At 60.7% G+C, this 54715-nt stretch carries 45 protein-coding genes and 1 pseudogene; 29 read left to right on the forward strand and 17 right to left on the reverse strand.

Features of this window, described 5'->3' with window-relative positions:
* Positions 1–34: 34 nt before the first annotated feature.
* Both V6R85_RS22255 and V6R85_RS22260 read right to left on the reverse strand, forming a co-directional pair.
* Positions 35–1036 (reverse strand): inorganic phosphate transporter, encoded by a 1002-nt coding sequence (locus V6R85_RS22255; protein ID WP_003505604.1) that lies wholly within the window; start codon positions 1034–1036, stop codon positions 35–37.
* The gene (locus V6R85_RS22260; protein ID WP_336377210.1) at positions 1036–1680 is read right to left on the reverse strand and encodes a DUF47 domain-containing protein; all 645 of its coding nucleotides are present in this window, start codon (positions 1678–1680) and stop codon (positions 1036–1038) included. The genes V6R85_RS22255 and V6R85_RS22260 overlap by 1 nt, the downstream gene beginning before the upstream one ends.
* 113 nt (positions 1681–1793) lie before the next feature.
* Between V6R85_RS22260 and V6R85_RS22265 the strand changes: the two genes are divergently transcribed.
* Positions 1794–2336, forward strand: coding sequence for an NUDIX hydrolase (locus tag V6R85_RS22265; RefSeq protein ID WP_003505606.1), 543 nt, complete (start codon positions 1794–1796; stop codon positions 2334–2336).
* A 287-nt stretch (positions 2337–2623) separates the two neighbouring features.
* On the opposite strand, the gene V6R85_RS22270 is transcribed toward V6R85_RS22265, so the two are convergent.
* Together V6R85_RS22270 and V6R85_RS22275 are read right to left on the reverse strand one after the other, a co-directional pair.
* On the reverse strand, positions 2624–5776 hold the full coding sequence (locus V6R85_RS22270) for an efflux RND transporter permease subunit (protein ID WP_336377211.1): 3153 nt from the start codon (positions 5774–5776) through the stop codon (positions 2624–2626).
* Between the two features lies 1 nt (position 5777).
* Positions 5778–6938, reverse strand: a complete 1161-nt coding sequence (locus V6R85_RS22275) for an efflux RND transporter periplasmic adaptor subunit (protein ID WP_336377212.1) — start codon at positions 6936–6938, stop codon at positions 5778–5780.
* Positions 6939–7216: 278 nt separating this feature from the next.
* On the opposite strand from V6R85_RS22275, the gene V6R85_RS22280 reads away from it, so the two are divergent.
* From V6R85_RS22280 to V6R85_RS22290, 3 genes are all read left to right on the forward strand, one after another.
* Complete coding sequence (locus V6R85_RS22280; protein ID WP_020009793.1) at positions 7217–7891, forward strand: response regulator transcription factor; 675 nt, start codon at positions 7217–7219, stop codon at positions 7889–7891.
* A complete protein-coding gene (locus V6R85_RS22285; RefSeq protein WP_112488749.1) occupies positions 7888–9222 on the forward strand; it encodes a sensor histidine kinase in 1335 nt (444 codons plus the stop codon). Before V6R85_RS22280 ends, V6R85_RS22285 begins: the two co-directional genes overlap by 4 nt.
* 108 nt (positions 9223–9330) lie before the next feature.
* Complete coding sequence (locus V6R85_RS22290; protein WP_129565346.1) at positions 9331–10212, forward strand: DUF3313 family protein; 882 nt, start codon at positions 9331–9333, stop codon at positions 10210–10212.
* A gap of 62 nt (positions 10213–10274) precedes the next feature.
* Here V6R85_RS22290 and V6R85_RS22295 read toward each other — a convergent pair whose 3' ends face one another.
* Positions 10275–11183 carry a hydrogen peroxide-inducible genes activator gene (locus V6R85_RS22295; protein ID WP_003505612.1) on the reverse strand — a complete coding sequence of 303 codons (909 nt, stop codon included), beginning with the start codon at positions 11181–11183 and terminating at the stop codon, positions 10275–10277.
* Between the two features lie 211 nt (positions 11184–11394).
* On the opposite strand from V6R85_RS22295, the gene katG reads away from it, so the two are divergent.
* Entirely contained in the window at positions 11395–13566 is a 2172-nt protein-coding gene (gene katG, locus V6R85_RS22300; RefSeq protein ID WP_112346336.1) for a catalase/peroxidase HPI, read from the forward strand.
* Positions 13567–13722: 156 nt separating this feature from the next.
* Here katG and V6R85_RS22305 read toward each other — a convergent pair whose 3' ends face one another.
* Positions 13723–13899 (reverse strand): hypothetical protein, encoded by a 177-nt coding sequence (locus V6R85_RS22305; protein ID WP_077998798.1) that lies wholly within the window; start codon positions 13897–13899, stop codon positions 13723–13725.
* Between the two features lie 215 nt (positions 13900–14114).
* Between V6R85_RS22305 and V6R85_RS22310 the strand changes: the two genes are divergently transcribed.
* Entirely contained in the window at positions 14115–15008 is an 894-nt protein-coding gene (locus V6R85_RS22310) for a helix-turn-helix domain-containing protein (RefSeq protein WP_202907379.1), read from the forward strand.
* Between the two features lie 80 nt (positions 15009–15088).
* On the opposite strand, the gene V6R85_RS22315 is transcribed toward V6R85_RS22310, so the two are convergent.
* Positions 15089–17212, reverse strand: coding sequence for a TonB-dependent siderophore receptor (locus V6R85_RS22315; RefSeq protein WP_112950972.1), 2124 nt, complete (start codon positions 17210–17212; stop codon positions 15089–15091).
* 221 nt (positions 17213–17433) lie between these two features.
* On the opposite strand from V6R85_RS22315, the gene V6R85_RS22320 reads away from it, so the two are divergent.
* The 6 genes and pseudogenes from V6R85_RS22320 (at position 17434) to V6R85_RS22345 (ending at position 22040) form a co-directional block, all read left to right on the forward strand.
* Positions 17434–18444 (forward strand): iron-siderophore ABC transporter substrate-binding protein, encoded by a 1011-nt coding sequence (locus tag V6R85_RS22320; RefSeq protein WP_112950973.1) that lies wholly within the window; start codon positions 17434–17436, stop codon positions 18442–18444.
* A complete protein-coding gene (locus V6R85_RS22325) occupies positions 18441–19484 on the forward strand; it encodes a FecCD family ABC transporter permease (protein WP_111833954.1) in 1044 nt (347 codons plus the stop codon). Before V6R85_RS22320 ends, V6R85_RS22325 begins: the two co-directional genes overlap by 4 nt.
* A 2-nt stretch (positions 19485–19486) precedes the next feature.
* The gene (locus tag V6R85_RS22330; RefSeq protein ID WP_112950974.1) at positions 19487–20521 is read left to right on the forward strand and encodes a FecCD family ABC transporter permease; all 1035 of its coding nucleotides are present in this window, start codon (positions 19487–19489) and stop codon (positions 20519–20521) included.
* Positions 20518–21324, forward strand: a complete 807-nt coding sequence (locus tag V6R85_RS22335) for an ABC transporter ATP-binding protein (RefSeq protein ID WP_111833956.1) — start codon at positions 20518–20520, stop codon at positions 21322–21324. Before V6R85_RS22330 ends, V6R85_RS22335 begins: the two co-directional genes overlap by 4 nt.
* 78 nt (positions 21325–21402) lie before the next feature.
* Positions 21403–21685, forward strand: a pseudogene (locus V6R85_RS22340) (type II toxin-antitoxin system RelE/ParE family toxin).
* Positions 21686–21740: 55 nt separating this feature from the next.
* Positions 21741–22040, forward strand: coding sequence for a HigA family addiction module antitoxin (locus V6R85_RS22345; protein WP_112950975.1), 300 nt, complete (start codon positions 21741–21743; stop codon positions 22038–22040).
* Between the two features lie 21 nt (positions 22041–22061).
* Here the strand turns inward: V6R85_RS22345 and V6R85_RS22350 are convergent, their stop codons facing one another.
* The gene (locus tag V6R85_RS22350) at positions 22062–22934 is read right to left on the reverse strand and encodes a helix-turn-helix transcriptional regulator (RefSeq protein ID WP_112950976.1); all 873 of its coding nucleotides are present in this window, start codon (positions 22932–22934) and stop codon (positions 22062–22064) included.
* A 134-nt stretch (positions 22935–23068) separates the two neighbouring features.
* Between V6R85_RS22350 and V6R85_RS22355 the strand changes: the two genes are divergently transcribed.
* The 6 genes from V6R85_RS22355 to V6R85_RS22380 all read left to right on the forward strand — a co-directional run bounded on the left by V6R85_RS22355 (position 23069) and on the right by V6R85_RS22380 (position 29039).
* On the forward strand, positions 23069–24283 hold the full coding sequence (locus V6R85_RS22355) for an amino acid ABC transporter substrate-binding protein (protein ID WP_336377213.1): 1215 nt from the start codon (positions 23069–23071) through the stop codon (positions 24281–24283).
* 70 nt (positions 24284–24353) lie between these two features.
* Positions 24354–25226 carry a branched-chain amino acid ABC transporter permease gene (locus V6R85_RS22360; protein WP_336377214.1) on the forward strand — a complete coding sequence of 291 codons (873 nt, stop codon included), beginning with the start codon at positions 24354–24356 and terminating at the stop codon, positions 25224–25226.
* Entirely contained in the window at positions 25223–26131 is a 909-nt protein-coding gene (locus tag V6R85_RS22365) for an ABC transporter permease subunit (protein WP_111820831.1), read from the forward strand. The genes V6R85_RS22360 and V6R85_RS22365 overlap by 4 nt, the downstream gene beginning before the upstream one ends.
* The gene (locus V6R85_RS22370; protein WP_080864439.1) at positions 26128–26856 is read left to right on the forward strand and encodes an ABC transporter ATP-binding protein; all 729 of its coding nucleotides are present in this window, start codon (positions 26128–26130) and stop codon (positions 26854–26856) included. Before V6R85_RS22365 ends, V6R85_RS22370 begins: the two co-directional genes overlap by 4 nt.
* Positions 26849–27571 carry an ABC transporter ATP-binding protein gene (locus tag V6R85_RS22375; protein WP_080864438.1) on the forward strand — a complete coding sequence of 241 codons (723 nt, stop codon included), beginning with the start codon at positions 26849–26851 and terminating at the stop codon, positions 27569–27571. Before V6R85_RS22370 ends, V6R85_RS22375 begins: the two co-directional genes overlap by 8 nt.
* 16 nt (positions 27572–27587) lie before the next feature.
* Positions 27588–29039: an aldehyde dehydrogenase gene (locus V6R85_RS22380; RefSeq protein ID WP_077998797.1), complete on the forward strand. Its 1452-nt coding sequence runs from the start codon at positions 27588–27590 to the stop codon at positions 29037–29039.
* Between the two features lie 30 nt (positions 29040–29069).
* On the opposite strand, the gene V6R85_RS22385 is transcribed toward V6R85_RS22380, so the two are convergent.
* Positions 29070–29966, reverse strand: a complete 897-nt coding sequence (locus V6R85_RS22385) for a choline sulfate utilization transcriptional regulator (protein ID WP_336377215.1) — start codon at positions 29964–29966, stop codon at positions 29070–29072.
* A 94-nt stretch (positions 29967–30060) separates the two neighbouring features.
* On the opposite strand from V6R85_RS22385, the gene V6R85_RS22390 reads away from it, so the two are divergent.
* Both V6R85_RS22390 and betC read left to right on the forward strand, forming a co-directional pair.
* A complete protein-coding gene (locus V6R85_RS22390; RefSeq protein WP_111820830.1) occupies positions 30061–31014 on the forward strand; it encodes a choline ABC transporter substrate-binding protein in 954 nt (317 codons plus the stop codon).
* 14 nt (positions 31015–31028) lie between these two features.
* A complete protein-coding gene (gene betC, locus V6R85_RS22395; protein WP_111791826.1) occupies positions 31029–32543 on the forward strand; it encodes a choline-sulfatase in 1515 nt (504 codons plus the stop codon).
* Positions 32544–32558: 15 nt separating this feature from the next.
* Here betC and V6R85_RS22400 read toward each other — a convergent pair whose 3' ends face one another.
* The 6 genes from V6R85_RS22400 to V6R85_RS22425 are packed head-to-tail and all read right to left on the reverse strand — an operon-like array spanning position 32559 to position 39071.
* Entirely contained in the window at positions 32559–33452 is an 894-nt protein-coding gene (locus V6R85_RS22400; RefSeq protein WP_111791827.1) for a carbohydrate kinase family protein, read from the reverse strand.
* On the reverse strand, positions 33449–34489 hold the full coding sequence (locus V6R85_RS22405) for an ABC transporter ATP-binding protein (RefSeq protein WP_111820829.1): 1041 nt from the start codon (positions 34487–34489) through the stop codon (positions 33449–33451). The genes V6R85_RS22400 and V6R85_RS22405 overlap by 4 nt, the downstream gene beginning before the upstream one ends.
* Positions 34489–36003, reverse strand: a complete 1515-nt coding sequence (gene argH / locus V6R85_RS22410; protein ID WP_020810877.1) for an argininosuccinate lyase — start codon at positions 36001–36003, stop codon at positions 34489–34491. Before argH ends, V6R85_RS22405 begins: the two co-directional genes overlap by 1 nt.
* A gap of 4 nt (positions 36004–36007) precedes the next feature.
* Entirely contained in the window at positions 36008–36850 is an 843-nt protein-coding gene (locus V6R85_RS22415) for a carbohydrate ABC transporter permease (protein ID WP_003505628.1), read from the reverse strand.
* Positions 36847–37788: a carbohydrate ABC transporter permease gene (locus V6R85_RS22420; RefSeq protein ID WP_060725579.1), complete on the reverse strand. Its 942-nt coding sequence runs from the start codon at positions 37786–37788 to the stop codon at positions 36847–36849. Before V6R85_RS22420 ends, V6R85_RS22415 begins: the two co-directional genes overlap by 4 nt.
* 17 nt (positions 37789–37805) lie before the next feature.
* Positions 37806–39071: an extracellular solute-binding protein gene (locus V6R85_RS22425; RefSeq protein ID WP_111791445.1), complete on the reverse strand. Its 1266-nt coding sequence runs from the start codon at positions 39069–39071 to the stop codon at positions 37806–37808.
* A gap of 242 nt (positions 39072–39313) precedes the next feature.
* Here V6R85_RS22425 and V6R85_RS22430 point away from each other — a divergent pair, with 242 nt between their 5' ends.
* The 3 genes from V6R85_RS22430 to V6R85_RS22440 are packed head-to-tail and all read left to right on the forward strand — an operon-like array spanning position 39314 to position 43870.
* Entirely contained in the window at positions 39314–40540 is a 1227-nt protein-coding gene (locus V6R85_RS22430; protein WP_111791444.1) for an ROK family transcriptional regulator, read from the forward strand.
* Between the two features lie 19 nt (positions 40541–40559).
* Complete coding sequence (locus V6R85_RS22435; RefSeq protein ID WP_111791830.1) at positions 40560–42962, forward strand: PIG-L family deacetylase; 2403 nt, start codon at positions 40560–40562, stop codon at positions 42960–42962.
* Positions 42959–43870: a DMT family transporter gene (locus V6R85_RS22440; RefSeq protein WP_111791442.1), complete on the forward strand. Its 912-nt coding sequence runs from the start codon at positions 42959–42961 to the stop codon at positions 43868–43870. Before V6R85_RS22435 ends, V6R85_RS22440 begins: the two co-directional genes overlap by 4 nt.
* Positions 43871–43886: 16 nt before the next feature.
* On the opposite strand, the gene V6R85_RS22445 is transcribed toward V6R85_RS22440, so the two are convergent.
* Positions 43887–44348: a hypothetical protein gene (locus tag V6R85_RS22445; protein ID WP_003505634.1), complete on the reverse strand. Its 462-nt coding sequence runs from the start codon at positions 44346–44348 to the stop codon at positions 43887–43889.
* A 77-nt stretch (positions 44349–44425) separates the two neighbouring features.
* Positions 44426–45313: an AraC family transcriptional regulator gene (locus tag V6R85_RS22450; RefSeq protein ID WP_020810883.1), complete on the reverse strand. Its 888-nt coding sequence runs from the start codon at positions 45311–45313 to the stop codon at positions 44426–44428.
* 198 nt (positions 45314–45511) lie between these two features.
* Here V6R85_RS22450 and V6R85_RS22455 point away from each other — a divergent pair, with 198 nt between their 5' ends.
* The 6 genes from V6R85_RS22455 to V6R85_RS22480 all read left to right on the forward strand — a co-directional run bounded on the left by V6R85_RS22455 (position 45512) and on the right by V6R85_RS22480 (position 54538).
* Positions 45512–46978: an alpha-glucosidase/alpha-galactosidase gene (locus V6R85_RS22455; protein WP_020009828.1), complete on the forward strand. Its 1467-nt coding sequence runs from the start codon at positions 45512–45514 to the stop codon at positions 46976–46978.
* Between the two features lie 107 nt (positions 46979–47085).
* Positions 47086–49173 carry an ABC transporter substrate-binding protein gene (locus V6R85_RS22460; protein ID WP_031234010.1) on the forward strand — a complete coding sequence of 696 codons (2088 nt, stop codon included), beginning with the start codon at positions 47086–47088 and terminating at the stop codon, positions 49171–49173.
* A gap of 144 nt (positions 49174–49317) precedes the next feature.
* Positions 49318–50325 (forward strand): ABC transporter permease, encoded by a 1008-nt coding sequence (locus tag V6R85_RS22465; protein WP_020810885.1) that lies wholly within the window; start codon positions 49318–49320, stop codon positions 50323–50325.
* A 1-nt stretch (position 50326) separates the two neighbouring features.
* The gene (locus V6R85_RS22470; RefSeq protein ID WP_020810886.1) at positions 50327–51463 is read left to right on the forward strand and encodes an ABC transporter permease; all 1137 of its coding nucleotides are present in this window, start codon (positions 50327–50329) and stop codon (positions 51461–51463) included.
* A 12-nt stretch (positions 51464–51475) separates the two neighbouring features.
* Entirely contained in the window at positions 51476–53143 is a 1668-nt protein-coding gene (locus V6R85_RS22475; protein WP_336377216.1) for an ABC transporter ATP-binding protein, read from the forward strand.
* Positions 53144–53164: 21 nt separating this feature from the next.
* Positions 53165–54538, forward strand: a complete 1374-nt coding sequence (locus tag V6R85_RS22480; protein ID WP_078053907.1) for an alpha-glucosidase/alpha-galactosidase — start codon at positions 53165–53167, stop codon at positions 54536–54538.
* The last annotated feature ends 177 nt before the right edge of the window (positions 54539–54715 follow it).

Genomic DNA, 54715 nt, shown 5'->3' on the forward strand with positions numbered 1-54715 from the left:
GGAGGGACCGCAAATCGGGGCAGGGATGGAGCTATCAGAACAGCGAGGTCAGCCCGTAAACGGCAGCGGAGATCAGTGCGGCTGCCGGCATGGTCACGATCCAGGCGATGACGATATTGCCGGCAAGCCCCCAGCGCACCGCCGAGACACGGCGTGCAGCGCCGACACCGATGATGGCGCCGGTGATCGTGTGGGTGGTGGAGACCGGAATGCCGAGCCATGTGGCGCCGAACAGCGTCAGCGCCCCGCCGGTTTCGGCGCAGAAACCCTGCATCGGGTTCAGCCGGGTGATTTTCGATCCCATCGTATGGACAATACGCCAGCCGCCGAAGAGCGTACCGAGCGCCATGGCCGACTGGCAGGAAATCACCACCCAGAAGGGCACGTAGAAGCTTTCGCCGAGATGCCCCTGGCTGAAAAGCAGCACCGCGATGATGCCCATGGTCTTCTGCGCGTCATTGCCGCCGTGCCCCAGCGAATAAAGCGAGGCGGAGATGAACTGCATGACGCGGAAGGTGCGGTCGACCGCAAAGGGCGTCTGCCGCACGAACAGCCACGACACGGCAAGCACGAGAACGAGCGCCAGGAAAAAGCCGATGGCCGGCGACATGAAGATCGCCCCCACGGTCTTCAGCAGGCCCGACCAGACGATGGAATTAAAGCCCACCTTGGCGAAACCCGCACCGACGAGGCCGCCGATCAGCGCATGCGAGGAGCTGGAGGGAATGCCGAAAATCCAGGTGACAATGTTCCAGACGATCGCGCCGATCAGCGCCGCGAAGATGACCTGCGGCGACACAATGGCCGGATCGATGATGCCGGTGCCGAGTGTTTCCGCCACATGCAGGCCGAAGAACAGGAAGGCGATGAAATTGAAGAAGGCCGCCCACGCGACCGCATATTGCGGCCGCAGCACCCGGGTGGAGACGATGGTGGCGATGGAATTGGCGGCGTCATGCAGACCGTTCAGGAAATCGAAGAACAGCGCGATGGCGATAAGGCCGACGAGCAGCGGCAGGGCAAGCGCGACATCCATCAGACGTTCTCGATCACGATGCCGCTGATCTCGTTGGCGACATCCTCGAAGCGGTCGACGACCTTTTCGAGTTCGCCGTAGATTTCGCTGCCGATCATATAGGCCATGGCATCGCCGCTCGCGCCATGCCGGCGGAAGAGGTCCTTCAGACCCAGGTCGTGAAGCTCGTCGGAGCGGCCTTCGACGCGGGTTACCTCTTCGGCGATGGCCGAGAGGCGATGCGCATTCGTGCCGACCTTGTTGAGAAGCGGAATGGCTTCCGCAATCAGGCCCGCCGCGCGTACGATCTCGTGGCCCATCTCCTTCATCAGCGGGTCGAATTCGCTCTGTTCGAACAGGCGGATGGTCTTGACGGTCTTGTGCATCATGTCGATGGCGTCATCCATGGACTGGATGAGGTCCTTGATGTCGCCACGATCAAAGGGAGTGATGAAGCTCCGCCTGACCGCAAGCAGCACCTCGCGGGTGATGTCATCCGCCTGATGCTCGAGGGCGACGATGAGGTCGCAGTTCTTCTCGACGTCGACGCCGCTCAAAAGTTGGTCAAGGGCTTCAGCCGCTCTGATGACGGTTTCGGAATGTTTGCTGAACATGTCGAAGAAACGGTCCTCGCGCGGCATCAGCTTGCGAAAAATACTCATCATGCGAATTGGCCCTCAATGGCGCTTTATCAGTTGTGGGGGGTGATTGTCATAAAACTGTCATAAATGCACGCGGGGCATTGATGCAACCCGGAAAATCAGCACTATCAACGGATATGAAATCTTCCAAGAAACGCCGGAAAACCCGTCCGGCCCGTCCACTCACATTGCTCCAGCAGCTGGCTGCGGTTCCCGAAAAGCTCTTCACCGGTGCTTTCCGGCAGCAATATGCCGCGCTCTGTTTCCGTTATGCCGACAATAGCGTGGATGTCGAAATCCTCCTCGTCACGTCCCGCACCAGTCAGCGCTGGATCATTCCGCGCGGCTGGCCGATGAAGCGCAAGAAGCCGCATCAGGCGGCGGCGATCGAAGCGTGGGAGGAGGCGGGCGTTCGCGGCCGGGTGAAGAAGGATGCGGTGGGCCGCTATACCTATCTCAAGATGCTCGACAATGGCGATGTCGTTCCCTGCATGGTCGACGTCTTCCAGATAGAGGTGACGGAAACGGACGCGACCTTCAAGGAGCACGGTGAACGCCTGCTGGAATGGGTGCGCCCTGACGAGGCGGCAAGACGCGTTCGCGATATCGAACTGAAATCACTGTTGGTCGATTTCCGGCCAAAGGGGAAAAAGAAACGCCAGAGCGGCGAGAGACCGTAACCGCATCTGCGCGGCATTCCTTCCTGCAGCCGGTACTGTAATGCCACCGCAATAGGACATGCCCACCCTTGCCTGATGATTGTCATCAGGAGCCGTTGCATGAATTTACGTCGTCCCGTTCTCCGCTTCTTGTTGCGTTATCTCCATCCGATTATCGCCATCGCTTTGCTTCTGGCGGGCCCGGCTGCGATTCTTTTGCTGAGATGACGACAGGGGCACCATTCGGAATGACGGGAAGGCGGTGTCGCCTTCCCGTTGTCAGCCGGATTGGTGTCTAGCCGACCTTGTCAGGCCGGCTGTTTTTGGGAAGATTGCGCCTCATGGTTCGAATGCCCCGTTGCATCCGGCGCTTTCGGTAACAGGCGGGCGAAACGCCTGATGATGCTGTCCAGATAGGACAGGATGGTCGGCACCACGATCAGGGTCAGCAGCGTGGAACTGATGAGGCCGCCAACCACCGCATGGGCCATCGGCGCGCGCTGCGCGCCACCGCCGCCGACGGCCAGGCCGAGCGGGATCATGCCGAAGATCATCGCAAGCGTCGTCATGATGATCGGACGGAAGCGGATGACACCGGCATTCTCCAGCGCCTCGTTCAGCGAGAGCCCCCGCCGTCGCTCGCGATTGGCGAAATCTACCAGCAGGATGCCGTTTTTGGTCACGAGGCCCATCAGCATGATGAAGCCGATCAGCGAGAACATGTTGATCGTGCTGCCGGCGATCATCAACCCGATGAGGACGCCGACGAGCGACAGCGGCAGCGACGCCATGATGGCGAGCGGTTGCAAGAAGCTGCCGAACTGCGAGGCGAGCACGATGTAGATGAAGATGACGGCCATGCTGAGCGCCGTGACCATATGGCCGACGGTTTCCTGCATGGTTTCGGCGTCGCCGCCGAAGCGGATGCGATAGCCGTTCGGCAGGTCAAGACCGGCGGTCAGGCCCTGCAGGGTCTCCGTCACGTCGCCAAGCGTGCGGCCGGCAATATTGGCCGAAACCAGTATCTCGCGGCGATTGTCGATGCGGCGGATTTCGGCGGGGGCCGGCATGATGCCGATATCGGCAACCTGATCGAGACGCACCATCAGCGGTGCACCGTTCGCCGCCGTGCGACCGGTTGCGATCATCAATTCTCCGAGACTTGCCAGGTCGGACCGCCGCTCGGCCGGCAGGCGGATGACGATATCGTACGTATTGCCGTCCGTATCCGTCCATTTCGACACATCCTCCCCGCCGATAAGGGGGGAGAGTGCCGTGGCAAGATCGGAGCGGGCAATGCCGAGATCGCTCGCCGCCGCAGGCTTCAGGCGTACCGACAGGACAGAGGTTACATCCTTCGCGCTGGAGGTCACGTCCACGAGGCCCGGAATTTTTTTCATGTCTTCGACGAGGCCGGCGGCGATTTTTTCAAGAACAGCCCGGTCGTCGCCGAGGATGCTCAGCTGCACCGGGCTTTCGCCGCCGCCAAGGCCATTCTGCAGGATCGTGACCTCAATGCCAGGTATGGCCGACAGGCGCTTGCGAACCGGCTCGGCAAGGGAGAGCGGGGTTCGGCTTCGCATATCGAGCGGCACCAGGCCCACCAATATGGCGGCGCGATGTTTGCCGGCGGCGCCGCCGGTGTTGATGGTGGAATAAAGCATCTCGACCTCCGGAAATTCCCTCAGCGCCTTCTCGACCTGCCGCACCTTGGTGGTCGTATAGTCCAGAGAGGAGCCGACCGGCGCGGTGATGTTGACCTGGAAGCGGCCCTCATCGGCATTCGGAACGAATTCCGTGCCGACCAGCGGCACCATGAACAAGCTGGCGATAAATATGCCCGATGTGACAAGCAGGGTGACGAGCCGGTGCCGCAGGGTCCAGCCGATGGCGCGGCGATACTGACCGGCCATCCATTCGAAGCCGCGGTCGAAACGCGCGATCAGTCGGCCTATCGGGCCGCGTTTTGCATCGGGTTGGGCGTCCGGATCGTACCAGACGCTTGATAACATCGGATCGAGTGTGAAGGCGACGAAAAGCGAGATCAGCACCGCGGCGGAGACGGTGACGCCGAATTCGTAGAGAAACCGGCCGACGATGCCATCCATGAAGGCAACCGGCAGGAAGACCGCCACGATTGTCGCCGTTGTCGCGATGACCGCAAGCCCGATTTCATTGGTGCCGTCGAGGCCTGCGCGCAGGTGGGATTTGCCCATATGGAGATGGCGGGTGATGTTTTCGCGCACCACGATGGCGTCATCCACGAGAATGCCGATGGAAAGCGTCAGCGCCAGCAGGCTGAGCGTATTGAGCGTGAAACCGAGGAAATCGATCACCGCGAGCGTGCCGATGATGGCGATCGGCAGCGTCAGCCCGGTAATCACCGTACTGCGCCAGGAATTGAGGAACAGGAAGACGATGGCGACGGCGAGCGCCGCACCTTCTATCAGTGTCGTCTGTACCTGGCTGACGGATTCGCGAATGGGTATCGATGAATCCGTGACGATACGCAGCTGCACGTTCTGCGGGGCAAGCTCGGCGTTGAGCGCATCGAGGCGCTTTCTCACATCCGTCGCCACCTCAACGGTATTGGCGTCCTGAACCTTGACGATGTCGATCGCCAGCGCCGTCTGGCCATTATAGAGGGCGCGGCTTTCGGCATCGGCTGCCCCTTCCGAAAGCCTCGCGACATCGCGAAGCTCGACGGCCGCGCCGCCGCGCCTTGCCACGACCATGTCCAGCAGCGCCTGCGGTTCCTCGATGCGGCCCTGCACCTGGATCGTCCGTTCGGAAAGGGGATCGACGACGCTTCCGGCCGGGCTGTTGCTGTTGCCGGCGCGCAGCGCGTTCACCACCTCGTTAATGCCTATTCCAAGGGCGCGCATGCGCGTCTCGTCGATCATCACATCGATCTGCCGTTTGCGGGCGCCAACCAGCGTTGCCTGGCCGACGCCGGCAACGGTCGTCAGCTGCCGCACCACCTTCTGGTCGGCAAGGGTGGTGAGGGCGGGCACATCGAGTGATGTCGAGCTGATCGCAACCGACAGGACCGGCTCGGCGGCAGGGTCGAACCTCGATATGACGGGTTTTTTGGCGTCTTCCGGAAAATTCGCCTCGATGGCGGCGATCTTGTCGCGGACCTCCTGCGCGGCGGACGAACTCTGCACCTCGAGCTTGAATTTCGCGACGACGACGGACCGTCCCTCATAGGAGGTGGACGTGACCTCGTCGAGGCCGCTAATGGCGTTCAGCGCATCCTCGACGGGCCGCGTCACCTCCGTCTCCACCGTCTCCGGCGTCGCGCCCGGATAAGAGGTGACGACGACGACCACGGGAACGTCGACATTGGGATATTGGTCCAGCCCAAGCCGCTGCAGCGAGAAGGCGCCCATGACCAGAAGTGCCACCATCATCATGGTGGCAAAAACAGGGTGGGTAACGGATATGCGGGTCAAAAACATTTCAGCCTGCCTTGTCGACGGTGACGGCCATGTCAGGCCCCAGTTCGGGAAGCGGTGCGGTGAGGATGGTCTCGCCATTCTTCAGGCCGGCGGCAATCTCGACCAGACTGCCATCGTTCCAGCGCGCTCCGACTGCGACCGTCTGGCGGCGAAGACGGCCATCCTCCACCTTCAGCACATGGTAACCCGTCTCGTCCTTGCGCAGCGCGATTGCGGGAACGACAAGCGCATCGTTCTTTTCACGCAGGAGGATCGATCCGCTGGCGAACATTCCGCCCCACAGCCGGCCGTCCCGATTGGCAAGCCGCAGATAGACGGCGACGAAACGGGTGCCGTCTTCGGCAACCGGGCTGATGCGGTCGACCGTGCCTTTGACGATCTGGCCGCCAAGGCCGTCAATTTCCAGTTCCGCCGTCTGGCCGAGCGCCACGCGCGGTATGTCGCGGGTGGCGACAAGAACCTTCGCTTCCAGCACGCTGGTATCGACCAGTGTGAGAAGCTCGCCATCCGCACCGACACGCGATCCCGCCTCGGCCAGCCGCCGGGTGACGGTGCCGCTGAAGGGTGCGCGGATTTCGGCATTGCGAAGGGCGAGGCGAGCGATATCCGCCTGCGCCGAAAGGCTCTGGAGCCTTGCCGTCTTCACCGCGACATCGCTTTTCGCCTTGTCGAGCTGTTCCGTCGAAGCGATGTTTTTCAGGGCAAGCTGTTCGGTTCTCGTCAGGGCCTGCATCGCCAGCATCAGTTCGGCCTCGGCCGCATCCCGGTCGCTTTGCCGCAGCAAAAGCGTCGATTGCAGCTCGTCGGTTTCGAAACGCACGAGCAGCTTGCCCGCCTGCACCGCATCTCCGTCGCGGACATTCATTTCCACGATCTTGCCGGCTTCACGGGCGCGGATCACCACGCGGGTGATCGGCTGAAGCTCGCCGCTGACGCCAAGCCGCTCCACCATCGCGCGCGTACCGATCTTTGCCGTTTCCGCGGCCGTCAATTCGAATGGCGTGCCTGCGGGGCTCATCGAAGCGGTTTCGACGAGCCCGTTCACGATGCCTTTGACACGCTCATTCGCATCGACGCTGCCGCGCGCCGGATCGAGAGCGGTGACAACGAGAACGCAACCTGCAAGCGCGATCCCCGCCTTGATGGTTCTCTTCACCCACATACTGAAATCCTTTCCATCCCGGGACCGCCGCTCAGGCGGTCGCATTGCCTCTGTCGAGGCGGATGGTTTCTGGATAGGCATCCATAATTGCAGCAGCATTACCCTCCGGGGCGCGCCTGCCTAAACGGAACCGTCTAATGCTCCAAAGCTCTGTTTTTATGCATTTTCCAGAGGTGAAACCGTTATGGATCCTGGTTGTAAATGCTTCAGCGTCTTCTTCGCCGCAATACTGCCGCAACCTTTCTGGCAGAAAACGGAAGGCGAAGGGACGGTGACGCATGAGACTTCTGTTGATCGAAGACGAAAAGGAAATGGCGGATGCGCTGACGGCGACGCTCGGCAAGCAGGGGATCGTCATCGACCATACGATGTGGCTCGGCGATGCGATGGAGCTGACGCGTCAGCACGTCTATGACGCCATCCTGCTCGACCGTCGCCTGCCTGACGGGGAAGGGCTCTCCTTCATTCCGCAGCTGCGCCGCGCAGGTATCGACACGCCGATCATTCTGTTGACGGCGATGAACGAGCCGGAAGAGCGGATCGCGGGGCTGGACGGCGGCGCAGACGATTATCTTGGCAAGCCGTTTCTCGTCGGCGAGTTGCTGGCCCGGGTGCGCGCGGTTCTAAGGAGGCCGGCAAACCTTGCGCCGGCCCAGATCACCGCAGGCCGCATCGTCATCGATCCGCTCCATCTCAGCGTCACGATCAATTCGGTTCCCTTCGATCTGCCAAGGCGCGAGCTTGCGGTCCTCATCGCGCTGGCGAAACGCAAGGGCAAATCCGTGCTGCGCTCCACGCTCGAGGCAGCGGTCTATAATTACGAGGAAGAGATCCAGTCCAATGCGCTCGACGCGCATATATCGCGGCTGCGAAAACGCCTGCTCGATGCATCCGCAGGCGTCGGCGTCCATAATATTCGTGGTATCGGTTATCTGTTGAAGGAAGAAGCATGAAAGCGCAGGGCACGTCCAACCCGTCCTTGTGGTGGAAACTGAGCTGGCAGCTCAGCGTCGTCGTCTCTGCCATGATTGCCGTGGTCATCATCGGTCTCTGTTTTTACGGCGTGATGATGCTTTCCCCCAATATTGCGCTCTGGGACGACCTCTCGGCCACGCTTGATGGTTCACTTTCGCTCGATCCGCAAAAGGGATTGGTCATTACAGAGAGCCCGGCATTGCGGGCCCTGAAGGCGGAGAACTCAACACTCTGGTTCGTTGCCTCCACGCTGGATGGGCGGGTGGCGACCTACGGCGCCGTGCCTGCCGTTTATGAGGAATTGTCGCGGTATCTGCATCTGATGACGGATGCCGATATTCGTGGAGGAAAGGGCATCGTCGAGGTCGCCCTGGTTGAAAGCATGGAAACGAAATGGGGTGCGGTAAGGGTCATGTTCGGCGGAACGACGCATGTCGGCGGGCAGTTCCTGACGCTTCTTGCCGGAACCTACAAGATTTACGTTCCCCTGCTGGCTGTCATCCTGCCCGCCGTGTTCTTCTCGGTTCCCCGCATCGTGCGCCAGGCGCTCTCCGGCCTCAGTTCCGTCGTCAAAAAGGCCCCAGAGATCGATCCGCGCCGGCCGGGCTCAAAGCTTCCCGTCGAGGATGTGCCTCGCGAGGTGGTTCCGCTGATCCTTGCCTTCAACAGCATCCTCGAACGGCTGGAAGAGCAGTTTCGGGCGCGCCAGCGTTTTCTCATCGATGCGGCGCATGAGCTGAGAACGCCGATTGCGATCATGCAGACCCGGATAGAGGGCTTGCCGGGGCCGGAACAGCAACGCCTGATGGAGGATGTCGCGCGGCTTGGCGAGACTACGGAACAGCTTCTCGCCTTCGAAAGAAACGATCAGGTGAATGACAGGCGCGAGACGGTGGAGCTCGTCGAGATGACCCGCACCGTCGTCGCCGATCTCGCGCCTCTTGCGCTTTCGGCGGGTTATGACATCTCCTTCGACACGCAGATCGCGCGATATGAGGTGATGGGCGACCCCTTCACCCTGCCGCGTGCGATCAGCAACATCGTGCGCAATGCCATCGATTATGGTGGGAACAGGGGGATGATCCATATCTCGGTTCTCGCCAATGGTGAGATCACGATTTCCGATGAGGGGCAGGGGATAGCCGAAGACCAGCGGGAACGGATTTTCGAGCCCTTTTACCGCATCACACCGCGCAGCACCGGGGCAGGGCTTGGCCTCAGCCTCGTCAAGCAGATCGTCGCCAACCATAACGGGCGAATCTTTCTGGATAGCAGCGCCTTCGGAAGCACCTTCCGGTTACGTTTCTGATCGTTGCGTTGCGCGCTGTCCAGAGGCGGGTGATTGTAATGTTGCCGCAATTTTAGCTGTCGTACCGTGTGGGGCACAGGATCAATCATCCCAACCGGAGTACGTGCAGTGAAACAACAGTGGAATCTGTTTGCCCGGGGTTCCGGCGACAAGGCCTCCCGCAGCCGCGGTGTCGCCTTCGCCACCTTGCCCTTCGCCATCCTCATGTCCAGCTGCACCTCCGTGCCGCTGAAAGAAGGTGGCACGCTCACCTCCTATGCGCAGCTCAGCCCGGCCAAGGGAAAGTTCACCAAATCGCGAACCTTCGTGGACGCCACCGGGCTGGCCGGGGTCAAGACCGTCGCCATCGTGCCGACCACCTTCTCCTTCGCCGCCTCGTCGCGGGTCACATCGGAAAGGGATCGTGCCCTTGTTTCGAATGCACTGGATCGCGCCATCTGCGTGGCGCTCAGCGATAAATACCGGATCGCCGCCATTGGCCAGCCGGCGGATATGACAGTGCGCACGGTCATCACCGATCTGGTGCCAACCGACAAGACCATGGCCGGGGTATCAACGGCCGTGACACTTGGCAGCGGCTTCGTCCTGCCGGTCAGCGTGCCGCGTCTCCCATTCGGGCTCGGCGGGCTGGCCGTCGAGGCCGAGGCGGTGGATAGCAGCGGCGTCCAGCGCGCGGCGGCCGTCTGGTCTAAGGGCGCGAACTCCATTACCGGTAAGGCCCGAGTGTCGGAGATTGGCGATGCCTACGGGCTCGCCGACGATTTCTCCAATTATTTCGCGCGTATTCTGGTGTCAGGCAAGGTTTCCGACGGTCTGAACCTGTCTATTCCCTCTGGCCATCGAATCCGGTCGGCTTTGGGCGGAAAACCGAAATATGTCGAGTGCGATGCCTATGGCCGGTCACGCGGCTTGAAGGGCATGGTGGCCGACAAGTTCGGCGCGCCGCCGCAATGGACCGACGACGGGCACGCGAAAGTCGTGGCGCGATAGGCCAGCCGCTTTATGTGTAGATTGCGTGCGTTACGGCGCGCGCGATCGTCCGAACCAAGTGCCTATGCCGCGAGACCGAGCTTCTGAAGGCCGCATTCGCGGACGATCTCCGCGATATGGGCGAACTGCGCCGAGAGCGGGTTGCTCTTGCGCCAGACCATGCCGATGGTGCGCGACGGGCGCGGTTCCGCAAGCCGGAATACCGAAACGGTGGATTGCCGTGTTTCCATATCGACCGCCATCTGCGGAATGAGCGTGACGCCGATGCCGGCGCCGACCATCTGTACGAGGGTGGAGAGCGAAGAGCCCTCCATCAGCACGCGCGGCGGCGCATTGGTCGTGCTGCAGAAGGAAAGCGCCTGGTTGCGGAAACAATGGCCTTCCTCCAGCAATAGCAGGCGCATTTCACCCAGCTTGTCGGCGCTCGGCACCGGCATGCCCGCATCCTCCATCGGCCGCACCAGAATGAATTCCTCCGAAAACAGCGGCACTTCTTCCAGCGCGGGTTCCGAAACGGGCAACGCGACGATTGCCATGTCGAGTCGGGCTTCGAGAAGGTCTTCGATGAGCTTCTGCGTTACCGCTTCGCGCGGGCGCGCCTCCAGTCCGGGATAATGCCGGGTCAGCGTCTTGATCACCTGTGGCAAAAGATAGGGCGCAACGGTGGGAATAACACCGATGCGCAGGCGACCGCTGAGAGGGCCATGCCCCGCGCGCGCCAGATCCTGCAACTCGTCCACCGAACGCAGGATGGCCCGGGTGCGTTCGGCAAATTCCTCACCAAGCGCCGTCAGCCTGATCTGGCGGCTGCCGCGTTCGACAAGCGGCGCACCGATTAATTCCTCCAGTTCCCGTATCTGCAAAGATAGTGCAGGCTGGGAGATGGCACAGGCTTCCGCCGCACGCCCGAAATGGCCGATCTTGGCCAGCGCATCGAAATAACGGAGATGTTTCATGGAGAGCGCAATCATAAGCTCAGCATATCGCAGCCTTTAGAATATACAATTGGAAATTATGGAACCCGGCTGTTAGTCATCTTCATGACAGAAAGAAGCTGTAGCTGTGAAAGATCACCAGCGTCGCTGCACGGTTTCCCATGACCTGCCGCGGGCTCTGGCTCCAACAGGCTGCACATGTCGAATTGATTATTTCGTTTAATTGCTAAACCCATCGGAGGGCGAAATGGACGCAACTTCAAAACCGGCTGGCAAGTGTCCCGTCATGCATGGAGGCAACACGGCCTCCGGTAAATCAGTTACCGAATGGTGGCCGAATGCGCTGAACCTCGACATCCTGCATCAGCACGATACCAAGACCAATCCGCTCGGCACCTCCTTCAACTATCGCGAAGCCCTGAAGACGCTCGACGTCGAGGCGCTGAAGGCCGATCTGCGTGCGCTGATGACCGACAGCCAGGACTGGTGGCCGGCCGACTGGGGCAGCTATGTGGGCATGATGGCGCGTGTTACCTGGCATGCGGCGGGCTCCTACCGCGTGACTGACGGTCGCGGCGGCGCCAACACCGGCAACCAGCGTTTTGCCCCGCTCAATTCCTGGCCGGATAACGTCAACACCGACAAGGGCCGCCGCCTGCTGTGGCCGATCAAGAAGAAATACGGCAACAAGATTTCCTGGGCCGACCTGATCGCGCTCGCCGGCACCATTGCCTATGACGTCGCCGGTCTGAAGACCTTCGGTTTCGCCTTCGGCCGTGAAGACATCTGGGCTCCGGAAAAGGACACCTATTGGGGTGACGAAAAGGAATGGCTGGCGCCGAGCGATGGCCGTTACGGCGACGTGACCAAGCCCGAGACGCTGGAAAACCCGCTCGCTGCCGTGCAGATGGGCCTCATCTACGTCAACCCGGAAGGCGTAAACGGCAAGTCCGATCCGCTGGCGACGGCGGCGCAGATGCGCGAGACCTTCGCCCGCATGGGCATGGACGACGAGGAAACCGTGGCTCTCACCGCCGGCGGTCATACCATCGGCAAGTCGCACGGTAATGGCAGCGCTGCCAACCTCAGCCCCGATCCGGAAGCCGCAGGCCCGGAATTTCAGGGTCTTGGCTGGATCAACACCAAGGGCCGCGGCATTGGTCGCGACACGGTTGTTTCCGGTATCGAAGGTGCCTGGACGAGCGAGCCGACCAAGTGGGACAACGGCTTCTTCGACATGCTGTTCAAGCATGAGTGGACCTTGACCCACAGCCCTGCCGGTGCATCACAATGGGCGCCGATCACCATCGCCGAAGAAGACAAGCCCGTGGACGTTGAGGATGCCTCGATCCGCACCATTCCGATGATGACCGATGCCGACATGGCTCTGAAGGTCGACCCGATCTACCGCGAGATTTCGCTGAAGTTCAAGGACGACCAGGATCATTTCTCGGACGTCTTCGCCCGCGCATGGTTCAAGCTGACGCACCGCGACATGGGGCCGAAGTCCCGTTACATCGGCCCTGACGTTCCGGCGGAAGACCTGATCTGGCAGGATCCCATCCCGGCAGGCTCCACCAGCTACGATGTCGCTGCCGTCAAGGCGAAGATCGCGGCGTCTGGCCTTTCCGTTGCCGATCTGGTCTCGACCGCCTGGGACAGCGCCCGCACCTTCCGAGGTTCGGACAAGCGCGGCGGCGCCAATGGCGCACGCATCCGCCTCGCACCGCAGAAGGACTGGGAAGGCAACGAGCCCGCCCGTCTTTCCCGCGTGCTCTCGGTTCTGGAGCAGATTGCCCGTGAAAGCGGCGCGAGTATTGCGGACGTGATCGTTCTCGCCGGCAATTACGGTGTGGAACAGGCGGCCAAGGCGGCCGGCTTCGACATTGCCGTGCCTTTTGCGGCCGGCCGTGGTGACGCTTCCGCCGAGCAGACGGATGCCGACAGCTTTGCTCCGCTTGAGCCGCTGGCGGATGGTTTCCGCAACTGGGTCAAGAAGGACTATGTTGTCAGCCCCGAAGAACTGCTGCTGGATCGCGCGCAGCTTCTGGGCCTGACCGCGCCGGAACTGACCGTGCTCATCGGCGGCCTGCGCGTCATCGGCACCAATTATGCCGGTACGGCGCATGGCGTGTTCACCGACACGCCCGGCGCGCTGACGACGGACTTTTTCACGACGCTGACGGACATGGCCTATTCCTGGGTTCCGACCGGCAACAATCTCTATGAGATTCGTGACCGCAAGACTGGGGCAGCCAAGTACACCGCCACCCGCGTCGACCTCGTCATCGGTTCGAACTCCATCCTGCGCGCCTATGCGGAAGTTTATGCACAGGACGACAGCAGGGAGAAATTCGTGCGTGATTTCGTCGCCGCCTGGACGAAGGTGATGAACGCTGACCGTTTCGACCTTCTGTAAGGAAGGCCGACCGTTAAATGGTGATGCACCTCCCTGAGCGATCGGGGAGGTGTTTTTGTGGCCGGTGGGTTGGCGAGATTGAATCAGTCACTACGCGATCCGGCATGAGGGGAGGTTATTCGCCTCTGCATTCCGCTCGTAGTGGGATGTGCTGCCCTATCGCCTGTCCGAAGACGAAACCGGTTTGCCGGGAGAGGATTTTTCGGCCTTTTCCGAGGGCGCTATGCCGCTTTTTTCATTCTCATGCGCATCCGGCCCGGCAACGATGACGCCGCGGCCCTTCTCTTCGCGCTTCTTGTCCGCGAAGTTGCCCGGTTCCTTCTTGCTGTCCATGATAGTCTCCATTGTTGCGTTCCTGTCAGGAGTTCAACGGGTGTCCTGGGCAGAGGTTCCAGAATAGTCGCGTCAGTGAATGTTTCTCTTCATAACGATCTTTGCTATTAACATGAATTCATAAGTCATGTTATTGGGGCGGAGCGCGATGACTGGCGCCGCGCGCCTGTCTTCCAAGCCCTCAACCCAAACCCGACAACCGGACGGTACCCGCATTGAGTTTCTGGCATTCCATGACCTGGCACACGGAAGGGATCAGCGTCACTGCGCCGGTGAAGTGGCGCCAGTTGGACGGGCTCGTCAGTGCTTTCTGGGAGGCGGAAAGCCAGATGGGGGCGAAGGGTTATTATCTTGCCGCCGATCCGCGCATCATGATTTTTTTCAACGATGTGTCTTCGCGCATCAGCATGTCCAACCGGAACGGCGAGTTCAGCAACCATTCGCGGCCGATGACACGCGCTGTTTATGTGCCGGCTGGCGTGCCGATGTGGACGAGCAGCAACGCCACGCACCGGTTCTCGCATCTCAACCTGCATATTCACAAGGACCGGCTGTTGCGCTTCCTGTCACCTTCGGTCGGCAGTTCGGCGGCGATGACGGCGCTGCGCCGCCCGGTCGAGATACAGGATATCGGCTCGGTGGAAACCCTTGCCGGGCTGCTTGTCGATGAGCTGGCGGAGCCCTCGAAACATGCGGTCTATGCGGAAAGTCTCGTCGGCAGCATCGTTGCCGGCCTGTTGGATATTCCCGGCCCTTCACCGGAGCAGGTGAATGGCCGGTTGACGCAGGCGCAGTTGAACAAGCTTCTTGCCCAGGTCGAAAAGCGTGGCGACGACCGTATGACGGTTGCCGAGATGGCCGATATTGTCGGGCTTTCGGAAAGCTGGTTCGCGACCGTGTTTCGCCAGAGCACCGGCAAGACGCCGCTGCAATGGCAATTGGAACGTCGCATCAACGCGGCCCAGAAACTTCTGCTGGAAGGCGATCTGACTGTGGCCGATATCGCCGCCCAGCTCGGCTTTTCCGATCAGGCGCATCTGACCAAGGCTTTCCGCCAGTCCGTGGGCAACACGCCCGCCGCCTGGCGACGTCTGCACAGGCTGCTTTGAATTGGATCCTCGGGACAAGCCCGAGGATGACGTTAAACATTAGGATTGTCGTATAGTAGTTTGAAATCAGATATTTTTTTCTACCACGTCTTTCGCAAAGTCACGGAAAACGCCCGGCCGGGATTGTAGAAGTCAGCGCCGAACCCGCCATACGAAACGTGTTTTTCGTTGAAGAGGTTGGAGACATTGACATCCAGTGAGGCGGTTTCCTGAATCTTGTAGCTGAATGCCGCATCCACGGTCACGCTGCTTCCGGTTTCGATCTTGTTCGAATTGTCGAAATAATAGGCGCCGGTATAGCGGCCGCCGAGACCGAAGGTCATGTCGCCGAAATGGTCGTTACCTTCGAGCGTATAATTGACCCACAGTGAAGCCTGATGCTCGGGGACGAATTGCGGCCGGTTGCCAACATTGCCGCCGGTGCCGTTTTCGGTGATCTCCGCATCGAGATAGGAATAGGCCGCCGTCAGGCTGAGATTGTCTGTTACCTCTGCCTTCGCTTCAAGATCGAGGCCGCGCACGCGCACCTCGCCGATGGTGGTCGGCAGGCTGGTGATCGGGCTGGTGACGGTGATGTTGTTCTTCTTCAGATCGTAGATCGAGGCGGTGAACAGGGCCGGGAAAGCGTCCGGCCGGTATTTCACGCCGAGCTCGATCTGTTCGCCGCGTTCCGGTTCAACGGTGAGACCGGATGCAGGCACCACCGATTCGGCATAGCTGATATAGGGCGCGATTTCGTTGGTGACCTTGTAGGACACGCCGATGCGCTTGGTCAGCTCGCTGATGTCGCCGCTTGCCGTCGTGCCATTCAGCCGGTTGGTCTGGTCGGTGTCGATCCAGTCATTGCGAAGGCCGGCGCTGACGGTGAGCCTGTCGAAGAAGGTCAGGTCCTGCTGCAGGTAGATGGCTTTGGTTTTCTGGTCCGTCAGCGAGTTGGAGAAGAGCGGCACCGAGGAGGGTGCGCCGGTATAGACCGGGTTCATCCAGTTTATGTTCGGCGCAGCGCCGAAGTAGTTTTTGCTGCCGGATGTGTAGTCGTTGTAGAAGACGCCGACGAGGCTGCGGCTTTCGACATTTTCAAACCGCGTGTCATATTGCAGGCGCGTATCGATCAGGAAGTTTTCGGTCTCGGTGTCGTTGCCGAAATAGGAACGGTTGGCGATGGTCGAACCGTTGGTCGGCGTCGACGAGATATAGGCATAACCGAAGTCCGTATTCGCCTTGCTGTAACGGGCGTTGGAACTCAGGGTCAGACCCGAGCCGAAATCGTGGTCGAACATCACGCTCAGCGAATTGCGGTTTGTGCCGCGATAATTGTAGTCCGGTTCGCCGAAGAAGCGGCTCCGGTCGAAATGCGAGCCGACGGGATGGCCGCCGCCGCCGGGAACGCCATCCTTGTTGAGATGATCGTAAACGACGGTGAGGCTGGTGACGTCGGTCGGACGCCAGGTCAGGCCGCCCATGAAGAATTTCTCGTCATCGCGGGAATAGTCATATTCCGCATCGGCATTTCTGAGCTTGCCGGTCAGACGATAGGACAGCGTGTCGTCGCTGGTGATGTTGTCCCCGAAATCGAAGCCGGTTTCGGCGCGGCCGTAGGAGCCGCCGGTCACATAGGCTTCACCAAAACGGGTGCGTTTCGGCACCTTGGTGGAATAGTTCACCGAGCCGCCGGGATCCGAGACGCCGAAGGTGGTGGAATTGCCGCCCTTCAGCACTTCCACCCGCTCATAGGCATAGGTTTCTTCGCGCAGGGCACCGAAGGGACGGCCGAGGGTGAGGCCATCGCGATAGGTATAGGCATCGAAACCGCGAATCTTGAAATAGTCGAAACGGTCGTCGGAGCCGTAAAAATCCGTGGTCACGCCAGCGGTATATTGCAGCGCCTCCTCCACGGTCTGCACACCGCGCTGCTGCATTTCCTTGGCGGTGATGACGGAAACGGCGGCAGGTGTGTCGAGAATATCGGACGCCATCTTGCTGCCGCTCGTGGTGCGGGTGGCAACGATCGATTTCTGGTCGTCATTGTCGCCGCTGTCGATGGTGATGCGTTCCAGAACCGTGCTGCCGCCCGTATTGGCAGATTCCTGCGCCAGCAGGGAGCCGGGCAGGGTGGCAACAAGCGCCGTGCAGGCAAGCAGGGCCGCCTCCTGGTAACGACGTCGCGCGGTTTTGCAGTGTCTGCCTTCGGTTTCGATATTCATTGGTATGTTCCAGACCTTGATGCCCCGATCGCCGTTTTCACGGCCCACTCTCGAAGCGCCCAATAACTTGAGAAAGTTTGTCCGGTATTGTAACTTTTTGCGGTTTTGTACAAAACCCCGGAAATTTCACCGCTGTTGCGGCGGCATTTCTTGCCTGGGCTTGACGGGGGCATTTGAAGCTGAGAGTTCAAGTCCACTTTTGAACCTTTGAGAGCTTCGCCATGCTTCGCCCGTTTCGCTGCCTCGTGCCGGTATTTGTGCTTTTCCTGTCGATGATCGCGCCTGATATGGCCTCGGCGGAGGACACGGCCAGCTATCCCATCGTCATCAAACATGCGTTCGGTACGACCACGATTGCGAAGAAACCGCAGCGGGTCGCAACTGTCGCCTGGGCGAACCATGAGGTGCCGCTGGCGCTCGGCATCGTGCCCGTCGGTTTTGCGGCGGCCAATTTCGGCGATGATGATGGCGACGGCCTGCTGCCATGGGTGGCAAAGCGGCTCACCGAACTCGACGCGGCAAAGCCTGTTCTGTTCGACGAGGGTGACGGCATCGATTTCGAGGCCGTGGCGGCAACGCAGCCGGATGTCATCCTTGCCGCCTATTCCGGCCTCAGCCAGTCCGATTACGATACGCTGAGCCAGATCGCCCCTGTTGTCGCCTATCCCGTCTCCCCCTGGGCGACGGACTGGCGCGAGATGATCCGGCTCAACAGCGACGGGCTCGGCATGGCGGTGGAAGGTGAGGCGCTCATCAAACGCACCGAGGGCGAAATCGCGCAGGTCGCCGCCGGCTACCCGCAGCTGAAGGGCAAGTCGGCCATGTTCGTCACCCATCTCGACGCCACCAATCTCAGCGTCGTCAATTTCTATACGGCCAATGACACCCGGGTGAAGTTCTTCGCCGATCTGGGGCTCGCCTCGCCGAAAAGCGTCCTGGAGGCGACGAAGCCGGGGCAATTCGCCGCCGGCGTCAGCGCCGAGCGTGTGGATGCCTTTGACGATGTCGATATCGTCGTGACCTATGGCAGCCAGCCGCTGCTGAACGCCATGCGCGCCGATCCGCTTCTCGCCCGCATGCCGGCCGTCGCCAATGATGCGATCGTCATGCTCGGCCGCGATCCGCTTGGCACGGCCTCCAACCCCACACCGCTGTCGATTTCATGGGTATTGAAGGACTATGCCGATCTCCTGGCGAAGGCCGCCGACAAATCCTCCGGGAAATCACAGTGACGATGTCGGGACCCGGCAAAGCGACGGCGGTGCTGCTCGCCGGCCGCTCCAGCCGCGCGAGAACCGCATGGCTCGGCGCGGTACTGGCGCTTCTCGCGCTGCTCTGTGCGCTCTCCGTCGCCATCGGCACGCGTGAGGTCTCTTTTGCGGATATTCTTGGCGGGCTGAGTGGCCGCGTCGAGACGGTTGCCGAAGCGGCGGTTGCGGTGCGCCTGCCGCGCACGCTGCTTGCCCTGCTTTCCGGGGCCGCACTCGGGCTGGCTGGGGCCATCATGCAGGGTGTTACCCGCAATCCGCTTGCCGATCCCGGCATTCTCGGTGTCAACATGGGGGCGTCGCTTGCCGTCGTCATCGGCATTGTCTGGTTCGGCATCGCCTCGGCTCATGCCTTCATCACGGTCGCAATTGCCGGAGCGGGGGTATCAGCGGTTTTCGTTTATGTTGTCGGTTCGCTCGGGCGAGGGGGGGCGACACCCCTAAAACTCGCACTTGCGGGCGCCGCCACCTCCGTCGCCTTTTCGTCGCTCGTCATCGCCGTCGTGCTGCCGCGCAGCGATATTGCCGGCGGCATCCGCTCCTGGCAGATCGGCGGCGTCGGCGGAGCGACCTTCGAGCGCATCGAGACCGTGCTGCCCTTTCTCGCCGCCGGCTTCATCGTCAGCCTGCTTTCGGCGCGCAAGCTGAATTCTCTGGCGCTCGGCGATGAACTCGCCGCCGGGCTTGGCGAGAATGTCATGGCAGCCAGAGCCGTGGCGTCCTTCGGCGCCATTCTGCTCTGCGGCGCGGCCACCGCCATTTGCGGGCCGATCGGTTTTGTCGGGCTGGTGGTGCCGCATCTCTGCCGCCTGCTGGTTGGCGTGGACAATCGCTGGCTTTTGCCGTTCTCGGCGTTAGGCGGGGCGTGTCTGCTGCTTGCCGCCGATATTGTCGGGCGCATTGTGGCGCGGCCGTCCGAACTTGATGTCGGCATCGTCACCGCCCTTGTCGGCGCGCCTTTCTTCATCTGGATCGTCAGACGCCAGAGGGTGCGCGAATTGTGACCATGCACGCTCCCGTCATCGAAAATCTCGTCTTCAACCGCCATACACGTCAGCGCCGACGTCGCCTTGTCATCGCTGTCCTGTCGGTGATCCTGATCTTTGCTTTCGCAATCACGCTGATGCTCGGGCAATCCTTCACGCCGCCCCGTGATGTCATCCGCGTTCTGCTGGGGGAGGATATTGCCGGCGTCACCTTCACCGTCGGGCAGTTGCGCCTGCCGCGCGCGCTGCTTTCGGTTCTCGCAGGCCTGAGCTTCGGGCTCGGCGGCGTCGCCTTCCAGATCATGCTGCGCAATCCGCTCGCCAGCCCCGATATTATCGGCATCAGTTCCGGCGCAAGTGCGGCGGCCGTTTTCGCCATCGTCGTTTTGCAGATGAGCGGGCCGCTGGTCTCGGTCTTCGCCGTCACCGCCGGTCTCGGCGTCGCCCTTCTGGTCTATCTCCTGTCCTTCCGAAACGGCGTGGCCGGCACGCGGCTGATCCTCGTCGGCATCGGCGTGTCGGCGATGCTTGAAAGCTTCATTGCCTATATTCTCTCCGTCGCGCCGGCCTGGATGCTGCAGGAGGCGATGCGCTGGCTGACAGGCAGCGTCAACGGCGCGAAGGTCGCCCAGTTGCTGCCGCTTTCCATCGCGCTCATCCTGTTCGGCGGCCTGCTCCTCAGCCGTGCGCGTGATCTGGAAGCTCTAAGACTGGGTGATGATGCCGCAGCAGCGCTCGGCGTGCGGGTGGGACGAACCCGCATCATCGTCATCATCGCCGCCGTGGGCATGATCGCCTTTGCAACGGCGGTCTCTGGGCCGATCGCCTTTGTCGCTTTTCTCTCCGGGCCGATTGCGGCGCGCATCGTCGGCAGCAACGGCTCGCTGCTCATTCCTGCGGCTCTGGTCGGGGCGGTGCTGGTGCTGGTGGGCGATTATTGCGGCCAGTTTCTGTTGCCGGGCCGTTATCCGGTCGGCGTCGTCACGGGGGCGCTCGGCGCACCCTATCTGATTTACCTTATCGTGCGGGTCAACCGCAGCGGAGGCTCGTTATGACCGGCCACTCCCTTTCCGTAAGCCGCCTCTCGGCCGGATATGGCGAAAACCTTATTATCGACGGGCTGGACCTCACTGTCCCGCGCGGGAAGATCACCGTCATCGTCGGCGCCAATGCCTGCGGCAAGTCCACCCTGCTGCGCAGCATGTCGCGGCTGATCACGCCGCGCGCCGGCCAGGTTCTGCTCGATGGAAAGTCGATCCATCATCTTCCCTCGCGTGAGCTTGCACGGCGCATGGGCCTCCTGCCGCAATCGCCGATAGCGCCGGAGGGCATTGTGGTCGCCGATCTCGTCAGCCGTGGCCGGCACCCGCATCATGGCCTGTTCGCCCGCTGGTCGCGGCAGGATGACGAGGCCGTCGCCGCAGCCCTTGTCGCCACCGATACGGTGGAACTGGCCGAGCGGCCGGTGGACGAGCTTTCCGGCGGCCAGCGGCAACGTGTCTGGATCGCCATGGCGCTCGCCCAGCAGACCGACATATTGCTGCTGGATGAGCCCACCACTTTCCTCGATATCAGTCATCAGGTCGAGGTGCTGGATCTTCTGACCGACCTCAATCAGACCCGTGAGACGACCATCGTCATGGTGCTGCACGATCTCAATCTTGCGGCGCGTTATGCCGATTATCTTGTCGCCATGAGGGACGGGAAACTGCATGTCTTCGGCACACCGGAGGAAGTATTGACGGAGGAGAATGTCCTTCGCGTCTTCGGCATCGAAAGCCGGGTCATCAAGGATCCGACCTCGGGCAAGCCGATGATGCTGCCGATCGGGCGGCATCGAACGGTGGCGGGGTGGTAATAGCCGTATCTCTTTGAGATACGGTTCTGTTGACTTCCGTACGTATCCGTTTGTGATACCAACATCGCGAGGCCAGCAATGATCCGCTCTTTCAAAAACAAGCTGGCTGCATCGATTGACGACGGATCTGTGAAGAAGGGCTTTCCCGCCGATCTGGTACGCGGCGCCCAGCAGCTGCTCACGCATCCTGGATGCGGCGACCACTTCAGCAGACCTTCGGTCACCGCCCGGTAACCCTTTGGAAAAGCTGTCCGGCGACCGTGAAGGCCAACATTCGATCCGGATCAACAAGCAGTGGCGCATCTGCTTCGTCTGGACGGAAGCAGGGCCGGAAAGCGTGGAAATAACCGACTATCACTAGTCTGGAATTCTCGTGGAGAGGCTCATGAAAAATCGGCCAAGGAGGGCCAGCGAGCATGACAATCAGTAAATCGCCTCCGATCCATCCGGGCGAAATCCTGCGGGAACTCTATCTTGAGCCGCTGGGGATGTCGGCTTACGCTCTTGCAAGGCACCTCAATATTCCGCGCACCCGCATAGAACGGATTGCGGGAGAGAAACTTGGTATCACCGCCGACACCGCCTTGCGCCTTGCAAAGTTTTTCGAGACCACACCGGAATATTGGCTGAACTTGCAGAACGCCTTCGACATTAAGGCGGCGGCTGTGAGGCTGGAAGCGGACCTTGCCAATATCAAGGAACTGGAAGCGGCCTAATTCTCAGCCCCGCCTGTCAGGTCATGGCCAGGCCGCATAAGACGGCGGCGGCACGTTCTGCATTCGCGTTGCCGTTCTCCTGAACCGGCCGGGAGACGTGCCCTCGTTGCGGGTGAAGAAGCGATTGAAATAACCGGGGTCCTGAAATCCCAATCGGAATGCGATTTCAGCGACTTGCAGCGATGAGTTGAGAAGAAGATCGCGCGCTTCGGAAAGCAGTTCCCGGTGAATATAGGCCTGCGGCGAAAGCCCTGTCGCCTTGCGCACTGCAAATCCAAGACGTTCGCGGTTGACGCCGAGGCGCCTTGCATAGTCTTCCACACCCCATTGGTCGCGTTTGTGCTGGTTGACCAGCAGCACAAAACGCTCGGTGAGGCTGCCGGGGGTTGAGACGGCTGCGGCAATATCGGCGATGGCGTGCTGGCAGATGCGGATAAGGGTGACGGAGAGCAGGCTTTCGATGATCGTGTCCGAACCGGTTGTCGCGCGGACGTTTTCGCTGGCGATGGTCTCGAGATAACCCGCCAGCTCCAGCCGGTCCTTCTCTGCCGGCGTCTGCGTCAGAACACGTTGCAATATATTGCGAACAGCGCTTGCGCTCGTGCCGGTGGGCATCGCATGGGCAAGCCCGATCTCCGTCGTCTTAAGCAGCGATCCACGGCTTCCGGGATTCAGCCGCAGGCGGCCGGTGGGGCCGATGGGCAGCCAGATAAGCCCCGGCGCCGGGACAGGCAGCGTCTTTTCGCCCTGTATGATTTCCGCCTCCCCGGCGGAAACGAGAAGTAGATGGGCGCTATCCGATTCCAGCCGGAATTCGGATATGCGCAGCGTGGAGGCGAGGATGCGCGCCGTGATCTCCAAGCGATTGCCGGCAATCTGGCTGTGCAGTGGCATTCAATCCCCAAAAGTACAATAATGCGCCACACTAGTGCATTTTATATGCGGCTGTCATTGCTAAACTTTGCTTGGCGCAGGGGAAAGCCTTGAGGAGAACGGCAACCCCGACAACGCGCTTTGGGAGGAACATCATGAATAGTCTGAAGCGCAGAACGCTGTTCTGCCTGCTCTCCGGTGCTGCCTTGTCGGCGGTATCTTTCGGTCACGCCATTGCGCAGGATCGTACCTCGGTGAAGATCGGTTATGCCGTTTCAAAAAGCGGCGCCAATGCCACGGGTGCTGGCATCACCACCATTCCGAACTACAAATTATGGGTGAAAGAGGTCAACGATGCCGGTGGCCTGACCCTGCCGGATGGCAAGCGCCTGCCGGTGGAAGTGGTCGAGTATGACGACCGCTCCTCGGCCGAGGATGCGGTGCGGTTCACCGAGCGTCTGGCGAGCCAGGACAAGGTCGATTTCATCCTGCCGCCCTGGGGCACGGGCTTCAATCTGGCCGTCGCACCGCTTTACGACCGTTTCGGTTATCCACAGCTGGCCGTGACCGGCGTTACCGACAAGGCGCCCGATTTCGCGGCGCGCTGGAAAAAGAGCTTCTGGATGCTGGGCGGTGGTCATGACTATGCCAATGCGCTCGCCGATGTCTTGAAAGCTGCGCGCGATGCCGGCCAGATCAACGACAAGGTCGCGGTGATTTCCGTGGCTGACGGTTTCGGCATCGATCTCATCAAGGCCGCGCGGCCGGCGCTGAAGGAAGCGGGTTTCACACTTGCCTATGACAAGACCTATCCGGTCGGCACCTCCGATTTCGCAGCACTTGTGAACGAGGCGGCGGCGAGCGGTGCGGACAGCTTCATCGCCTTTTCCTATCCGCCCGATAGTTTTGCGGTGACGAAACAGGCGCAGACGGCGAAGTTCAACCCGAAGGTCCTTTATGTCGGCGTCGGCGGTGCTTTCCCGATCTTCCCGAAGGTCTCCGATGGCAAGCAGGAGGGCGTGATCAGCATCGGCGGCGTCGATGGCAGCAGCGACAAGATCGAGGATTATTTCAAACGCCACGAAGCCTTCATCGGCACCAAGCCGGACAGCTGGGCAAGCGCCATCACCTATGCAAGCCTCGAAATGCTGGCCCAGTCCATCCAGCGCGTCGGCCTCGACAAGGTGGCGGTGGCAAATGAACTTTCGACGGGAAGCTTCGACACCGTCATCGGCCCGGTCAAGCTTGAAGACAACCAGCTTCGCCAGCTCTGGTGGGCGGGGCAATGGCAGGGTGAGCGTTTTGTGGCGATTGCGCCCGCAGACCGCCCGGGTGCGGCCAAGCCGGTCGTTCCGAAGCCGCAATGGTGAGCCTTTGCCGGCCGGGGCCGCGAACCCCGGCCGGAAGGCTTCGGCCATCTTCCATACTGGAGACATTCCCTTGTTCTTATCCACCCTCATCTTCGGCTTGATGCTGGGAGGGACCTATGCGCTGATCGCGCTTGGACTTTCGCTGCAATATGGCATTGCCCGCATCATGAACCTTGCTTATGGCGAGGTGCTGATTGCGGCTGCCTTCATCACCTTCGTGTTGTTTTCCAGCTATGGCCTGTCGCCGCTCTGGTCGCTGTTCATCATCGTGCCGCTCGGTTACGCCCTGTCTTTCGTGATCTACCGGGTCATGATGCGGCCGCTGGTGCGCCGTTCGGGCGGCTCCGGCCGCCTGGAAGTCGATTCCATTCTGGCGACCTTCGGGCTGCTCTTCGTTATCCAGGGGATCATGCTCGTGGTGTTCGGCGGCAACTACCATTCCTATTCCTATCTCTCCGATGGCGTCGACATCTTCGGCACGACGGTAGCGCTGAACCGGCTCCTGTCGTTCATCCTGTCGGTCGCGATTGGCGGCGGGCTTTATCTGGCGCTCACCCACAGCCGCTGGGGCCTCAACCTGCGGGCGGTGGCGCTTGCGCCCAAATCCGCGCCGCTGGTCGGCATTGATGTGAACCGTGTGGCCTCGATCGGCTTTGCGCTTGGCGGAGCACTCGCCGTGGCCGGCGGGGTGATGATTTCGATGTACCAGACCTTTTCCGCCTCCTATGGCGTGGTCTTGACCATGAAGGCGCTTGTCGTCGTCATCATGGGCGGTGTCGGCAATCTGCTTGGCGCGCTGGTGGCCGGCCTGCTGCTCGGTCTCGTGGAAACCTTCGTGCTCGTTTATGTCGATCCCGGCCTCACGCTTGCCGCCACCTATCTGCTCTTTCTCGTGGTGCTGCTCTGGCGTCCGGAAGGCATCTTCGCAAGGAGGGGCAAATGATCCCGCTTCTCATCGGCCTTGCCGCAGCTGCACTGCTGGCGCTTTCCCCCTTCTTTTTCGATGCCTATGGCGTCGGCGTCATTATCGGCCTTCTCGGTTATGCGACGCTTGCCTCCGCCTGGGCGATGTTCTCCGGCCCGACGCGCTATATTTCGCTCGCCACCGTCGCCTTTTTCGGTGTCGGGGCCTATACGGTCGCGGTGCTGAGCGAGGTTCTGCCATGGCCGCTGGTGCTCCTGTGTGCGGCCCTTGTCGGCGCGGCGCTGGCGCTTGTCGTCGGGCTTTCCACACTGCGCGTCGCCGGCATTTATTTCGTGATCTTTTCCTTTGGTCTTGCCGAGCTCATCCGCCAGCTCATCACCTGGTATGAGGTGAATGTGACCGGCACGCTCGGGCGTTACATCTTCTTGCCGCTGGAGCCGCAACACGTACTCTGGCAATTGCTGGCGCTGGCTGTCGTCACACTTTTGCTGGCGATCCTCATCGACCGCAGCAAGCTCGGACTGGCGCTGAAGGCAATCGGTGACGACGAGGTCGTGGCCGCCCATGCGGGTATCAACTTGGCCCGCACCAAGCTGACGCTCTTCGTGCTGTCCGCCACGATCATCACGCTGGTCGGCGCCATTCAGGCCCCGCGCTGGGTCTATATCGAGCCGGCCATCGTCTTTAATCCGCAGGTATCGTTCCTCACCGTCATCATGGCGTTGCTCGGCGGAGCCACACACCGCTTGGGACCCATTCTCGGTGCGGTGCCGCTGTTCCTGCTGTTCGAGTGGCTGGGCGCGAACTTCCCCAATCATTTTTCCATCATTCTCGGCGCTCTCTTCATCCTCATCGTTTTTGTTCTGCCGGATGGGGTGCTGGCGGCGCTGGAGAAGCTGCGCAAAAAGGAGAAAGCCGCATGAGCGCCGTTCTCGAAATCACTGATATCCGCAAGACCTTTGGCGGGCTGAAGGCGGTGGATGGCCTTGGCCTCACCATCGAGGCCGGCGAGGTCGTCGGGCTGCTAGGGCCAAACGGTTCCGGCAAGACGACGCTGATGAACCTCGTCTCCGGGGCGCTGAAGCCCACTGAAGGGTCTATCCGGCTCAAAGGGCAGGAGATTGCAGGCCGGCGGCCGGATGTGATTGCGCGCGCCGGCGTGGCGCGCACCTTCCAGCTCGTGCGGCTTTTGCCGTCGCTTTCCCTGCTTGAAAACGTTGCCGTATCGGCCATGTTCGGGCCACAACGCCTGTCCCGTATCGAGGCGGAGAAGGTCGCGCGCGCCTGCCTCGAAAGAATAGGCCTTGCCGGGCGGGAAACCATGCCGGCCGGCGACCTCACCTATATCGATCAGAAACGCCTTGAACTGGCGCGTGCGCTGGCGGGCGAACCGAAGCTTCTGTTGCTGGATGAATGGCTTGCAGGTCTCAATCCCACCGAACTGCAGGAAGGGATAGCGCTGATCCGGCGGTTGGCATCCGAGGGTACGACGATCCTGCTGGTGGAACATATCATGGCTGCTGTGCACGCACTCTGCCCGCGCTCCGTGGTCATGGCGGCCGGTCGCAAGATCGCCGATGGGCCGACGGCAACGGTGCTTGACGATCCGCAGGTCATTTCCGCCTATCTGGGAGCGGCGCATGCTTGAAATAGACGCACTGACAATCCGCTACGGCAAACATCTCGCGGTTGACGGCATATCGCTCAATGTTGCCAAGGGCGAAACGGTGGTGCTGCTTGGTGCCAATGGTGCGGGCAAGTCGTCTTTGCTGAAGGCGGTCGGCGGCATGGTGGCTCCGGTCTCCGGCGAAGTGCGCGTCAATGGCGCGTCGCTTGCCGCTGTCCCCGCCCATCAGATTGTGGAGCGGGGCGTGGCGCTGGTGCCGGAGGGACGCGGAATTTTCGCGGCGCTGACGGTGGAGGACAATCTCCGTCTCGGGGCCAATCCCCGCCATGCCCGTTCAGCGGAAAAAGCGACACGAGAGCATATTTTCTCGCTGTTTCCGCGCCTTGCCGAGCGGCGGCAGCAGCTTGCCGGCACCATGTCCGGCGGCGAACAGCAGATGGTCGCCATCGGGCGTGCGCTAATGTCAGCGCCGGATTATCTATTGCTGGACGAGCCGAGCCTTGGCCTTGCGCCCATCGTCACGCAGGAGCTTTTTGCCGCTTTGGCGGAGATCAAGAAGAGCGGCCTTTCAATTCTGCTCGTGGAGCAGAATGTGCGCGAAAGCCTCGCACTTGCCGATCGCGGATATTTGCTGGAAGCAGGGCGGATTGTCGGGGCAGGCACGGCTGAGGCCCTGTCCGCCGATCCCGCCGTGCAACGGGCGTTTCTTGGCGGCACCACCGCCGCCATTGTCTGAATTCAGGAGGAAGACCATGCAGACAGTCAATCTTTTCATCGGCGGCGACCATTGCCCGGCCACAAGCGGCAAGCGTTTCGAACGCAGCAACCCCATCACCGGCGACGTGGCGACGAGTGCTGCGGCGGCAACGGTGGAGGACGCCACCCGGGCAGCCGATGCCGCGGCGGCCGCTTTCCCGGTCTGGTCGGCAACGCCTCCCGGTGAACGCCGCCGCCTGCTTCTGGCTGCCGCACAGGCGCTTCTCGCTGCCGGGCCTGACATTACCCAGGCGATGAAGGAAGAAATCGGCGCAACCGATGCCTGGGCCGGGTTCAACGTCAAACTGGCAAGCGATATGCTGGTGGAGGCGGCAAGCCTGACGACCCAGATCAAGGGCGAGGTCATTCCTTCCAACCGTCCCGGAACCATGGCGATGGCACTGCGCCAGCCCGCCGGTGTCGTGCTGTCCATCGCGCCGTGGAATGCGCCGGTCATTCTCGGCGTGCGCTCCATCGCCACGCCGCTCGCCTGCGGCAATACGGTTGTCATGAAGACCTCGGAACTGTGCCCGCGCACCCATGCGCTGATCATTGAAGCCGTCGCTTCGGCGGGTCTGCCGAAGGGCGTGCTCAACGCCGTCTCCAATGCACCGGAAGATGCGGCAAAGATCGTCGATACGCTGATCGCACACCCCGCCGTCAGACGCGTGAATTTCACCGGCTCGACCCGCGTTGGCCGGGTGATTGCCGAAACCGCCGGCCGTTATCTGAAACCCGCTTTGCTGGAGCTTGGCGGCAAGGCGCCGTTCATCGTGCTTGATGACGCCGATATCGATGCGGCTGTCGCGGCTGCCGCTTTCGGCGCTTATATGAACCAGGGCCAGATCTGCATGTCGACGGAGCGCATCATCGTACTCGACAGCGTTGCCGATGCATTTGTGGAGGCCTTCGCCAAAAAAGCGTCGAGCCTCACGGCCGGCGATCCGCGTGAGGGCAAAACACCGCTCGGCTCGCTGGTCAGCGCCGAAGCGACATCGCGCATTCGGGCGCTGGTGGATGATGCCGTCTCCAAGGGCGCGCGGCTGGCCGCGGGCGGCGGCGGTAATGGCACGATGGTGGATGCGATCGCCGTCGATGGCGTCACGCCCGCCATGCGACTTTATGCGGAGGAAAGCTTCGGTCCCGTCGTCTCCATCATCCGCGCCGGCAGCATCGATGAGGCGGTGAGCATCGCCAACGAAACCGAGTTCGGTCTTTCCGCCGCAATTTTCGGCAGGGATCAGGCACGGGCGCTTGCCATTGCCGCCCGCATTGAAAGTGGCATCTGCCACATCAACGGCCCGACCGTTCACGATGAAGCGCAGATGCCCTTCGGCGGGGTCAAGGCTTCCGGTTACGGCCGCTTCGGCGGTACGGCGGGCATTGCGGAATTCACTGAGCTACGCTGGGTCACGCTGCAGGACGGGCCGCTGCATTATCCGATCTGAACAGGAAACGGTACAGGGTGGCGGGCGGCGTCATCGCCGCTCGTCGATCAGCCAGCCGGTGAGTTTTCTCACCGCGCTGTCGCTGCTTTTCGGCCGCATCAGCCAGTAGCCGCGTCCCGGCGCATCGAGGCTCGGGCCGGCCATCACCAGCACGCCGGCCTCAAGCAACGGATCGACCAGTCCTGCCCAGCCGAGCGCGAAACCCTGTTCGCCGATGGTTGCCTGCACCACCATGGTGTAATTGTTGAAGCTGATATCGCCGCCATCATGCTCGGCACCGCGATGCACGCCGAAATGCTTGAAGTAGGCAGCCCAGTCGAACCAGTGCGCTTGCGAGGTATTTTCGAGGTGGATGAGCTTTCGCCGTGAAAAATCCGCGACGGTCGCGGGTGCCGGTGTTTCGGTCAGCAGGGCAGGCGAGCAGACTGGCGTGACCTTTTCCGAAAGCAGCAGCACCGCTCCGTCGCCGGCCTCCTGCCGCGTGCCGAAAATGATCATCACGTCGCTATCATGTTTGCCCTGACCAAGAGGGTCCTGCGTTGCCACGATCTGGATGTTTATGTCGGGGTTGAGCGCTCGAAAGCCATGCATGCGCGGGATGAGCCACAGGGACGAAAAGGCATAGTCCGTGTGCAGGCGGATAGTCTGCCGGTCCTCCGTCCGGCGAAGCTGCTGCGCGAGAAGATCGATGGCGTCGACATTACGCGAGACGATGTCGAACAGCTTTTGTCCTTCGGCGGTGAGTTCGATGCCGCGATGCTTGCGCCGGATAAGAACCACGCCCAGCTCATCCTCGAGTTTGCGCATCTGATAGCTGACGGCCGGCTGGGTCAGTCGCAGCGATGCCGCCGCAGCCGTGAGGCTGCCGCGGCGCGCGACATCGGTGAAAATGCGCATCCATCCGAGGTCAAGCGGCCGATCAGACATTAAATTTCCTTATATCAGTCATCGAAAAATACCCGCTTCACAGGCAAAAACAATGTGGTGTTCAATAAACTGGACTAATAAAAGGGGAGCCGCAATGAAAACCGTTTCTCATCTGCACCGCATCGCCGCCGGTCTCATTCTGTCCGTGGCGGCATTCTCCACCCCGCTACAGGCGGCCGATGACGCCGCCTGCAAGACCATTCGCCTCAGCGATCCCGGCTGGACCGACATTACTGCTACTAACGGTGTCGCTTCCGTCGTGCTCGATGCGCTGGGTTATGAAGCCGACGTCAAGACGCTTTCGGTGCCGATCGGCTACCAGGCCATGAAAAATGGCGAAATCGATGTCTTTCTCGGCAACTGGATGCCGGCCCAGAAGTCCTTCGTCGACGATCTGAACGCGGCGAAAGCGGCCGAGGTGATGACGAAGAACCTGGAGGGCGCCAAGTTCACGCTGGCGGTGCCTTCCTATATGGCGGAAAAGGGCGTGAAGGATTTTGCCGATCTCGCCAGACATGCCGATGAGTTCGAAAGCAAGATTTACGGCATCGAGCCGGGCGCGCCGGCCAACCAGAATATCCAGAAGATCATCGACGCCAATGATTTCGGCCTGAAAGGCTGGCAGCTCCTTGAATCCGGCGAACAGGCCATGCTGGCGCAGGTGGAACGGGCGGGCAGGGACAAGAAGGCCGTGGTCTTCCTCGCCTGGGCGCCGCATCCGATGAATGAGAAGATCGATATCGCCTATCTCTCCGGAGGTGACGCCTATTTCGGCCCGAATTTCGGCGGCGCGGAAGTCTATACGCTGGCCCGCACCGGCTGGGCGCAGCAATGCCCGAATGCGGCGACGCTGTTCAAGAACCTGAAGTTTGATATCGGCATGGAAAACAGCCTGATGGGCTCCATTCTCGGCGGTGAGGATTCCAAAGCGGCGGCGACGGCCTGGCTGAAGGCCAATCCGAAGGTGCTGGATGGCTGGCTGCAAGGCGTCACCACGCTGGATGGCAAGCCGGGTGCGGACGCCGTCAAAGGCAAGCTTGGTCTCTAAGCCGGAAAGTCGAAATGCCGCGTCCCAATATCCTGATCCTGATGGCCGACCAGTTCAACGGGACGTTTTTTCCCGATGGTCCGGCCGATTTTATCCACGCACCACATCTGAAAGCACTGGCGGAGCGGTCTGTCCGCTTCGCCAACACTTACACGGCAAGCCCGCTCTGCGCGCCGGCCCGCGCTTCTTTCATGTCCGGGCAGTTGCCCAGCCGGACGCGGGTCTATGATAACGCTGCCGAATTCGCTTCCGACATTCCGACCTATGCGCACCATCTGCGGGCGGCGGGTTATTACACCGGCCTTTCAGGCAAGATGCATTTCGTCGGACCGGACCAATTACATGGCTTCGAAGAGCGTCTGACGACGGATATCTATCCGGCGGATTTCGGTTGGACGCCTGATTATACCAAGCCCGGCGAACGGATCGACTGGTGGTATCACAATCTCGGCTCGGTCACCGGTGCGGGTGTCGCTGAAATCACCAATCAGATGGAATATGATGACGAGGTGGCCTATCACGCCACCCGCAAGCTCTACGATCTGTCGCGCCGGCTCGATGACCGCCCCTGGTGCCTGACCGTCAGCTTCACCCATCCGCACGACCCCTATGTGGCGCGGCGCAAATTCTGGGATCTCTACGAGGATTGCCCGGCGCTTGATCCGCAGACATCGGCGATTGCCTTCGAGGAGCAGGATTCGCATTCGAAACGGTTGCTGGAAGCCTGCGATCATGAGGCTTTCGATATTTCGCCGGAGCAGATACGCCGTGCACGGCGCGGTTATTTCGCCAATATCTCCTATATCGACGAGAAGATCGGTGAGATTCTCGACGTGCTGAAAGCGACACGGATGGAGGAGGACACCATCATCCTCTTCCTGTCCGACCATGGCGACATGCTGGGCGAGCGTGGGCTTTGGTTCAAGATGTGTTTCTTTGAGGGCTCCGCCCGCGTGCCGCTGATGATCGCCGCACCCGGCTGGCAGCCGGCCCTGATCGACACGCCCGTCTCGACGCTCGATGTCACGCCGACGCTCTGCGGGCTTGCGGGCCTCGATATCACCTCGCTCAAACGCTGGACCGATGGCGAAGACCTGTCGGCGCTGGCTGCGGGAACTGGAGAGCGCGGCCCGGTGCCGATGGAATATGCCGCCGAAGGCTCGATCGCGCCGCTCGTCGCCATCCGTGACGGGCGCTACAAGCTGTCGGTCTGCGAGGCTGATCCGCCGCTGCTTTACGATCTCGAAGCCGATCCGGAAGAGCGCACCAACCTTGCCGGTGATCCCGCTTTCAGTGCCGTGCTTTCATCGCTTGCCAGCGAAATCGACCGGCGCTGGCAATTGCCTGTTTTCGATGCTGCCGTGCGGGAAAGCCAGGCGCGGCGCTGGGTGGTCTACAAGGCGTTGCGCAATGGCGCTTATTACCCGTGGGATTACCAGCCGCTGCAAAAGGCCTCCGAACGCTACATGCGCAACCACATGGACCTTAACGTGCTGGAAGAGAACCAGCGTTTTCCGCGCGGGGAGTGATGTGGGCAGGGCGTCTCACGCGGCGGCGGTCACCTTCGGTGCGCCGCCTGCCGCCTGCACGGCAAGACTGCCCGCTGCGATGCCGGCTTCGAGGCATTGCTGTTCGTTCTGACCCTGAAGCCATGTATCAAGAAAACCGGCATTAAAGGCATCGCCTGCGCCGGTCGTATCGACCACCGGGACCTTTTGGGCGGCTTTATGCTGAATCCCGGCTGCAGATGATACCCATGCACCCTCCGCGCCGCCTTTGAGGGCGACCATCGGGAAAGCCTCCGCCAATCTCCGGATAGCCGTTTCCGGTTCCGAATGCCCGGTGATTGCTTCGGCCTCTTCAAGATTGGGCAAAAAAACGTCGACACCGGCACAGGCCCTGAGCAGACCCTTGTCGTAGATCAGCGAGGCGTCCCAGCTCGGGTCGAGCGAGACGGACAATCCGCTCGCCTTGGCGCGCGCGACGAGATCGGGGATTTCGTGCAAAGTAGCGAATTCGGCGATGTGCATATGCCGTGCCTTGTCCCACGCAAGGGCGGTATCCAGTGTCGAAGGTCGGGCGGCGCCGGCGCGGCGTGTCAAAAATGCACGGTCGTGGCCAACCACCGTCGCCACCGTGACCTGCGGCCCCGCATCCGCCGAATGCTCCAGAAATTGCAGATCGACACCGCTCTCCTGCATTTTCTCACCGATATCGCGCGAGAAGGTGTCGGTGCCGAGCCTTGCAAGCAGCGCAGCGGGACGGCCGATATGGGCGAGATGCGCGGCGGCGATGAAAGCTCCGCCGCCGGCGGCGATTTCCATGTCGCGTGCAAACAGTTCCCGGCCGAGCACCGGCAATTCGTCAAGCCCGGTGAAAATGAGGTCGCAATAGATGCGGCCAATGCTGATGACGGCTGATTTTTCTGTTGTCATCATGCGCGGCCCAGAAGCTTTTCCGTCTTCGCATCGAAAAGATAAAGCGCGCCTGTTTCCGCCCGGCATTGCAGCCGGGTGCCAACTGCCGGAATGGATTTGCCTCTAGAGGTTGCGATCACCGAGGTAGTGTCGGTGTCCAGATGAACCAGTGTTTCCGGGCCAAGAGGCTCAACCGCGGTTACCGTTCCTTCAAGCGTAAACGTTCCCTGTGTGGCGTCGGTTTCTCCAACCAGCAGGTCGTGCGGCCGCACACCGATCAAAAACTCGCCCTTGGCGGAGGGCGTAACGCTGTTGGTTGTTTTGGTCCCTCGCAAAAGGTTCATCGAGGGGCTGCCGATGAAGCGGGCGGTAAACACATCGACGGGTGTTTCGTAGAGTTCAGTCGGCGTGCCAACCTGCAGGATATGGCCGTCCTTCATGACGACAATCCGGTCCGCCATGGTCATGGCTTCCACCTGGTCGTGGGTAACGTAGACGGTTGTCGTCTTAAGACGTTGATGCAAGCGCTTGATTTCAATGCGCATCTGCGATCTCAGCTGGGCGTCGAGATTGGATAGCGGCTCGTCGAAAAGAAAGGCTGCGGGATCGCGCACCATGGCGCGGCCGATGGCGACGCGCTGCCGCTGGCCGCCAGACAAAGCCGCTGGCCGACGGTCGAGCAACGCCTCAAGCCCCAGCACCCGCCCGGCCTCTTCGATACGCCGGTTCTTTTCCGCCTTGTCGAGCTTTGCGGTATAAAGCCCGAAGCCAATATTCTGGCGAACCGTCATATGCGGGTAGATCGCATAGTTCTGGAAGACCATGGCGATGTTGCGCTGTTTCGGTTCCTTCTCGTTGACGACGTTCCCGCCGATCTTCAGCGTGCCGTCGGAGATTTCTTCGAGCCCTGCGATCATGCGCAGCGTCGTCGATTTTCCGCAGCCGGAAGGGCCGACGAAAACGACGAATTCGCCATCTTCGATGGCAAGGTCGATGCCCTTGACCGCCTCCACCTTGCCGTAGCGCTTTACGAGTTGAGTGAGTTCGATTGTCGCCATTATCGCGCTCCCGTCAGGGCGGTGAATTTCTCTGCCAGTTCGGCGGCCTTTGCCGCTTCGTGATCGGCGGATCGTTTTGCTTCCGCCTCGAATGCAGCAAGCTTGCCGCGATAGGCGGCAATCGCCTCCCGCATCGGTTCGGGGGCAGGGCCGCCGAAGCGGCCGCGTACCGCGACAAAGTGCTCCGGCGAGACGATCTGCCTGAACTTTTCTTCGCTGATGCCGGTTTTGCGCCCCGCCAGTTCCTCGAACGCGTTGAGGAACGGCTGGTAGCCGTCATTCGGCAGATCGCCCTTCAGCGCCACAACGCTCTTGGCGACAGTCGCGGCGATCTCGTGGGCCTGGCGGAATGACAGGTCCTCGATGCGGACGAGCGAATCCGCCAGTTCCGTGATGGTGATGCAGGAACGGCGGATATTCTGGTCGACCCTCTCAGGGTCGATGCTGATCTGGCCGACAAGGCTGGCGAGGAGATCGAGAACCCGGCCGGCCGAAGCGAAGGCCTCGTAACCCATGCCCTGCGTTTCACCTTCGCTGTCGTTCATATCGGTGAAGGGCGTGTTGTGCATCACGTCGAGCATGGTCCGCGCCCGCCCGAACGTCTGGCTGGCGAGGTGGCGCAGATGTTCGATCGGCACCGGGTTGCGCTTCTGCGGCATGATCGAGGATATCTGCACCAGCGAATTCGGCACGTAGATCTGGCCGACTTCGAAGCTCGTCCAGAACTGGAAGTCCTGAATGAGCCTGCCGAGATGCAGGAACATCAACTCGATCGCGCCATAGGTCGCCGTCGTGTAGTCGACGGCGGCGATGCAGGAATAGGAATTGCGCAGCGGCGCGGCAAAACCGAGAAGCTCGGCGACGCGGGCGCGATCAATGGGAAAGCCGGAGGTGGTGATGGCGGCGGCGCCCATGGGTGAGAGATCGACGATTCGGCGAGCTTCCGCGAAACGGTCGATATCCCGAATGAGGACTTCGATGGCGGCGGAGAGATAATGGCCGAAAGTGGTGGGCTGGGCCGGCTGCCCATGCGTATAGGCCACAATCAGGGTGGATTGATTGCGCTCGGCGGCATCAATCAGCGCTTTCAGCAGAACACGCGCCTTGGCGGTGAGCGTGTCGATCTTTTCCTTGAGGCCGATCTTGAACAGGGTGTGATCGATATCGTTGCGCGAGCGGGCCGTGTGCAGGCGACCGGCGACATCGACGCCGATACGGGCCTTCAGTTCCTTTTCGATCAGGAAGAAGAAATCCTCGACCTCGCCGGTATAGACCAGCTCCGATGGCTCGATGGTCCTGTCGATGTCTTCGAGCGCGCCGGCGATTCTCGCCGCCGTTTCAGCATCCAGAATTCCGGTTTCGCGCAGCATGACGAGATGCGCGCGGTCGATGCGGCGGAACCCGTCGACATGGTGGTTCTTGGCGCCATCGAAAAGCGGGCGCAGCACGGTTTCCTTGTAGACAGGATCGGGAAACCTGCTGGTGTCGGACAGGCGCGGGTTGATATCGGCCATGATGTTATCCTTTCAGGCCCGCCAGCATCACACCGCGAACGATGTAGCGTTGCAGGACGATGAAGACGATGAGGGTGGGGATGGTCGCAATGGCTGCGCCCGTCATGATCATTTCCCACTGGATCTGCTGTTCCACGGCAAAGCTCGAAAGACCGACTGGCAGGGTGTAAAGCTCCTTGCTTGTCGTGACGATCAGCGGCCAGAAGAAGGCGGTCCAGTTGCCGAGGAAGGTGAAGATTGCCAGCGCCGAAAGAGCAGGCGTCACCAGCGGCAGGGCCACTTTCCACCAGATCTGGAATTCGTTCAGACCGTCGACGCGTGCGGCCTCGATGAAGTCGTTCGGAACCGTCTCGAAAAACTGCTTCATGAGGAAGGTGCCGAACGCCGTCATCATTCCCGGGAACATGATCCCCCAGTAGCTGTCGAGCCAGCCCAGCTGGCTGGACATCAGATACCAGGGAATAACCAGCATTTCGGTCGGTATCATCAGCGTCGACAGGATGGCGAGGAAGATGAAATAACGGCCGCGGAACTCGAATTTCGCCAGCGTGTAGCCGACCAGACTGTCAAAGAAGCAGTTGGAAACAGTGACGATGACCGCGACCAGCATGGAGTTGAAGAACCAGCGCAGGAAACGGCCGTCGGCCATGACCGTGATATAGTTCGCAAGCGTCGGCGCGGCCGGGATGAGCCTGAGATCATAGACCTGGTCCGCCGTCTTGAACGAGGTCGAGAACATGAAGAGCAGCGGTGAGACCATGATCAGGCCGCCGATGAACAGCAGCGTCCAGGTGACGATGCGGCCGGGGCGGATGCGGGCGTGGGAGAGTGGCGGCGCTTCGCTCATTTCTTTTCCCTCAGGACCCAGAGCTGGACCAGCGATACGACAAGAAGAATGGTGAACAGGACGACCGTCTGTGCTGCGGCATAGCCCATCGCATAGGAATTGAACGCGGTCTGGTAGATCATCAGTACCAGCGGCTTGGTTGAGCCGAGCGGTCCGCCCGGATCATTGGTGGTCATGTTGTAGACCTGGTCGAAGATGCGCAGGAAGCCGATGGAGGAAAACACCACGAGGAAAACGGTGGTTGGTTTCAGGAGCGGCAGCGTGATCTTTCGAAGGATCGCCCATTCGCCGAGCCCGTCGATGCGGGCGGCTTCGTAGAATGTCGTCGGAATGGCGCGCAGGCCCGCCATGAAGATGATGATCTGGAAACCGAGCCCCGCCCAGATGGCTGTCACCATGACCGAATAAAGCGCCTGATCGGTGGAGCGGATGAAGGGCTGCTGCGGAATGCCGATCATGCCAAGCACATCGTTGATGATGCCGATCGGCGGCGGCTGGTAGAACCAGCGCCAGACCCAGGCCATGGCCGCTGCGGTCGTCAGATAGGGCAGGAAATAAAGGGCGCGGATGAAACCGTGCAGGATGCGGACCCGGTCAAGATAAAAGGCGATGACAAAAGCCAGCACCAGGCTGATCGGCGTGCCGACGATGAGATAGGTGAAGGTATTCTTGAATACCTTCCAGAATTGCGGGTCCTTGAACAGCTTCACATAATTGGCGATGCCGATGAACTTCGCTGGCCGCAGAAGGTCCCAGTTGGTGAAGGACAGATAGAAGGCCTGTAGCGTCGGGTAAAAACGGATGACGCTGTAGAAGAGGATCGGGATCGCCAGAAAGCTCCAGATCCACAAAAGCCGTTTCGTGCGCATGGAAAGGCGATCCCCGAAGGAGCCGCCGGGGCGGCCGGATGCCGCCCCCTGTTGATCTATCGCTGTCATGGTTGGACCTGCGGTTTTCAGGGTTTCGCCGCGTCGATGATTTCCTGCTCGGCCTCGGCGGCCTGCTTGATGGAATCCTCGACCGGCTGGCCCTCGAGCAGGACACGGTTGGTCATGTCGATGGCGTTCTGCCGCTGGGCCGCCTCATCCATGAACAGTGTCGTATGGGCATATTCCAGACCCTTCAGGAACGGTGCGTAGATCGGGTCCTTCAGGTTTTCTTCGGTCAGCGCCGCCGAGCGCCGTGCCGGCAACTCGCCCACCGTCTTCAGCCAGATCGCCATGGCTTCCGGGGAAGAGATATAGGCGAGGAACTTCTTGGAGGCCTCAAGCTCTTCACCCGTGGTCTTGGCGCTGATGCCATTGGCGAAGTAGCTGGCATAGTTGGAGCGGATATTCTTGTCATTGGTGGGAAGTTCGGTCACGCCCCACTCGAAATCCTTGATGGTGCGGAACGAGCCCAGCCGGAAGGTGCCATCGATGGTCATGCCGGCCTTACCGGCGCGGAAGGCCGCCTGGCCCTCATCCATGAAACCCACTTGGCCGATCTTCTTTTCAAGCTGCAGGCTGGTGTAGAATTTCAGGGCCTGAATGCCCGGCTCGCTATTATAGGCGACCTTCTGGTCATTATCGGTATAGGGCTCACCGCCATATTGGCGAATGAGGACTTCACGCCACCACTGGTGGTCCTGGCCGCCCATGTCGAGTGTGGACCCGGCGACGGTGAGGTTTCCTGCGGCGTCGTGCTTGGCGATTTTTTCCGCGGCTGCGACGAACTCATCGAGCGTCTTCGGCGGATTGGCTGGATCGAGGCCCGCCTCGGTGAAGAGCTTCTTGTTGTAGAACAGGGCGAGCGAACGAACTGCTGTCGGCAGGCCATAATAGTCGTCGCCACGCTTCATGGCGCTGATGATGGGGAAGAATTCGCTTTCGATCTTGTCATGCGGGAAAGCGTCTGCCGGCAGCGGCTGCAAGATGCCGCCGGCTGCGAACTTGTCCAGCCAGCCGTAAAACAGCTGCATCACGTCAGGCCCCTTGCCGGACATGTTGGCCGCAATCACGCGGGTCTGGTAGTCGGCGTAAGGAAAGGTCACCTGCTTGACGGTGATGTCAGGGTTGGCCTTTTGAAACTCCGCGATCAGCTCGTCCATGGCTTTTACGCGTGTGTCGAAGACATATTGCCAATATTCGATTTCAACCGCCTGCGCGGCGTTGAATGCAAATGTGCTGAAACCGGCAACCAAGCCGGCGAACAGAGTTGCCCTGCGCATGTAAGCCTCCATTTCCTCCGTCCGGTCTTCCGGATGCGGAGTGATCGTTCCCTTTATCCGCGCTTTCGCGCGCGCTCATCGATTTGCCGGCTGCGGAGTTTCCTCTTCCGCCCCAAACAAGCCTGACCCCCGGTCGCCCTCTACGGTTCTCTGAAGGCGCGCGTTTGTCAATAAGATAATTTACTTGAATTATTATATTGCGCTTATCGTCAATTCGACGCTATGAATTTTATAAGAGACGGGAAGTTGAAGAGATGACGGTGCACACGGTAGACGCTTATCCCGTAGCAATCGGAAAAAATCCTGAGCGGAGCCGCGAACATAACAGGCGAGTCGTTTTAGACATCGTCCGGCGGCACGGATCGCTCGGCCGCGCCCAGATTGCCAAGATCACACATCTGACGCCGCAGGCGGTCGCCAATATCGTTGATGAACTGATGGGCGAGGAATTGCTGAAGGAACTCGGCCGTCGTCGCACGGGCAGGGGCCAGCCGCCGATCCAGTTCGCCGTCAATCCAGATGGCGGCGCGACGATCGGTATGGAAATCGCCGCCGACCATATGGTCACCGTAGGCCTCGATCTTGCCGGCGTGTTGCGTACTCATCGTGTTACCCCTCTCAAGGACACGACACCGGACGCCATATTCAAGACCTTTGCCGCCGAGCATGCCGCTGTCGCGAAAAATCTCGGCTGCAGGCTGCTTGGCACCGGGGTTGTCATGCCCGGTCCCTTCGAGATTGATGGCATGACCTCCGTGGGGCCGACGACGCTTTCCGGCTGGGGCGGCATTGATGCCCGGCAGATGCTGGGCGAAGCCTGCGGTCAGCCGGTCGTGGTCGAAAACGATGCGACTGCGGCAGCGGTCGGGGAACGGCTGTTCGGTGCGGGGCTGGCCATCCCGAATTTCTGCATGATCTATTTCGGCGTCGGTATCGGCCTCGGCATCATTCAGGATGGCGCGCCCTATCGCGGTGCGTTCGGAAATGCCGGCGAAATCGGCCATGTGACCGTTTCACCGAAGGGAAGGCCTTGCCCCTCCTGCGGGCAAAGAGGGTGTCTGGAGGCCTATGCCTCAGTCTATGTGCTGAAGGAAAAGCTTGTCTGCGCGGGTGTCGCGGATACGGAACTTGATGATCTGGAAGCCCTGTTCAGGGCTGGCAATCCGGTGGTGATGGAATGGATAGAGGAGGCCGCCGTCCATCTCGCGCCCATGGTTGCGATGCTCGAGAATATTCTCGATCCCCAGACGGTCATTCTCGGCGGCGCGCTGCCTGAGATCATCATCAGCGAGATCATTGCGCGGATGGGGCCTTTGCCGACCTCGGTCGCGAGCCGGCGGCAACGGGAATTGCCACGGGTCATCCACGGCAAGTCCGGGCAATTGACTGCGGCGCTCGGTGCCGCCGCCTTGCCGCTGTTCGACATCGTCACACCAAAACTCGAGACATCCCCGGGAGCTGCAGCGCAGGCACCCGGCTGAATATTGGAGGAGACCGCCCATGCTTAACCCTCGGGAGCGCATCGAACGGCAGATGGCCGATCCGTGGCTCATTCGCCTGCATCGCAAGCTGAGCGCGCTTAAATCCACCGTCACCGTCATGCACACCGGCGCGCATCCCGACGATGAGCAGAATGGACTTCTTGCCTATTTCCGCATGGAACTGGGCATGCGGATCATCATCGCCTGCTCCACACGCGGCGAGGGCGGGCAGAATGCGCTGGGGCCGGAACGGCTGGGCGCGCTTGGCGTCATCCGGTCGCGGGAGCTGGAGGAGGCTGCCCGCGTCATCGATGCTGATATCAGCTGGCTCGGCCATGGTCCGGCGGACATCATTCACGACTTCGGTTTTTCCAAGGATGGCGACCAGACCTTCGGCCGCTGGGGGCAGCAGCGCATTGTCGAGCGGCTGGTTCGCGCCTACCGCAAGGAGCGGCCGGATATCGTCATTCCGACATTTCTCGATGTGCCGGGACAACATGGGCACCACCGGGCCATGACGCGGGCGGCGAAAAGCGCGATCACGCTGGCCGCTGACCCTGCGGCCTATCCCGAGCATTTCGCCGAGGGGCTGAAACCGTGGAAGGTGGCCAAATATTACCTTCCCGCATGGTCTGGCGGTGGCGACACCTATGATGACGAAGTGCCGCCGCCGGAGACTACGCTGATAGTCAATGCTCCGGGCAAGGAGGCGGCCACCGGTGCGCAATATGACCGCATCGGCGAATGGTCGCGTTATTATCATGCGTCGCAGGGAATGGGGCATTGGCCGAAGCGGGCGCAGGAGGTCTGGCCGCTGCATCTGGAACTCGCCAGTGAAGCGGCGGGCGAAGAGCACTCGATCCTCGACAGCCTGCCGTCTTCCCTGTCTGACCTTGCGGCTTTCCCCGGGCTGGATTCGGAATTGGCAAAGGCGCTGGTCAAAGCGGAACAGGCGATAAGCGAAGCAATCTCGGCCTTTCCCGACAGGGAGCGGATCACGGCGTTGCTTCTTGCGGCGGCGGCGCTTTTGCAGAAGGTTGACGAAACCGCAGCTGCGGATTTCAAGGAGCTGCACGGCCATCGGATCGCGCGCAAGCGGGCGCAGGTTGATGCCGCTATCCTGACGGCGCTCGATGTTTTCGAACGGGCCTATGCCGAGCCGGCAGAGATCGTTCCGGGCGGAACGTCGGTTCTTTCGGTGGAGCTTTCAGACAGGGCGGCTGAACTTAATGTTGAGGTCACGCCGGTCCTGCCATCAGGGGTGTCGTCATCCGTTCAGTCGCGTGGTGAGACGCTGGTCTTTTCGCTTGTCGCCGATAAGGATGCTGCTGTTTCCGGGCTTTACCAGCCCGACTGGAAAGCCTCGGGCGGCAATGGCCATGCCTCTCTGCTGCTTTCCGCAACGGTTGGGGGCAGAAAGGTCTCGGCCGCCTTCGATCTGGAAGAACCGTTTTTCGTAACGCCCGCGCAGTCGCTGACGATCGCGCCGGATGCCCTTCTGGTTCCGCTTGGAAAGGGGCAGGACGTCCATGTCTTTCAGGCGCATGTAAAGGGTGCCGATGCGCCGCTGTCGTTCAGGAATACGGGCGGCTGGAACCTGCGCAGAAACGGCGGCGACTGGATTGCGGAACGCACCGGCGATGCGAAGGCAGGCCTTGCCCAGATCGAAGCGCTTGTCGGTTCACAACCCGCTTTCCAGATCACGCCCATCGCCTATCCGCATATCGGCAGGGCAAGGTTTCTGGCGCCGTCCGTTTTGAAAATCCTGTCACTGGACCTCAAGCTGCCCGAGGGCGCACGCGTCGGTTATGTCGGTGGCGGTGCCGACAGGGTGGGTCTTTGGCTGTCGCGCATGGGTCTTGATGTCACCGAACTCGATGCCCAGGCGCTGGGCGGTGACCTGTCGTCCTTCACGACGATCGTTATCGGCATCTTTGCCTTCGGCATCCGCAAGGATCTGGCCGCCGCAACGGAAAGGCTTCACCGTTTCGTCGAGGATGGCGGTCATCTCGTCACGCTCTATCACCGGCCGACCGACGGATGGAACCCGGAGACGACGCCTGTGAGGCGGCTTGAGATCGGCAAACCTTCCTTGCGCTGGCGTGTGACCGACCCGCAGGCTGAGGTAACGGTGCTGGCGCCCGAACATCCGCTGCTTGCCGGCCCCAACAGGATCGATGCTGCCGACTGGGCGGGCTGGGACAAGGAACGCGGGCTCTATTTCGCTGCGCGCTGGGATGATGTCTACGAGCCCTTGCTCGCCATGCATGATGTCGATGAACAGCCGCTCAAGGGTGCGCTGGTTTCGGGTGTCATCGGCAAGGGCCGGCATACCCATACCAGTCTCGTGCTGCACCACCAGATGGACAAGCTTGTGCCCGGGGCCTTCCGCCTCATGGCCAATCTTGTGCAGCCGGCGTGAATGGCGACACCCAGAGCGAAGAACAGCAAAACCCGCGCGAGACGGATACGCGCGCGGGAATTGGCTGGTTGTTGCTGGACATGACCCTTGTTGCGGGCGGAATGACTGCGCTCGTCAAGGCGCAGGGCGTCACCTATCCCGCCTTCCAGCTGGTCTTTATCAGGGCGATGATCGGTTTGATGTTCATCCTGCCGCTCATCTGGCGGCACAGGGGAGAAATGCTGCGCGTCAAATATCCCTGGCGCAATATTTTCCGCATCTGCTGCAACGCCATCGCACTCACCAGCAATTTCATCGCCATCACCCTTTTGCCGCTTGCGACCGTCAATGCCGTCGGTTTCTCCCGGCCATTGGTGACGATGGCGATGGCCGTCGCCTTTCTCGGCGAAAGCGTGAGCCGTTTTCGCTGGACGGGTGCCTGTCTTGCATTTGTAGGCGTTCTGGTCGTCATCGGGCCGGGCGGTACGGAGTTTGGCGCGGGTGTGATTGTTGTTCTGGTGTCGGTGGTGTTCGGGGCGTTTGCGGTGATCCAGACCCGCGCGCTGCGGCAGGAGAACACCACGGTCATGATGGTGTTCTACACGGTGGGCCTTGCCGTCATTACCGCCGTTCCGGCGATCTGGACATGGAAACCGGTTGCGTCATTCGACTGGGTTCCGCTGCTCGGCATCGGATTGCTGGCGCAGATGGGGCAATATTGTTTCCTGCGGGCCTATCGTATCGCGGATGCCAGTGTGCTTGCGCCTGTCAGCTATCTGTCGATCCTGTTTGTGATTGCTGTCGGATATTTTCTGTTCGATGAAGTGCCTGAAACCCGCGTGGTGTTCGGCATCGTCATTATTCTCGTGTCGCTGCAATCGACTGCCCTTGCGGAATATCTGCTGAAAAGGCTGCGCCGCAAAGGCTGACGGTTGCGCTCTATCTCTATTGCGCAAGGACCCGGAGCCGGATCCAGTTCAGCGCCGCAAGTTTGAAGCGGTCGTAAAACGAACGTGCGAAACGCACATAGCGCATGATCCAGGCGAGCCAGCCATAGGTGAGGAGCTTTTCCCGGCCCGCATGATAGATGCGCTCGACAATCAGGAAGGTGGAAAGGTGGGCAAGGATCGTCAGAACCAGACCCGACTTGAAGGCGCCATGGGCAATGAGGACGAGGCCGACGATCTTCATCGGTTCGGCAATCGCAAAGGGAACGGCAAGACAGAGGAGAATGGCAAGGCGCGGCAGTCGCTCGATGCGGCTTTCCAGCCGCTGGATAAATGTCAGGTTCGATATGGCCCTGATGACCGGCCGGTAGAGCGGGCGGAAAATGCCGTCGAGAACAAGGGCGAAAATTATGATTGCCCTGATCGGAAAGACGAGGATCGTCCGGATTTTGCTGTTCACCTCGATCAGTCTCCAAAAAGGGCGTAACGCCTATCCTTAATCGCCTGAAACATGTCAAAACCAAGTCGCATTTTCTGTCAGTTCTGCCGAACGCTCGCATACATGCCGGTGGTGCGGAATTCGCTCGGGTTGGTGCCGTAGAGCCTGCGGAAGACCTTGGAAAAATAATTCGGATCCTCGAAGCCGCAAAGCACGGATACCTCCTTGATGGGAATGTTCGCAGCCGAAGTGAGAAGCTTGGCCGCCCGGCGCAGGCGCCGTTGCAGCACAAATTCCGCAGGCGGCATGCCTTCGCTTGCCGTGAAGATGCGGGAGAAATGCGCGCGGCTCAAGCCCGCCACATCAGCAAGGTCGCTGACGGACAGCCGTTCGCCAAGGTGCCCGTCTATGTAGCTCAGCACCTGCTGCATCGTGCGATATTCGCCGCCGAAGGAAGGGTGCGAACCGAAGACATCATCATAAAGCGTCATCGCCGCCTCGTAAGCGACGGCCGAGGCAGCGCCTGGTGTCTCCGCGCCATTGACGAGTCTTGAGCAGCATTCGGCGAGCTGGTCCACCGTCTCGGACTTGAGTTTGAAGACGGGGCCGGTGACAGAGAGGATATTGCGGTGAATGCGCAAAGCTTCCTCGCCATTCATGGAAATCCAGAAGAATTCCCATTCCTTGCCCTCTTCCAGCCAGTAGCGGTGATTGTGGGGAATGAGCAGCAGCAGGGTTTCGCCCGGCCTCACCACATAGTGGCGGTTTTCGTAACGGAGGTTGCCCTGTCCGGCGATGCAATATTGCAGCACGGTAAAAGGCGTCTGGCCGCGTTTGCGCCCGTCCCAGTCGTAATTGCCGCTGCGGCGGATTTCATAACCGCTGCTGGTCGGCATGGTGTGCAGCGTCTGGCGGCCGCGCGGCAGCGAGACGGTTCGCATGCAGGGCCCCTGATCGATCAAATCCTGCAGCACAAAATTACCCATGAAAGCATAATCCTTCTCTGGTTCTATCGAACTTTATACGCATAATCCCGATCCGAGGAGACAGCCAGCGGGATATTGTTGCTGAAAAATTTGGGAGGAAGGCCGGTTTTCCGGGATTCTCACGGGTATTTTCCTGCAGCGCCATTTCATGATCCTTCGGCCCGTTTCACCCGTTCGATTTGCAACAGAGGTGGCGTTATGAGTTTCAAAATCGCTATTATTGGCGCAGGCAGCGTCGGTTTCACGAAAAAACTGTTCACCGATCTCCTGTGCGTACCGGAGTTTCGCGACATCGAAGTCGCGCTGACGGATATCAGCCAGCACAATCTGGATATGATCAGGGCGATCCTCGACAAGGTCGTTGAGGCCAATGGTTTTCCCGTAAAGGTGACAGCGCATACGGACCGCCGCCGGGCGCTGGAGGGCGCGAAATATATCATCAGCTGCGTGCGGGTCGGTGGGCTCGAAGCCTATGCCGACGACATCCGCATTCCGCTGAAATACGGCATCGACCAGTGTGTGGGCGATACCATCTGCGCCGGCGGCATTCTCTATGGTCAGCGCAACATTCCGGTCATTCTCGATTTCTGCAAGGATATACGCGAAGTCGCAGCACCGGGTGCGAAATTCCTGAACTACGCCAACCCCATGGCCATGAATACCTGGGCGGCCATCGAATACGGCAAGGTGGATACGGTCGGCCTCTGCCACGGCGTGCAGCATGGCGCGGAACAGATCGCCGAAATCCTCGGTGCGAAATCCCCCTCCGAACTCGATTACATCTGCTCGGGCATCAACCACCAGACATGGTTCATCGATCTGAGGCTTAACGGCCGCAAGATCGGCAAGGATGAGCTGGTCGCGGCCTTCGAAGCGCATCCGGTCTTTTCGCAGCAGGAGAAGCTGCGCATCGACGTGCTGAAGCGTTTCGGCGTCTATTCGACCGAAAGCAACGGCCATCTCTCCGAATATCTGCCGTGGTATCGCAAGCGCCCGGATGAAATCTCCCGCTGGATTGACATGTCCGACTGGATTCACGGCGAAACCGGCGGTTATCTGCGTCACTCCACCGAGACGCGCAACTGGTTCGAAACGGAGTTTCCGCAGTTCCTCGCCTCAGCCGCCAAGCCGATCGATCCGGCCAAGCGCTCCAATGAACACGCAAGCCATATTCTGGAAGCGCTGGAGACGGGACGGGTCTATCGCGGCCATTTCAACGTCAAGAACAATGGCGTCATCAGCAATCTGCCGGCGGATGCCATCATCGAATCGCCCGGCTTTGTCGACCGTTTCGGCATCAACATGGTCTCGGGCGTAACATTGCCGGAAGCCTGTGCAGCCACCTGCATGGCCTCCATCAATGTGCAGCGCATGTCTGTCCATGCGGCGGTGAGCGGCGATATCGATCTTTTGAAGCTCGCCGTGCTGCATGACCCGCTGGTGGGCGCCGTCGCCACGCCGGAGGAGGTCTGGCAGATGGTGGACGAGATGGTTGTCGCGCAAGCGCGCTGGCTGCCGCAATATGCCGATGCCGTACCGGCGGCGAAGGAGCGGCTTGCGACATCGAGCGTCAAGACCCGCGACTGGGCCGGCGCCGCACGCCGCAACGTGCGTTCCATCGAGGAATTGCGCGCCGAGAAATCGGCGCTGAAAAAGGCTGTTTGAGGAAAAGACATGGGAACAGGTCTGGCGGCGGAAGGGAGTCCGCCGCCACGACCGGAACGATCACAGAGGGTGGGCGGTCGAAGAGCTGCCATTTGGGAGGAATGACGATGTTACTTCAACGCAAGATCGGTATCATCTCGGCACTGGGGCTCAGTGTTTCGATGATCGCACTCAATGCGAATGCCTTCGAGACCACCACGCCGCCCGAGCCGCCGCAATTTCCGGCCGAAGGCAAGATCAATTACGTGGCGCGCGACTCGATCCTCGAATTCAAGGCGCTGCCTGACTACAGCGAGCCGGACTGGGTCAGCGAGAAATTCGAAAAGACCGGCAAGCTGCCGCCGCTGAAGGAACGCCTGCCGGAAGAACCACTCGTCTACAAGACCGGCAACATGCCTGACGGTATGGGCGTTTATGGCGATACCATGCGCCATGTGGTCGGCGGCCGGCCGGAGGGCTGGAACTATATTGCCGGCCAGAGCCAGGGCTGGGGCGGCATCGATATCGCCCTTTCCGAATGCCTGACGCGTACCGCGCCGCTTTTCCAGGTGGATGCCAAGGATACCGAGCCGCTGCCCAATCTGGCGAAAAGCTGGGAATGGTCTGAAGACGGCCACAAGCTGACGATGCATCTCGTCAAGGGGGCCAAATGGTCGGACGGTGAACCCTTCAACGCCGATGATGTGATATTCTATTGGGAAGATGCCGTCATCGACCCCAATGTTTCACCGCTTGGCGGCGGCGCCTCGCCGGAGGCTTTCGGTGAGGGAACGACGCTGAAGAAGGTCGATGATTACACCGTCCAATGGACCTTCAAGGCTGCCTTTCCCAAGCAATATCTCTACACCATGGCCTATCCGAGCTTCTGCCCCGGGCCGTCGCATATTCTGAAGCCCCAGCATCCGAAATATTCCAAGAACACCTATAACCAGTTCAAGAACGCTTTCCCGCCTGAGTATATGAACATGCCGGTCATGGGCGCATGGGTGCCTGTGTCATATCGGCCGGACGATCTCATCGTGCTGCGGCGCAACCCCTATTACTGGAAGGTCGATGAAAAGGGCCAGCAGCTGCCCTATCTCAACGAGGTCCACTACAAGCTTTCCACCTGGGCGGACCGCGATGTGCAGGCCGTTGCGGGCTCGGGCGATTTCTCCAATCTTGAACAGCCGGAGAATTTCGTCGCATCACTGAAACGCGCCGCAGATCCCAATGCGCCGGCCCGCCTTGCCTTTGGGCCGCGCCTCATCGGCTATAATCTGCAGATGAACTTTTCCGCCAATGGCTGGGGCAATCCGGATGAGCGCGGACAGGCCATTCGTGAGCTGAACCGCAATGAGGTATTTCGCCAGGCGGTCACTTCCGCTCTCGATCGAAAGGCGATCGGCGACTCGCTTGTGAAGGGGCCTTTCACGGCGATCTATCCGGGCGGCATTTCGTCTGGCACCAGCTTCTATGATCGCGCCTCCACGGTCTATTACCCCTTCAACCTCGAAGCCGCCAAGGCCTCGCTCGCCTCAATCGGCCTGAAGGACACCGATGGCGATGGGTTCCTGAATTTCCCCAAGGAAACGCTCGGCGGCCGCAATGTCGAGATTACCCTTCTCGTCAATAACGGCTACGCGACGGACAAGAGCCTTGCGGAAGGTCTCGTTGGCCAGATGGCGAAACTCGGCCTGCGCGTCGTCATCAACAGCCTCGATTCCAACCAGCGCGATGCCGCCCATTATGGCGGGCAGTTCGACTGGCTGGTGCGCCGCAACTCCACCGAGCTTTCCTCCGTGGTGCAGAATACCGAGCAGCTGGCACCCGTCGGCCCCCGCACAAGCTGGAACCACCGCTCGCCCGAGGGCAAGGAACTCGATCTGATGCCGTTCGAGAAAGAGATGGCCGATCTGGTACGCAAGTTTATTTCCTCGCAGGACAATGCCGAGCGGGCGGAACTGATGAAGCAATATCAGAAGGTCTACACGCAGAACCTCTATACGATTGGCCTCACCGAATATCCCGGCGCGCTCATCGTCAACAAGCGGTTCTCCAACGTGCCGCAGGGTACGCCGATCTTCATGTTCAACTGGGCCGAAGATTCCATCATCCGCGAACGGCTGTGGGTCGCGGCCGACAAGCAGGGCAAATACGAACTCTTCCCGCAGCAGCTTCCCGGCAAGCCGGGTGAGGGCGGCCCGATCAACTAAAGCATTTCCAGAAAAACCGGACCCCGGTTTCCGTCCGGAAATGCGAATACCTTGAAGTACTCCTCCCGGAGCACACCCGGTACCGGTCGCGCGTGAAGCGCGGCCGGAGACACACGGCCCATCCAAACGGAGGAAGACCGTTCGATGCTGAGATTCCTGACGATACGCATAGGCTCCGCCGTTCCGGTGCTGCTGATCCTGAGTGTGGTGACATTCGCCATCATTCAGGCGCCGCCCGGCGATTATGCAGACTACATCCGCTCGCAGCTGATGAACCAGGGCGGGGCTTCCTTCGAACAGGCGGAAGCGCAGGCGCAGGCCTATCGTATCGAACACGGCCTCGATAAGCCGCTCGTGATGCAATATTTCAACTGGATCGGCGGTATCATCACCCGTGGCGATTTCGGCTACAGTTTCTACTACAACAAGCCGGTCGCCGATGTGGTTGGCGAACGCCTGCCGCGCACCATTGCGCTGGCGCTGGTCTGCCACATCTTCGCATCTGTTCTCGGCATCGCCTTCGGAATCTGGGCCGCTACGCGGCAATATTCCTGGGTCGACAACCTGCTCTCCACCATCGCCTTTCTCGGCATGACCATCCCGCGCTTCCTGATGGCGCTGATCCTTGTCTATCTGATGGTGTTTCATTTCGATGTGTCTGAGATCGGCAGCTTCTTCTCGCCGCAATATGGCGGTGCGCCGTGGTCGTGGGGCAAATTTGTCGATCTGGTCAGCCATGTCTGGCCGGTGGTCGCCATCGCCGTCTTCGGCGGCCTCGCCTACAACATGCGGGTGATGCGCGGCAATCTGCTCGATACGCTGAATGCGCAATATGTGGAAACGGCGCGCGCAAAGGGTCTTTCGGAAGGCGCGGTCATCATGCGCCATGCCGTGCCGAATGCGGTGCACCCGCTCGTCATGTATCAGGGCGTTGTGCTGCCCTATATGCTGAGCGGCGAAATCGAGACCGCCATCATCTTCGCATTGCCGACCGTCGGTCCGGCCATTGTCGGCTCCATGGCGGTGGGGGATGTCTACGTCACCGCGACCTTCATGATGGTGCTCGCCGCCACGCTGATCGTCGGCAACATCATCGCCGACATGCTGCTCGCCATGCTCGACCCGCGCGTTCGCGAATTCGGGAGGGCTTGAGATGGTGGCCGTTGACAACATGAAGACCGAAACCACCGCCACCCCCAAGCCCGAACGCGGCACGCAGGGCAACGAGTCCTATCTCGCCCTGGTATGGCGGCGTCTAAGGCGGTCCTTCACCGGCATGCTGGGGCTGGTGCTGGTCGTGCTCTTGATCCTGATCGCAATTTTCGCCGATTTCTTCGCGCCGATGAACCCGCTGGAAACCAATGCCAGCTTCTCGCCGCCGCAGGTGGTGCGTTTTTCTGACAAGGACGGCAATATCAGTCCTTTCCCCCGGGTTTATGCGACTGCCGAGACCGAAGAACTCGATCCGGTGACGTTCCAGCCTATCGTCGGGCCGGACTACGACAATCCCGTCTATCTCGGCTTCTTCGTCGAAGGCGCGGAATACAGGCTTTTGGGCCTCATCCCGATGAGCCGTCACTTCTTCGGCTCGACCGACGGCCAGCCGGTGCATTTTCTCGGAACCGACAAGTTCGGGCGCGATGTGCTGTCGCGCGCCATATATGGTTCGCGCATCTCGCTCGCGATTGCGCTTAGCGTCGTTGCCATCGTCACCGTCATCGGCACCAGTGTCGGCTTGATATCAGGGTATTTCGGCGGGCCGCTGGATGCCTGGGTGCAGCGCTTCGTGGAGGTGGTGCTCGCCTTTCCGCAATTGCCGCTTTATCTCGCGCTGACATCGCTCATTCCCGTCACCGCACCGACCACCGTTTTCCTCGTCTTCGTGGTTGGTGTCATGTCGGCGCTCGGCTGGGCGCAGATGTCACGCGAGGTGCGCGGCAAGACGCTGGCGCTGGCGCGTATCGATTATGTCCGGGCGGCGATTGCCGTCGGGGCCACCGACCGGCGCATCATTTTCCAGCACATTCTGCCGAATGTGATGAGCCACGTGATCGTCGCCGTCACCCTGCATATTCCGAGCGTCGTGCTGCTCGAATCCTTCCTCGGTTTCCTCGGTTTTGCGGTGAAACCGCCGCTCATCTCCTGGGGGCTGATGCTGCAGGATACCGCGACCTATTCCGTCATCGGTTCCTATCCATGGATCCTCGCGCCGGTCGGGTTCGTGCTGGTCACCGTCTTTGCCTTCAACGCGCTGGGCGACGGCCTGCGTGACGCCGTCGATCCCTATTGAGAGGAGCGTGACATGGTAGCTGCCCAGAACAACGCCTACGGCCCCGCCATCCGCCTCGATGCCGATGACCGCAAGGACAATGCCATTATCGATGCCCGCAACATTGCCGTGACCTTCAAGGTGGAGCACGGAACGGTGGAGGCGGTGAAAGATATTTCCTTCCAGCTCTATCGCGGCGAGACGATCGCAATCGTCGGCGAGTCCGGTTCGGGGAAATCCGTCACGGCTCGCACCGTTATGGGCCTTCTGACGAAGCGGGCAACGATTTCGAAATCGGCGGTGGTGCGCTTCAACGGCGAGGACATCCTGAAATTCTCATCACGCCAGCGCCGGGCGCTGCGTGGCAATCGCATTTCGATGATCTTTCAGGAGCCGATGAGTTCATTGAACCCGATCTATACGATCGGCAGCCAGATCGTCGAGGCGATCCGGGTGCACTCAAAACTCAGCCGCAAGGAAGCGGAGGCAAGGGCGCTCGATCTTCTGCGGCAGGTGCAGATACCGGAACCGGAAGCGCGGCTGAAACAATATCCGCACCAGCTTTCCGGCGGCCAGCGGCAGCGTGTGATGATCGCCATGGCGCTCTCCAACGATCCTGATGTGCTGATTGCTGATGAACCCACCACCGCGCTCGATGTGACGGTGCAGGCGCAGATTCTCAACCTTATCCGCGATCTGCAGAAAAAACGCGGCATGGCCGTGGTGCTCATTACCCATGACCTGACGATCGTGAAGCAGTTTTCCGACTACGTTTACGTCATGCAGCATGGCGAGATGCGCGAACATAACACCACCGAACAGCTGTTTGCAGCACCGCAGCACCCCTACACGAAAAGGCTGCTCGCTTCCGAACCGCAGGGAACGGCAAAGCCGCTGCCGGAGAATTCCGGCGTGCTGCTCACGGCAAGCGGCGTGCGTGTCTCCTTCATGATGCGTTATGGCGGACTGTTCAAACCGGAACTGAAGGAACTGATCGCCGTCGACAGCCTGGGGCTCACCCTCAATCGGCACGAGACTCTGGGCCTCGTCGGCGAATCCGGTTCCGGCAAGACGACCTTCGGCCAATCCCTGCTGCGGCTGAACGAACCGGTGGGCGGCGAGGTGATCTTTGATGGGGAGAGGGTCGATGGCCGCTCCCGCGCTGAGATGCGGCCCCTGCGTTCGCGCATGCAGATCGTGTTTCAGGACCCCTTCGCGTCGCTCAATCCGCGCATGACCATCGGCCAGATCATCGAGGAAGGGCTGATCATCAACGGCCTTGGCCGGACCAAGACAGAAAGGCTGGACCGGGTGCGTGATGCGCTGGAGGCGGCCGGCATGCCCGGTAACATCCTCTCACGTTTCCCGCATGAGTTCTCAGGCGGCCAGCGCCAGCGCATCGCCATTGCGCGCGCCGTGGCGCTGGAGCCGGAATTCATCCTGCTCGATGAGCCGACCTCGGCGCTCGATCTTTCCGTGCAGGCGCAGATCATCGATCTGCTGCGCAAGCTGCAGGACGAGCGGGGTCTGAGCTACCTGTTCATCTCCCACGACCTGAAAGTGGTTCGCGCGCTCTGCCACCGCGTCATCGTCATGCAGCGCGGGCAGATCGTTGAGCAAGGTCCTGTCGAGGATGTGCTGACAAACCCAAACACAGAATATACTCAGCGGCTTGTACGGGCCGCCTTCGAAATCGCTTGAATTCCAATGCTGGAGGTAGACATGGCAAGAGATCCCAAGATCACATTCATCGGCGCAGGCTCCACGGTGTTCATGAAGAACATCATCGGCGACGTGCTGCAGCGTCCGGCCCTTTCGGGCGCCACCATCGCACTGATGGATATCAACCGTGAAAGGCTGGAAGAAAGCGCCATCGTCGTCAACAAGCTGATTTCGACGCTTGGCGCAAAGGCGAAGGCCGAGACCTATACCGACCAGAAAAAGGCGCTCGCCGGTGCGGATTTCGTCGTCGTCGCCTTCCAGATCGGCGGCTATGAGCCCTGCACGGTCACCGATTTCGAGGTGCCGCGTAAATACGGCCTGCGCCAGACCATCGCCGATACGCTCGGCGTCGGCGGCATCATGCGCGGTCTTCGCACCGTGCCGCATCTGTGGAAGATCTGCGAGGACATGCTGGCCGTCTGCCCCAACGCCATCATGCTGCAATATGTGAACCCCATGGCGATCAATACCTGGGCGATTGCGGAAAAATACCCGACGATCCGGCAGGTCGGCCTTTGCCATTCCGTGCAGGGCACGGCCATGGAACTCGCCCACGATCTCGATATCCCTTACGAGGAAATTCGCTACCGTTCCGCCGGCATCAACCATATGGCGTTCTTCCTGGAGTTCGAGCATCGCCAGCCGGATGGCAGCTACAAGAACCTTTATCCCGACCTCGTGCGCGGCTACCGCGAAGGCCGTGCGCCAAAGCCCGGCTGGAACCCGCGTTGCCCCAACAAGGTGCGTTACGAGATGCTGACGCGGCTTGGTTATTTCGTCACCGAAAGTTCCGAGCATTTCGCCGAATATACGCCCTATTTCATCAAGGAAGGGCGCGAGGATTTGATCGAGAAATTCGGCATCCCGCTTGATGAATATCCGAAGCGCTGCATCGAGCAGATCGAGCGCTGGAAGGGGCAGGCCGCGGCCTATCGTTCGGCCGAGAAGATCGAGGTCAAGCAGTCAAAGGAATATGCCTCCTCCATCATCAACTCGGTCTGGACCGGCGAACCCTCGGTGATATACGGCAACCAGCGCAACAATGGCTGCATCACCTCGCTGCCATCGGATTGCGCGGCGGAAGTGCCCTGCCTTGTCGATCATAACGGCGTGCAGCCCACCTTTATCGGCGAATTGCCGCCGCAGCTCACCGCCCTTATGCGCACCAACATCAATGTGCAGGAACTGACGGTGCGGGCGCTGATGAGCGAAAACCGCGAGCACATCTTCCACGCGGCGATGATGGACCCGCATACGGCGGCGGAACTGGATCTCGACCAGATATGGTCGCTGGTGGACGATCTGCTGCTGGCCCATCGCGACTGGTTGCCGGAATGGACGCAGGTGGAGGTGAAGCGGGCGCGGGCGGTGTGAATGCGGGGGGGCGGTAATTGGAAGTCGCGGGAGTTTCGTCTGCGGCCGAGTTCACCGACACGCGCCTCTCTCCATATTCGACGTCATCCTCGGGCTTGTGCCACTACTGTCCGGTTTAAATTTGCGGCCATTGGAAGGCCATCTGGTTTTGGTTTGTGGGTTTGTCTGGTGGCGGGT

Source organism: Agrobacterium sp. CCNWLW32 (genome assembly GCF_037083425.1).
GTDB classification, from domain to species: domain Bacteria; phylum Pseudomonadota; class Alphaproteobacteria; order Rhizobiales; family Rhizobiaceae; genus Agrobacterium; species Agrobacterium radiobacter.

What these genes read in the sequence shown, in the direction of transcription:
- V6R85_RS22260 (WP_336377210.1), bottom strand. Translation starts at nt 1,680, where the DNA reads ATGATGAGTATTTTTCGCAAGCTGATGCCGCGCGAGGACCGTTTCTTC.
- V6R85_RS22380 (WP_077998797.1), top strand. Translation starts at nt 27,588, where the DNA reads ATGCAGACAGTCAATCTTTTCATCGGCGGCGACCATTGCCCGGCCACA.
- V6R85_RS22355 (WP_336377213.1), top strand. Translation starts at nt 23,069, where the DNA reads ATGAATAGTCTGAAGCGCAGAACGCTGTTCTGCCTGCTCTCCGGTGCT.
- V6R85_RS22450 (WP_020810883.1), bottom strand. Translation starts at nt 45,313, where the DNA reads ATGGGTAATTTTGTGCTGCAGGATTTGATCGATCAGGGGCCCTGCATG.
- V6R85_RS22335 (WP_111833956.1), top strand. Translation starts at nt 20,518, where the DNA reads ATGACCGGCCACTCCCTTTCCGTAAGCCGCCTCTCGGCCGGATATGGC.
- V6R85_RS22280 (WP_020009793.1), top strand. Translation starts at nt 7,217, where the DNA reads ATGAGACTTCTGTTGATCGAAGACGAAAAGGAAATGGCGGATGCGCTG.
- katG (WP_112346336.1), top strand. Translation starts at nt 11,395, where the DNA reads ATGGACGCAACTTCAAAACCGGCTGGCAAGTGTCCCGTCATGCATGGA.
- V6R85_RS22375 (WP_080864438.1), top strand. Translation starts at nt 26,849, where the DNA reads ATGCTTGAAATAGACGCACTGACAATCCGCTACGGCAAACATCTCGCG.
- V6R85_RS22350 (WP_112950976.1), bottom strand. Translation starts at nt 22,934, where the DNA reads ATGCCACTGCACAGCCAGATTGCCGGCAATCGCTTGGAGATCACGGCG.
- V6R85_RS22465 (WP_020810885.1), top strand. Translation starts at nt 49,318, where the DNA reads ATGCTGAGATTCCTGACGATACGCATAGGCTCCGCCGTTCCGGTGCTG.
- V6R85_RS22425 (WP_111791445.1), bottom strand. Translation starts at nt 39,071, where the DNA reads ATGGAGGCTTACATGCGCAGGGCAACTCTGTTCGCCGGCTTGGTTGCC.
- V6R85_RS22400 (WP_111791827.1), bottom strand. Translation starts at nt 33,452, where the DNA reads ATGATGACAACAGAAAAATCAGCCGTCATCAGCATTGGCCGCATCTAT.
- V6R85_RS22370 (WP_080864439.1), top strand. Translation starts at nt 26,128, where the DNA reads ATGAGCGCCGTTCTCGAAATCACTGATATCCGCAAGACCTTTGGCGGG.
- betC (WP_111791826.1), top strand. Translation starts at nt 31,029, where the DNA reads ATGCCGCGTCCCAATATCCTGATCCTGATGGCCGACCAGTTCAACGGG.
- V6R85_RS22470 (WP_020810886.1), top strand. Translation starts at nt 50,327, where the DNA reads ATGGTGGCCGTTGACAACATGAAGACCGAAACCACCGCCACCCCCAAG.
- V6R85_RS22275 (WP_336377212.1), bottom strand. Translation starts at nt 6,938, where the DNA reads ATGTGGGTGAAGAGAACCATCAAGGCGGGGATCGCGCTTGCAGGTTGC.
- V6R85_RS22480 (WP_078053907.1), top strand. Translation starts at nt 53,165, where the DNA reads ATGGCAAGAGATCCCAAGATCACATTCATCGGCGCAGGCTCCACGGTG.
- V6R85_RS22345 (WP_112950975.1), top strand. Translation starts at nt 21,741, where the DNA reads ATGACAATCAGTAAATCGCCTCCGATCCATCCGGGCGAAATCCTGCGG.
- V6R85_RS22265 (WP_003505606.1), top strand. Translation starts at nt 1,794, where the DNA reads ATGAAATCTTCCAAGAAACGCCGGAAAACCCGTCCGGCCCGTCCACTC.
- V6R85_RS22415 (WP_003505628.1), bottom strand. Translation starts at nt 36,850, where the DNA reads ATGAGCGAAGCGCCGCCACTCTCCCACGCCCGCATCCGCCCCGGCCGC.
- V6R85_RS22475 (WP_336377216.1), top strand. Translation starts at nt 51,476, where the DNA reads ATGGTAGCTGCCCAGAACAACGCCTACGGCCCCGCCATCCGCCTCGAT.
- V6R85_RS22365 (WP_111820831.1), top strand. Translation starts at nt 25,223, where the DNA reads ATGATCCCGCTTCTCATCGGCCTTGCCGCAGCTGCACTGCTGGCGCTT.
- V6R85_RS22320 (WP_112950973.1), top strand. Translation starts at nt 17,434, where the DNA reads ATGCTTCGCCCGTTTCGCTGCCTCGTGCCGGTATTTGTGCTTTTCCTG.
- V6R85_RS22430 (WP_111791444.1), top strand. Translation starts at nt 39,314, where the DNA reads ATGACGGTGCACACGGTAGACGCTTATCCCGTAGCAATCGGAAAAAAT.
- V6R85_RS22315 (WP_112950972.1), bottom strand. Translation starts at nt 17,212, where the DNA reads ATGAATATCGAAACCGAAGGCAGACACTGCAAAACCGCGCGACGTCGT.
- V6R85_RS22255 (WP_003505604.1), bottom strand. Translation starts at nt 1,036, where the DNA reads ATGGATGTCGCGCTTGCCCTGCCGCTGCTCGTCGGCCTTATCGCCATC.
- V6R85_RS22285 (WP_112488749.1), top strand. Translation starts at nt 7,888, where the DNA reads ATGAAAGCGCAGGGCACGTCCAACCCGTCCTTGTGGTGGAAACTGAGC.
- V6R85_RS22460 (WP_031234010.1), top strand. Translation starts at nt 47,086, where the DNA reads ATGTTACTTCAACGCAAGATCGGTATCATCTCGGCACTGGGGCTCAGT.
- V6R85_RS22330 (WP_112950974.1), top strand. Translation starts at nt 19,487, where the DNA reads ATGCACGCTCCCGTCATCGAAAATCTCGTCTTCAACCGCCATACACGT.
- V6R85_RS22420 (WP_060725579.1), bottom strand. Translation starts at nt 37,788, where the DNA reads ATGACAGCGATAGATCAACAGGGGGCGGCATCCGGCCGCCCCGGCGGC.
- V6R85_RS22405 (WP_111820829.1), bottom strand. Translation starts at nt 34,489, where the DNA reads ATGGCGACAATCGAACTCACTCAACTCGTAAAGCGCTACGGCAAGGTG.
- V6R85_RS22385 (WP_336377215.1), bottom strand. Translation starts at nt 29,966, where the DNA reads ATGTCTGATCGGCCGCTTGACCTCGGATGGATGCGCATTTTCACCGAT.
- V6R85_RS22390 (WP_111820830.1), top strand. Translation starts at nt 30,061, where the DNA reads ATGAAAACCGTTTCTCATCTGCACCGCATCGCCGCCGGTCTCATTCTG.
- V6R85_RS22455 (WP_020009828.1), top strand. Translation starts at nt 45,512, where the DNA reads ATGAGTTTCAAAATCGCTATTATTGGCGCAGGCAGCGTCGGTTTCACG.
- argH (WP_020810877.1), bottom strand. Translation starts at nt 36,003, where the DNA reads ATGGCCGATATCAACCCGCGCCTGTCCGACACCAGCAGGTTTCCCGAT.
- V6R85_RS22270 (WP_336377211.1), bottom strand. Translation starts at nt 5,776, where the DNA reads ATGTTTTTGACCCGCATATCCGTTACCCACCCTGTTTTTGCCACCATG.
- V6R85_RS22295 (WP_003505612.1), bottom strand. Translation starts at nt 11,183, where the DNA reads ATGATTGCGCTCTCCATGAAACATCTCCGTTATTTCGATGCGCTGGCC.
- V6R85_RS22305 (WP_077998798.1), bottom strand. Translation starts at nt 13,899, where the DNA reads ATGGACAGCAAGAAGGAACCGGGCAACTTCGCGGACAAGAAGCGCGAA.
- V6R85_RS22435 (WP_111791830.1), top strand. Translation starts at nt 40,560, where the DNA reads ATGCTTAACCCTCGGGAGCGCATCGAACGGCAGATGGCCGATCCGTGG.